This window comes from Algoriphagus confluentis (assembly GCF_036245625.1).
In the GTDB taxonomy this organism is placed as follows: domain Bacteria; phylum Bacteroidota; class Bacteroidia; order Cytophagales; family Cyclobacteriaceae; genus Algoriphagus; species Algoriphagus confluentis.
Window position 1 is genome coordinate 346,724 of sequence record NZ_BTPD01000003.1, and the last position, 52,380, is coordinate 399,103.

Annotated in this window: 37 protein-coding genes and 2 tRNA genes (1 of these 39 running past the window's edge); 17 read left to right on the forward strand and 22 right to left on the reverse strand. The window is 43.7% G+C overall.

Annotation, left to right across the window (positions count from 1 at the left end; translation table 11 throughout):
- The 9 genes from AAA943_RS06275 to AAA943_RS06315 all read left to right on the forward strand — a co-directional run.
- Window positions 1-16: the 3' end of an N-acetylglucosamine-6-phosphate deacetylase gene (locus AAA943_RS06275; protein WP_338223380.1), read on the forward strand. Its footprint begins 1,133 nt before the window's first position; the window shows 16 of its 1,149 coding nt (coding positions 1,134-1,149); its start codon lies off the left edge, out of view; it ends in the stop codon at window positions 14-16.
- Between the two features lie 23 nt (window positions 17-39).
- Window positions 40-1,377 carry a Gfo/Idh/MocA family protein gene (locus AAA943_RS06280; RefSeq protein WP_338223381.1) on the forward strand — a complete coding sequence of 446 codons (1,338 nt, stop codon included), beginning with the start codon at window positions 40-42 and terminating at the stop codon, window positions 1,375-1,377.
- Between the two features lie 4 nt (window positions 1,378-1,381).
- A complete protein-coding gene (locus AAA943_RS06285) occupies window positions 1,382-2,536 on the forward strand; it encodes an acyltransferase family protein (RefSeq protein ID WP_338223382.1) in 1,155 nt (384 codons plus the stop codon).
- Between the two features lie 299 nt (window positions 2,537-2,835).
- A complete protein-coding gene (locus AAA943_RS06290; protein ID WP_338223383.1) occupies window positions 2,836-3,840 on the forward strand; it encodes a Gfo/Idh/MocA family oxidoreductase in 1,005 nt (334 codons plus the stop codon).
- Between the two features lie 86 nt (window positions 3,841-3,926).
- Window positions 3,927-5,132, forward strand: a complete 1,206-nt coding sequence (locus tag AAA943_RS06295) for an ATP-binding protein (protein ID WP_338223384.1) — start codon at window positions 3,927-3,929, stop codon at window positions 5,130-5,132.
- Between the two features lie 99 nt (window positions 5,133-5,231).
- Window positions 5,232-7,421 (forward strand): S9 family peptidase, encoded by a 2,190-nt coding sequence (locus AAA943_RS06300; protein WP_338223385.1) that lies wholly within the window; start codon window positions 5,232-5,234, stop codon window positions 7,419-7,421.
- Between the two features lie 91 nt (window positions 7,422-7,512).
- Complete coding sequence (locus AAA943_RS06305) at window positions 7,513-7,806, forward strand: AbrB/MazE/SpoVT family DNA-binding domain-containing protein (RefSeq protein WP_338223386.1); 294 nt, start codon at window positions 7,513-7,515, stop codon at window positions 7,804-7,806.
- On the forward strand, window positions 7,803-8,141 hold the full coding sequence (locus AAA943_RS06310; RefSeq protein WP_338223387.1) for a type II toxin-antitoxin system PemK/MazF family toxin: 339 nt from the start codon (window positions 7,803-7,805) through the stop codon (window positions 8,139-8,141). The genes AAA943_RS06305 and AAA943_RS06310 overlap by 4 nt, the downstream gene beginning before the upstream one ends.
- A gap of 27 nt (window positions 8,142-8,168) precedes the next feature.
- Entirely contained in the window at window positions 8,169-9,800 is a 1,632-nt protein-coding gene (locus AAA943_RS06315; protein WP_338223388.1) for a M1 family metallopeptidase, read from the forward strand.
- Between the two features lie 45 nt (window positions 9,801-9,845).
- Here AAA943_RS06315 and AAA943_RS06320 read toward each other — a convergent pair whose 3' ends face one another.
- The 9 genes from AAA943_RS06320 to AAA943_RS06360 all read right to left on the reverse strand — a co-directional run bounded on the left by AAA943_RS06320 (window position 9,846) and on the right by AAA943_RS06360 (window position 27,690).
- Window positions 9,846-10,730: a glycoside hydrolase family 17 protein gene (locus AAA943_RS06320; protein WP_338223389.1), complete on the reverse strand. Its 885-nt coding sequence runs from the start codon at window positions 10,728-10,730 to the stop codon at window positions 9,846-9,848.
- A gap of 5 nt (window positions 10,731-10,735) precedes the next feature.
- Window positions 10,736-13,081, reverse strand: coding sequence for an MFS transporter (locus AAA943_RS06325; protein ID WP_338223390.1), 2,346 nt, complete (start codon window positions 13,079-13,081; stop codon window positions 10,736-10,738).
- A 42-nt stretch (window positions 13,082-13,123) separates the two neighbouring features.
- A complete protein-coding gene (locus tag AAA943_RS06330; RefSeq protein ID WP_338223391.1) occupies window positions 13,124-14,392 on the reverse strand; it encodes a glycoside hydrolase family 17 protein in 1,269 nt (422 codons plus the stop codon).
- A 12-nt stretch (window positions 14,393-14,404) separates the two neighbouring features.
- Window positions 14,405-16,171, reverse strand: coding sequence for a glycoside hydrolase family 3 protein (locus tag AAA943_RS06335; RefSeq protein ID WP_338223392.1), 1,767 nt, complete (start codon window positions 16,169-16,171; stop codon window positions 14,405-14,407).
- Between the two features lie 22 nt (window positions 16,172-16,193).
- The gene (locus AAA943_RS06340) at window positions 16,194-19,646 is read right to left on the reverse strand and encodes a hypothetical protein (protein ID WP_338223393.1); all 3,453 of its coding nucleotides are present in this window, start codon (window positions 19,644-19,646) and stop codon (window positions 16,194-16,196) included.
- A gap of 81 nt (window positions 19,647-19,727) precedes the next feature.
- Window positions 19,728-22,226, reverse strand: coding sequence for an immunoglobulin-like domain-containing protein (locus AAA943_RS06345; protein ID WP_338223394.1), 2,499 nt, complete (start codon window positions 22,224-22,226; stop codon window positions 19,728-19,730).
- Window positions 22,227-22,251: 25 nt separating this feature from the next.
- The gene (locus AAA943_RS06350; RefSeq protein ID WP_338223395.1) at window positions 22,252-23,079 is read right to left on the reverse strand and encodes a glycoside hydrolase family 16 protein; all 828 of its coding nucleotides are present in this window, start codon (window positions 23,077-23,079) and stop codon (window positions 22,252-22,254) included.
- A 34-nt stretch (window positions 23,080-23,113) separates the two neighbouring features.
- Complete coding sequence (locus AAA943_RS06355; RefSeq protein ID WP_338223396.1) at window positions 23,114-24,553, reverse strand: Ig-like domain-containing protein; 1,440 nt, start codon at window positions 24,551-24,553, stop codon at window positions 23,114-23,116.
- Window positions 24,550-27,690 (reverse strand): glycoside hydrolase family 2 TIM barrel-domain containing protein, encoded by a 3,141-nt coding sequence (locus AAA943_RS06360; protein WP_338223397.1) that lies wholly within the window; start codon window positions 27,688-27,690, stop codon window positions 24,550-24,552. The genes AAA943_RS06355 and AAA943_RS06360 overlap by 4 nt, the downstream gene beginning before the upstream one ends.
- A 386-nt stretch (window positions 27,691-28,076) precedes the next feature.
- Between AAA943_RS06360 and AAA943_RS06365 the strand changes: the two genes are divergently transcribed.
- The 3 genes from AAA943_RS06365 (at window position 28,077) to AAA943_RS06375 (ending at window position 31,959) form a co-directional block, all read left to right on the forward strand.
- On the forward strand, window positions 28,077-29,543 hold the full coding sequence (locus AAA943_RS06365) for an SLC13 family permease (RefSeq protein ID WP_338223398.1): 1,467 nt from the start codon (window positions 28,077-28,079) through the stop codon (window positions 29,541-29,543).
- 311 nt (window positions 29,544-29,854) lie between these two features.
- Window positions 29,855-31,282, forward strand: a complete 1,428-nt coding sequence (locus tag AAA943_RS06370; protein ID WP_338223399.1) for a sensor histidine kinase — start codon at window positions 29,855-29,857, stop codon at window positions 31,280-31,282.
- On the forward strand, window positions 31,279-31,959 hold the full coding sequence (locus AAA943_RS06375; protein WP_338223400.1) for a LytR/AlgR family response regulator transcription factor: 681 nt from the start codon (window positions 31,279-31,281) through the stop codon (window positions 31,957-31,959). Before AAA943_RS06370 ends, AAA943_RS06375 begins: the two co-directional genes overlap by 4 nt.
- Window position 31,960: 1 nt before the next feature.
- Here AAA943_RS06375 and AAA943_RS06380 read toward each other — a convergent pair whose 3' ends face one another.
- Window positions 31,961-32,845 (reverse strand): AraC family transcriptional regulator, encoded by an 885-nt coding sequence (locus AAA943_RS06380; RefSeq protein WP_338223401.1) that lies wholly within the window; start codon window positions 32,843-32,845, stop codon window positions 31,961-31,963.
- Between the two features lie 129 nt (window positions 32,846-32,974).
- Between AAA943_RS06380 and AAA943_RS06385 the strand changes: the two genes are divergently transcribed.
- The 3 genes from AAA943_RS06385 (at window position 32,975) to AAA943_RS06395 (ending at window position 38,667) form a co-directional block, all read left to right on the forward strand.
- On the forward strand, window positions 32,975-36,475 hold the full coding sequence (locus tag AAA943_RS06385; RefSeq protein ID WP_338223402.1) for a PVC-type heme-binding CxxCH protein: 3,501 nt from the start codon (window positions 32,975-32,977) through the stop codon (window positions 36,473-36,475).
- Between the two features lie 2 nt (window positions 36,476-36,477).
- Window positions 36,478-37,338 (forward strand): sugar phosphate isomerase/epimerase family protein, encoded by an 861-nt coding sequence (locus AAA943_RS06390; protein WP_338223403.1) that lies wholly within the window; start codon window positions 36,478-36,480, stop codon window positions 37,336-37,338.
- A gap of 210 nt (window positions 37,339-37,548) precedes the next feature.
- Window positions 37,549-38,667 carry a Gfo/Idh/MocA family protein gene (locus AAA943_RS06395; RefSeq protein ID WP_338223404.1) on the forward strand — a complete coding sequence of 373 codons (1,119 nt, stop codon included), beginning with the start codon at window positions 37,549-37,551 and terminating at the stop codon, window positions 38,665-38,667.
- A gap of 90 nt (window positions 38,668-38,757) precedes the next feature.
- Here AAA943_RS06395 and AAA943_RS06400 read toward each other — a convergent pair whose 3' ends face one another.
- From AAA943_RS06400 to AAA943_RS06415, 4 genes are all read right to left on the reverse strand, one after another.
- Window positions 38,758-39,135 (reverse strand): hypothetical protein, encoded by a 378-nt coding sequence (locus tag AAA943_RS06400; RefSeq protein WP_338223405.1) that lies wholly within the window; start codon window positions 39,133-39,135, stop codon window positions 38,758-38,760.
- Window positions 39,136-39,637: 502 nt separating this feature from the next.
- Window positions 39,638-39,710, reverse strand: a tRNA-Thr gene (locus tag AAA943_RS06405).
- A gap of 107 nt (window positions 39,711-39,817) precedes the next feature.
- Window positions 39,818-41,926 (reverse strand): DUF349 domain-containing protein, encoded by a 2,109-nt coding sequence (locus AAA943_RS06410; RefSeq protein WP_338223406.1) that lies wholly within the window; start codon window positions 41,924-41,926, stop codon window positions 39,818-39,820.
- Between the two features lie 48 nt (window positions 41,927-41,974).
- Window positions 41,975-42,544 carry a YqgE/AlgH family protein gene (locus AAA943_RS06415; protein WP_338223407.1) on the reverse strand — a complete coding sequence of 190 codons (570 nt, stop codon included), beginning with the start codon at window positions 42,542-42,544 and terminating at the stop codon, window positions 41,975-41,977.
- A 101-nt stretch (window positions 42,545-42,645) separates the two neighbouring features.
- On the opposite strand from AAA943_RS06415, the gene pdxH reads away from it, so the two are divergent.
- Window positions 42,646-43,281: a pyridoxamine 5'-phosphate oxidase gene (gene pdxH, locus AAA943_RS06420; protein ID WP_338223408.1), complete on the forward strand. Its 636-nt coding sequence runs from the start codon at window positions 42,646-42,648 to the stop codon at window positions 43,279-43,281.
- 2 nt (window positions 43,282-43,283) lie between these two features.
- On the opposite strand, the gene bshB1 is transcribed toward pdxH, so the two are convergent.
- The 8 genes from bshB1 to AAA943_RS06460 form a co-directional block, all read right to left on the reverse strand.
- Complete coding sequence (gene bshB1, locus AAA943_RS06425; RefSeq protein ID WP_338223409.1) at window positions 43,284-44,000, reverse strand: bacillithiol biosynthesis deacetylase BshB1; 717 nt, start codon at window positions 43,998-44,000, stop codon at window positions 43,284-43,286.
- Window positions 44,001-44,009: 9 nt separating this feature from the next.
- On the reverse strand, window positions 44,010-45,050 hold the full coding sequence (locus AAA943_RS06430; protein ID WP_338223410.1) for a peptidoglycan DD-metalloendopeptidase family protein: 1,041 nt from the start codon (window positions 45,048-45,050) through the stop codon (window positions 44,010-44,012).
- A gap of 15 nt (window positions 45,051-45,065) precedes the next feature.
- Window positions 45,066-46,004, reverse strand: a complete 939-nt coding sequence (trxB, locus tag AAA943_RS06435; RefSeq protein ID WP_338223411.1) for a thioredoxin-disulfide reductase — start codon at window positions 46,002-46,004, stop codon at window positions 45,066-45,068.
- 161 nt (window positions 46,005-46,165) lie between these two features.
- Window positions 46,166-47,029 (reverse strand): sigma-70 family RNA polymerase sigma factor, encoded by an 864-nt coding sequence (locus AAA943_RS06440; protein ID WP_338218629.1) that lies wholly within the window; start codon window positions 47,027-47,029, stop codon window positions 46,166-46,168.
- A gap of 58 nt (window positions 47,030-47,087) precedes the next feature.
- On the reverse strand, window positions 47,088-49,229 hold the full coding sequence (gene pnp, locus AAA943_RS06445) for a polyribonucleotide nucleotidyltransferase (RefSeq protein WP_338223412.1): 2,142 nt from the start codon (window positions 49,227-49,229) through the stop codon (window positions 47,088-47,090).
- Between the two features lie 101 nt (window positions 49,230-49,330).
- Window positions 49,331-49,606 (reverse strand): 30S ribosomal protein S15, encoded by a 276-nt coding sequence (gene rpsO / locus AAA943_RS06450; RefSeq protein ID WP_338223413.1) that lies wholly within the window; start codon window positions 49,604-49,606, stop codon window positions 49,331-49,333.
- A gap of 72 nt (window positions 49,607-49,678) precedes the next feature.
- Window positions 49,679-51,430 (reverse strand): LptF/LptG family permease, encoded by a 1,752-nt coding sequence (locus AAA943_RS06455; protein ID WP_338223414.1) that lies wholly within the window; start codon window positions 51,428-51,430, stop codon window positions 49,679-49,681.
- Window positions 51,431-51,501: 71 nt separating this feature from the next.
- Entirely contained in the window at window positions 51,502-51,897 is a 396-nt protein-coding gene (locus tag AAA943_RS06460) for an START-like domain-containing protein (protein ID WP_338223415.1), read from the reverse strand.
- Between the two features lie 345 nt (window positions 51,898-52,242).
- Between AAA943_RS06460 and AAA943_RS06465 the strand changes: the two genes are divergently transcribed.
- Window positions 52,243-52,316 (forward strand) — tRNA-Met (locus tag AAA943_RS06465).
- The last annotated feature ends 64 nt before the right edge of the window (window positions 52,317-52,380 follow it).

The following is a 52,380-nucleotide window of genomic DNA, read 5'->3' on the forward strand; positions in this document are numbered from 1 at the left end:
AATTCCCCTTGATTAACCCAAAATCAAAACCACAGCATCATGAAAAATAACCTCAACCGTCGCCATTTCATCAAAACCGCCGCAACCGGAGCCTTGGGACTCAGTGCGGCTTCCTCCGCTTTTTCCTTCAATATCCTTTCCCAATATCCACTCAAAGACAAATACCGAGTTGCCGTGATTGGCGTCAACAGCCGGGGTTCCCAACACATTCAGGCTTTCGCCAAAATCCCGAATGTAGAAATCGCCTACATCTGTGATGTGGATTCCCGTGCCCGGGAAAACGGGATCGCTTTGGCTTTGAAAGAGGGAGTGAAAACCGCACCAACTGGTTTGGTAGATTTCAGAAAGGCCTTGGAAGACAAAACGCTGGATGCAGTTTCCATTGCAATGCCGGATCATTGGCATACTCCTGCTGCGATAATGGCTCTTCAAGCTGGCAAGCATGTGTATTTGGAAAAGCCGGGTTCGCATAATCCCGCCGAATCCGAACTGCTCGTGGAAGCCACCAAAAAGTATGGGAAAATCGTCCAAATGGGCAATCAGCGCCGATCCTGGCCTAGAGTGCAGGAAGCCATGAAGGAACTCCATTCCGGTGCCATCGGTCGGGCCTACTATGCCCGAGCTTGGTACACGAATACCCGAAAATCCATCGGATATGGAAAGCCTGCAGCTGTTCCGGAATGGTTGGATTTTGAACTTTGGCAAGGACCTGCTCCCAGAGCTGAATTCAAAGACAACCTGATTCACTACAACTGGCACTGGTTCTGGCATTGGGGCACAGGAGAAATCGTCAATAATGGCGTGCACTTTTTGGATTTGGCTCGATGGGGATTGCAGGTGGATTATCCGGAGAAATGCTATTCCAGCGGTGGACGTTATCACTTCCAGGACGATTGGGAAACGCCTGATACGCAAATTGCCAGCTATGATTTCTCCGACGGAAAATCCATCCTTTGGGAAGGTCGAAGTTGCAATGCCCGTGATATCAATGGCATGGGTTCAGGTGTTTCTTTTCACGGAGAAAACGGGACGCTCGAACTCCTGAACAACTCCTACAAAATCTACGACCATGCCAATAAACTGGAGAAATCAGCTGAAGCCACTACCAATACCGTGGTTGATCAGCGAGGGGCAGGATTTGATATGGACATTGCTCACTTCACCAATTTCATCAATGCGATTGATAAGGGAGAAAGTCAGATTTCTCCGTATCCTGAAATTCAAAAAAGCGTCTTGTTGTGCCAATTGGGCAATATTTCGTATCGAACAGGCAGAGCTTTGGAAATTGACCAAAGTTCAGGAAAGATCTTGAGAGATAAGGAAGCCATGAAACTTTGGGGTAGAGAATACCAAAAGGGTTGGGAACCTAAACTCTAATCGTATGGAAAAGGAGTCCTTCTTTCAACCCTCTAAGGGTTCCGAAACCCTTGAAGGGTTAAAGAGCCAACGTCTGGTCAGCATCGATGCGCTTCGGGGCTTTGACATGCTGATGATCTGCGGAGCGGATGCTTTTTTCCGAAGCTTCGAAGGCAAAACTTCGATGGCTTTGGTAGATGCCTTGGCCCTCCAATTTGAGCATCCGGAGTGGGTAGGCTTTACTTTTTACGATTTCATTTTCCCACTTTTCTTGTTTGTGGCTGGGGTTTCCATTCCTTTTTCTTTGGGAAAATTAAAAGAAGCCAATGCTCCCAAAAGCCAAATCTATCGAAAGGCGTTTTGGAGGATGATTATCCTGATTGGCTTGGGAATCTTGGATAAGAATGCACCTTTTCCGTTTTTTGATTGGGAGCAAATCCGCTTGGGAAGTGTGTTGGGAAGAATTGGAATCGCCGGATTTGTGACGGTAGTGCTGTTCCTGAACTTCAACACTGCCAAACGATTGATTATCGCCGGAGGTATTCTCTTGGTTTATTATGCCGCCGTTTTTCTGGTTCCGGTTCCCGGATTTGGAGCTGGTGATCTGAGTTTTGAGGGAAATTTGGTAGGATGGTTTGATCGAACTTTTCTACCTGGAAGATTGCTCCAAGGACAATTTGATGAATTGGGAATACTGACCACCTTTCCGGCAATTTGCCTAACCATCTTAGGCGCTCATGCAGGGGAAATTCTTAGAAAATCCGACTATTCAGAAAGTCAAAAACTGAAAGAGTTGCTGTTAACCGGACTGATTTGCATTGGCTTAGCCCTGATTTGGAACCTTCATTTCCCTATTTTCAAACGGATGTGGACGAGTTCTTTTATCATGCTAACTTCCGGTTTGGCATTTCTGTCTTTAGGCCTCTTCTACTTGATTATTGACATGCTGAAATTCCAAAAATGGGCCTTCTTTTTTGTCGTAGTTGGGATGAATAGTTTAACGATCTACATGATTTATCGATTTGTCAATTTCAGGTATACAAGTAGACTGTTGTTTGAAGGACTATATAAACCCTTAGGAGAAAATTGGATGCCGGTGATGGAAAGCTTGGGCGCTTTGGCCTTGGTTTGGCTGTTCTTGGATTTCCTTTATCAAAAGAAGATTTTCTTTAAAGTTTAGGATAGATTCTTGGCATCCGATTAATTACAGATCGCACCTTTGGTGCTCTTGGAAATGGATTGAATTCATAGCCCCAAATTGAATTTGGGGCTAATACGGTTTGCTCCTTCAGGGCAAATTACAAGGTCTAAGAAATTACCGAATAGTGCCAACGGCACGTCCTGTAAAAGCCCAGAATTCAATTCTGGGAATATTGTGAAAAGGATTTCACCAAGAGTGCCAAAGGCACGATTGGTATTTTCAAAAAGCCAAATTTGACATCAATAAAAACCATATAAAATTCATTATTTCAACAAGTTATGAAACCATCCCGTCGGTCATTTATAAAGAAAACCACCGCTTTAGGAGCTGCCGCCAGCTTAAGTTCCCTACCTTTTTCTATACTAGGAAAAACCAAAGCCGAGACCATTAGGATCGGAATCATTGGCTTAGACACCTCGCATTCTCCTGCCTTTACCAAGCTATTCAATGCTGAAAATCCAAAGCCTGAACTTTCTGGATTTCGGGTAGTAGCCGCCTATCCTTATGGAAGTCGGGACATCGAGTCCAGCTACAAGCGGATTCCGGATTACATCAAGCAGGTAGAAGCCCTAGGTGTAAAAATAGTGGATTCCATTGAAGCCTTGTTGGAATTGGTGGATGTGATTCTTCTGGAAACCAATGATGGAAAACCCCGTTTGGAACAGGCCAGAAAGGTAATCCAGGCCAAAAAACCGTTTTTTATAGATAAACCTGTTGCGGCAAGCTTGGCTGATACCCGAACAATCTACCAAGAAGCCCAAAGCGCAGGTGTCCCTATTTTTTCAGCATCATCGCTTCGGTATCTGAAAAATGCTCAAGCCGTGCGTCATGATAACAAAATCGGAAAAGTATTGGGATGCGATACCTTTAGTCCTGCTGAATTGGAACCTGGACATCCGGATTTATTTTGGTATGGAATCCATGGCGTGGAAATTCTCTTCACCGTCATGGGACCGGGCTGCGAATCGGTCACCCGATTCAGCACATCGGATGAGGAAGTAGTGGTGGGAACTTGGAAAGACGGGCGTATGGGTACTTTTCGAGGCATGCGAGCCGGAAAGCATGAGTATGGAGGAACCGCTTTTGGGTCGGAAGGAAACTTGGTTTTGGGTAATTACGAAGGCTATGAACCTTTGGTTGTGAAGATTGCCGAGTTTTTCAAAACAGGAAAATCCCCTGTGGAAGATGATGAAACCTTGGAAATTTATGCCTTCATGGAGGCAGCTGATGAAAGCAAGAGAAAAGGTGGGGCTAAGGTAATGCTAGATTCTATTTTACTTTGATCTTTTAGCATGTCTTGTATTTAAAGCTTCAATTGATTTGAGTTGAAATCAATAATTGTTTATTTTTGATTTCAATTCAAATCAAAATGATAGAAGATCTGCTAATTTACCAGGCTAATCTGCTTAAAAATCTACCTACCAAATGGCAAAGATTCCTTTATTTTCAACTTCCTGAAAATGAGAGATTGTTAGGAATCAAAGGTTTAAGAGGAGTTGGTAAGAGCACACTATTACTACAATTGCTTTCCAAGAAACTTGCTGAGGGTAAAAAAGCAATGTATGTGACGGTTGAGCATCCATATTTTTATAAAAATTCCCTGTTTGAGCTAGTCTCAACTTGGTACAGTTTCGGTGGGAGGTACTTTTTTATTGATGAGATCCATAAATATCCCAATTGGTCAAGAGAGTTAAAATTGATCTATGACGGGTTTCCAGACTTGAAAGTCTTTTTTACTAGTTCTTCAGCTTTAGATTTGTACAAGGGTGAGTCAGATTTAAGCCGAAGATTAGCTGTAGAGGTACTTCCTGGCTTATCCTTTCGGGAGTTCCTTGAATTCAACAACTACCAATCTCTTTCAAAATTAAATCTTGAGGAATTGATCAATCACCCACTGGAGATTTCTCAATCCATTTTCACACAACTAGAACAACCCATTCTTCCTTTGTTTAAGGAATATCTCCAAACAGGGTATTTTCCTTTGACCTTAGAATACTCCTCTGAACAGATCCTACAACGTCTGATCCGTATCATCAATGCAGTTTTGGAGAGTGACTTAGCTCAGATTCAAAGTTTCAGCGCTGATAATCTTATCAAGATCAAACAGTTGCTGGGAGTGATTGCAGAGAGCGTTCCCTTTGAACCCAATATTTCCAAACTTGCCGAGAAAATGCGCCTTGGACGACAGACAATCAACATTTACCTGAAAAATCTGGAGGACGCTAAAATTCTGAAACTGCTTTATGAGAAGAGCACAGGAATAAGCCTTCTTCAAAAGCCCGGTAAAATCTATTTCGAAAATTCAAACTTCCTGTTTTCCTTCCAAGGAAGCCCCTCAATTGGGACAATCAGGGAAACTTTTTTTCTAAATCAATTAAATAATGCAGGTCATCGTTTAAGCCTGGCGAAAAAGGGGGATTTTGTTGTTAATGATGAATTCACTTTTGAAGTAGGAGGAAAGAATAAAGAAAATATTCAGATAAAGGGGATTGATAAGGCGTATTTAGCGATTGATGATATTGAAATCAGTTTTGGTCAAAAAATTCCACTCTGGTTATTTGGCTTTTTATATTGAAAGCTTCAACTATCTAAAAAGCATATTGCGCTCTTAATAGGTTTTTTTTACCCCATTTAGTCTATTTTAGAAAAGTCAAATCCATATAAAATTACATCTATGCACCTGAATCGACTTTGCCAAGGATTTTTTTTCCTGTTGATCCTAGTTTCAATAAGCTCCCTATCCGCTCAAGAAATCAAGTGGGATCCTAGCGGTGATGCTTTTTATCAGATTCAAAATGGGCAGATTCTCAAGGTCAATTTGCCTTCCCAAGATTCCGATGTCTTTGTTTCTACTGCTGACCTCACTCCAACAGGCCAAAACCCACTTAATGTCAGAGATTTTACCTTTTCCCAAGACAATCAAAAACTCCTCATCTACACCAATACTAAGCGGGTGTGGAGACTGGATACGCAAGGAGATTATTGGGTGATGGATTTGAACACCAAAAAGCTTCAACAAGCAGGAATAGGCCTTCCTGAGTCATCTTTGCGGTTTGCAAAGTTGTCTCCGGATGCTTCCCTAATCGCCTATGTGAGTGAATTTAACCTCTATGTGGAAGATTTGGCCACGGGTCAAATTACCCAATTGACGAAAGATGGAAACCGAAAGCTGATCAACGGAACTTTCGATTGGGCTTACGAGGAGGAGTTTGCCTGTCGGGATGGTTTTCAATGGAGCCCTGACGGAAAAATGATTTCCTACTGGCAGATAGATGCCAATCAGATTCGGGATTACTACATGATGAATTTCACCGATTCGGTGTATTCCCGGGTGATTCCGGTGGAATATCCCAAAGTCGGGGAATCGCCTTCTCCAGCTCGGATCGGAGTGATTGATTTGGCTTCGCAAAAGACGACTTGGCTCAATATCCCCGGGGATCCTCAGCAGCACTATTTGCCGCGAATGGAGTGGAATAGCCCGGATTTGATCCTCGTTCAACAGCTTAACCGCAAGCAAAACCACAGCAAAATCTACGCAGTTAATGTGCCTGCCAACGAGGCGAAAGTAATCTCTGAGGAAAAGGAAGAAACCTGGATTGACGTGCTTTCCAACTGGGAAAATGTCTATGGATTGACTTACAGGCATGAATTCAAATGGCTCAATGACAAAAAATCCTTCCTGTGGTTTAGCGAAAAAGACGGTTGGAGGCATGTCTATTCCATTGGTCTCGACGGGAAAGAAACCCTCCTGACACCGGGTTATTATGACGTGATCAACCTTTTGCACTTGGATGAAAAAAACAAGTTGGCCTACTTCCATGCCTCTCCGGAAAATGCCACTCAGAAGTATCTGTATAGGATCAAATTGGATGGAAAAAGCAAAGCAGAACGGGTAACTCCAGCTCTTTTTGAAGGAACAAACACCTACACTATTTCCCCTTCAGGACAGTTTGCCATGCACCAGTTCAGCAATTCCTTTACCCGTCCTGCTTCTGAATGGATCAGTTTAGCAAAACATACCCCGATTGACGCGAGCAAAAGCATTGAAGCTAACTTGGCTCAAAATCAGGGTCCCAAAACAGTGGAGTTCTTTAAAATCAACACCGCCGACGGGACCGAATTGGACGGATGGATGGTCAAGCCAACCAATTTTGACCCCTCCAAAAAGTATCCGGTGGTCTTTTATGTCTATACCGAACCTTGGGGTGCCACTGTAAAGGATGGCTACGGCGTGGCCAGAAACCGAAATTACGATGGTGATATGGCTGAAGATGGCTATATCTACATTTCGATCGACAACCGGGGCACTCCAGCACCCAAAGGCCGGGCCTGGAGAAAGAGCATTTACCGAAAAATCGGGCGCATAAATATCTCCGACCAAGCAGAGGCTGCAGCACAAATCGTAAAATGGGACTTTGTAGATCCTGAGCGCGTGGCCGTTTGGGGACACAGTGGGGGAGGTTCGGCTACCTTGAACCTGATGTTCCAATACCCGGAAATCTATAAAACCGGGATTTCTCTGGCAGCTGTAGCCAATCAGTTGACCTACGATAATATCTATCAGGAACGCTACATGGGCCTTCCACAGGAAAATCTGGAGGATTTTGTGGCAGGTTCACCAATGACCCATGCGAAAAATCTGCAAGGAAATCTGCTGTATATCCATGGTACGGGTGATGATAACGTGCACTACGACAATGCCGAAATGCTGATCAACGAGCTGATCAAGCATGGTAAGCTCTTCCAGTTTATGCCTTATCCAAACCGTTCCCATGGAATCGGGGAAGGCGAGGGGACAACTGCTCATTTGAGAAAATTATACACAGATTTCTTGAAAAGGTATTGTCCTCCGGGTGGGAAATAAGGTTTCCATTTGGAATTAGTGATTTGAAATTTGATTTAGCTAAAGCACTAATTTTGTTATAACTTGGTTAGTACAAGTAAATCCCAATTCAATGGCTATAGAAAAGACATTAACCTCAGTAGGCAATAGCAAAGCTTTGATCATTCCTTCGGATTTGATCAAAAAATATGGCCTGGAAAGCGTGATTATTGAGGAAACCGCTGAAGGGTTACTGATTAGGTCTGCCCGTAAAGAAAGTGACTTCCAGAAGAAACTTGAGCGGTTGAAAAAATATAAAAATGAGGTTTATAGTCAAATAGAATTAGAAGTAAATGACCCAGAGGTGAAAGAATACTATTCAAATCCTCAAAATAATTTTTCTGAAGCTGATCCAGAGGTCAAATGATCCGATCTAAAGAAGTTTGGTTGGTTGATTTTGCACCACAGATTGGACAGGAGATAGCCAAAATCAGACCTGCTGTGGTGGTAAACCATGACTCAATTGGAAGTTTGAAATTGAAAGTGGTAGTTCCGATTACCGATGCTTTGAAAAACCCAAAACAATGGCTGGTAGGTCTTTCCCCATCTGGGTCAAATGGATTGACCAAAGAAAGTATGGCCGACTGCTTTCAAATAAAATCAATTTCGGAGGAACGATTTATCAAAAAAATCGGAGAATTATCCTCAGAGGAATTTGACGCCGTTAAGTTGGGATTAATCCTAGTTTTAGACCTCTTTTAAATTAAAACCATAGCAAAAATCTTATTTATGATTCGCTTAATTGCTCTAGTAATCCTTTTTGTTTTACTGGCTATAAATCCAAGCTACTCTCAAAAATCCTTCACCCGAGCGGATACACTACGGGGAAGTATCACTCCCGAACGAGCTTGGTGGGATTTGAATTATTATCATTTGGCAGTAGAAATTTTCCCGGAAATCAAATCTATAAAGGGTTCAAATACAATTCGATACAAGGTTTTGACTGAATCCCAGGTTTTACAACTTGACCTACAGGAACCATTGAAAATCACCTCCATTGTTCAAGCTGGAGAAAACCTGGATTTTAAACGAGAAGGAGCTGCTCATTTCGTCTCTTTGAAGAAAAAGCAGGTTCCAGGATCAGTTGAAGAGCTGATTGTTTCGTACGAAGGGCAACCCAAAGAAGCAATTCGTCCTCCTTGGGATGGGGGAATTACTTGGACCAAGGACAGCAATGGAAAACCCTTTATCGCATCATCCAATCAAGGAATTGGGTCAAGTATCTGGTGGCCGCTCAAAGATCATCCTGCAGATGAAGTGGACAGTCTGATGATCAGTGTCACCGTGCCTGATGGCTTGATGGACGTGTCTAATGGCCGATTGATAGAAATCGAAATCGGCGAGGGTAAAAATACCTATCATTGGTCTGTGGTCAATCCCATCAATGATTATGGGGTGAATATCAACATCGGGGACTATGTTCATTTTGGCGAAAAATTCGAGGGAGAAAAAGGCACGCTGGACATGGATTACTTTGTTCTCAGGGAAAATCTCGAAAAAGCCAAAGTCCATTTCAAAGATGCGCGTCGAATGATGGAAGCCTTTGAGCATTGGTTTGGGCCGTATCCCTTCTATGAAGATGGGTTTAAACTTGTCGATGCACCTTACTTAGGCATGGAGCATCAGAGTTCAGTCACTTATGGCAATGGCTACCAAATGGGCTACAGAGGAAGAGATCTAAGCGGCACGGGTTGGGGCTTAAAATTTGACTTTATCATCATCCACGAGGCTGGGCATGAGTGGTTTGCCAATAACATTACCTACAAGGATGTGGCCGACATGTGGATCCACGAAAGCTTTACCAACTACTCAGAAAGCCTCTTTTTGGACTATCACTACGGAAAAGAAGCCGGTCAGGAATATGTCCGAGGTACCCGGATGAACATTGCTAATGACCGCCCCATCATCGGGACCTACGGAGTCAATCAGCGGGGTTCAGGAGATATGTACTACAAGGGAGGTAACCTACTCAACATGCTGCGGGAAATTCTTAGCGATGACGAAAAGTGGAGACAGATTCTGAGAGGCTTAAATCAGGAGTTTTACCATCAGACTGTGACCACACAGCAAGTGGAAAGCTATATTTCTCAGGCCTTTGGAATGGATCTTAAACCCATTTTTGACCAGTATTTAAGAGACGAGCGAATTCCGGTATTAGAATATTACTACTCAGATAACCAGACGCTTAATTACCGATGGATTTCCTGTTTGCCTTCATTTACCATGCCGTTAGATGTGGAAATTGGAGGAGAAAAAGTTCGAATTCAGCCAAAAGCAAGCTGGAGTCAGCTTAAAGTCAAAAGTGAAAGTGATTTGAAAGTGGATTCGGATTATTACGTTGGAGTAGAAAAAATGAGATAAAGCAAAAAAAGGGCCCCGCGGCCCTTTTTTTAATGCTAATCTAACTCAATACTTTAACTGCTCATCCTTATCCCAAATCCCCCAATAGGCTCCGACATCTCCTTCGGCACCGACTTTCCAGGATTCATCAAATGAGGAGAAGTAAAATACCGGGATATCATCCAGCTTGGACCAGGTTTGGATATTGATGAAGTATTTCATGAAGTTCTCATCAGAAGGTACAGCTCCGTAAAGCGGCGTACCTTGGCTTGGCCAACCTGTCTCGGTGATGATCACAGGCTTGCCATTTCCGGCTCTTTTTGCCCTTTGGTACATGTCTTTGATATACAATAGAGAATATTCCATGGCACAACCTTCCCAATACGGATAGCAATTGGCTAAAATCACATCACATGATTCCGTGATTCTTGGTCGTTTTTCAAACTCATAGTAAGCATCCACGTAGCCAACCGGGATTTTTGGAAGCGCTTCTTTTACCTGGTGCATAAAATTAAGCAATTCGTCCTCACTGAGATCTTTACGATACATCACTTCATTACCCACGGCAGCGATGTCCACATAGCCTTCATTGGCCAGTTTGATCAGGCCTTTCACCTCAGCCTGATTGATTTCGTCATCTTTTCCCAACCAGGCTCCGACCAGCGTCTTCATTCCCATTTCTTTGGCAATGACAGGGATTAATTCATTTCCTTCCGTACAGGAAAAGGAGCGAATCCATTGAGTATAAGGACGGAGAATTTCCAGCCTTCTCCGAATTTGGTTTTCTGTAAGCGTGTCTCCGGGTTTTTGACCTTCTTCATACGGACTGATGCATATTCCGTGCATTCCCTCCTGAAGTACCTCTCTAAAAGATTCCGCCAGTTCTTCGTAAGATAATCCCTGCAGATTTTTCCCTGCAAGTGCCAAAATTTTGTCAGCATTAAATGACATAGGTATTAGTATTTTAAGTTTTCGTTTTTATCCCAAATTCCCCAGCTTTGGCCCACTTCACCTTCGTGATGTACCTTCCATGGTTCATCAAAACACGAGAAGGTGAATAAAGCAATTTTTTCTCTTTTAGCCCATTCGTTAGATGCGATGAGGTATTTCATGGCGTTTTCTGGAGAAGGAGTCGCCGAATGCATACTTTCACCGGAGTCTGGCCAGCCCGTCTCGGTGATAATGACTTCCTTGCCCTGAGCTACACCTTTTGCGGTTTGATACATTTTCTGAAGATAGATCGGTGCTTCTTCGACGTTGCAACCTTCCCAGAATGGATAGCAGTTGGCTAGTACCACATCGCAAGCTTCCACGATTTGAGGTCGTTGAGAAAGCTGGTAGTAGGTATCTACATAGCTTACAGGGACTTTTGGAAGGGATTTCTTGACCCGAAGAAGATAATCCAGCACCTCTTTTTCGCTGAGTTCGCCACGAAGGAGTACTTCATTTCCTACCACTGCGATATCTACCAGACCTTGCTTGCCCAGATGGATGAGTTGCTCGATTTCTGCCTCATTTTTGGCCTTGTCCGTTCCCAGCCAGGCACCCACCATGGTTTTCAAGCCTTTTTCTTTGGCGATATTCGGAATCAATTCATTGCCATCCGTACAAGAGAAGGAGCGAACCCACTGCGTATAGGGAGAGATGATATCCATCCGACGTCGAATTTGTTCTGCCGATAGCGTATCTCCGATATTTTGACCTTCGAGATACGGACTAAAACAAAGCCCGTGGAGCCCTTGATCTAAGGTCTGAGCAAAGATGGATTTGATTTCAGCTTTTGATTTTCCTGCAAACCTGCTTTGCAAAGCGGATACTGCCTGCTTATCAGCATCTGCCAAGGTGATGGATTTTCCTTCCTGATAGGACGTATAAACCGGTTTGGGGCTGAGCTTTTCAGCCTTGCGTTTTTGAAGTTCAGCGCGTATTTCATTTGCTCGGGCTTCATCTACATCGTAGTCATGCATGAGATACATGGCTATGATGGTTCCTAACATGGGCAGACCGGAAAAAAACATTCTCAGTCCAGTAACTGCTCCTTCCGGCTGAACAGCAGCATTGCCGTCAAACCCGACTACAGTCAAAATCACCCCGCTTAAACCGCCGGCTATTGCAAAACCAAACTTGACCATGTACCAATAGATCGCCCCAAAAACGCCTTCACGACGTACTCCGTAATTCAGCTCATCCAAGTCAATCACATCCGCAGTCATTGACATCATCAGGACGAAAAGACTACCGATTCCAAAAGAGTGGAAAGGAAGGGAGAAAATGAACATCCAAGGCTTTCCTGGTACAAAAAGGAACCAAAGAGAGGTATAACCAAGTAAAGCGATTCCTTGAGAGACCATGAAGGCATTTTTCTTTCCAATCTTTCTGGACATCCTGGCCACAATCGGAATTACAATAAATGTGGTCACCAATGCGCCCACACTTCCGAAAATCGGAGTCCAATAGCCCGCCGCTCCCGCATCTCCATTAAATAGGTGCCATACTACAATGAAGAATACAAATCCTGCTACTGTATTGAATGCGTTGAAGATGAAGAAGGTAGAGATACAAAGCTTTCGGAACGGAGTCGAGGAGAAAGCCTCTTTGAACCCTCTGACTATCTGGGAAACACTATCTCCGATGGCGTTGAAAGTGAGAGGTGAAAAGTTTTCATTCAAAGTTGATTTACTTTTAATGAAAATAGCTGGCACCATCGCACAAATCGCAAAAATGACTCCTACCCAGATGGCTAATGTCCGGGTCGCAGATTCTGGGTTTGGAAACCAACTTGGATCATACATGATCACCCAAAACCAAGGAGCAATTACCCAAGCCCACTGCCCAATCCACTGTGCGATGGCCATGATCTGAGTTCGCTCATGGAAATCCTCACTCATCTCATAGCCCATGGCCACATAGGGTACACTGAATATGGTCAGACCGATGTAGAAGGCGAAGGAGCCCAAAAGGAAATAGATGAAGTTGTAATTCACGCTATTTTCTCCGTACAGCTGCCACATGACGGAGAAGGTCACACCCATCACGATGGCACCTAGGAAAACATATTGTCTACGTCTTCCCCAGACGGATTTGGTGTTATCAGAAATAAAGCCCATGATCGGATCGGTGACAGCATCGAGCACACGTGGGAGAAAGTACACTATTCCCCACATCCATCCGGGAAAGCCCAGATTTTGCACGAGCACCACCATGAAAATTCCAAGGGACGCAGGAAACATTTGATTAGCTAACATACCCACGCCGAAGGCTATCTTTTGCCCCATCGGCACATTAGTGGTCTTGGTTGACATAGTTTTGGGTTTTGGTGGTTAATTGGTTTGGAAAAAGGTTGATTAATAATTTGCAGGTGGGACCAAAACAGTTTTTAGCATGCTTTCTTTGTTTCCATCGTAGGTCTTGGTGATTGGATTTCCATCGCGGGTCAGGTCCTTGAAGATTCCTTGATCGACCATATCCCAAAGGACATATTTTGCCTGACCCGTCTCGGTGAACAGGCCAAAATGGTTTTCTGAGCCAATAGGATTGTTGGCATCCTTCCAAGGTTCATTGAATCCTTCGAAATAAAAACAGGATATGCCGGCCTCATTGGTCCATTCTCGCATGAGCTGGTAGTAGCGGGCTTGCTTGTATTCATCTGTGGCATGGGAGCCCTCCGGTCCGTAGAGACCATCCGAAACCGATGCCCAGCCAGTTTCTCCAATATGGATAGGCTTATTCACCCCAATGCTTTTCATGTAATTTTTTACTGAATCGTACTGAGATTTGGCAAAGTCTACTGCTCTAATCATCGCAGCGTCGACTTTTTCCATTTCCGACCATTTCGATTCCTCTATTGGCACTCTCCAGAAATTGGGGTTGTAGTGGGAATTGTGATACGGATAAGTATGCATGGATATATAATCTACCGCTTTGGCCAGTTTAGCGAGGTCTTCCGTATGGTAAAGAGGATCCCCGCCACCCCAAGAGGCGAAATCATCCGAACTGGTAATCCAAAGGTCTTTGGGAAGTTTTCCTTCTTTTTTGAGAGATTGAAGGTGGTTTACCCATTTAAGAATTACTGCAGGCTGAACAAAATAGCTTGTGGCCCACTTGACCATGGCTTCATTTCCTACTGCTAGCACTTTTACAATGTCCGGATACTGATTGGCCAAAGCCACTGCGCGGTCTATTTCTCCGGCATTTTGCTCACTCTCTACCTCGTGGTTTGGCTCTAAATCTGTCCATGCATTTTGACAATCAATCCAAGCTCCCAGCATCACATACATTTCGAAGGATTTATCCTCAGATTTTAACTCGCTGATCGCTTTTAAAAGATTGGAGGCATGCGCAAATTGGACATTGTAGGTTCTCAGAACCTTAATATTCATGGCAGAAAGAATTTTCAAATCCTCTTTTAGCTGGGCAATGCTGGGTTGGATCTCTCTTGATTTGGCACGATAGCCTTCATAGGATATGGCTTGGTATTCGGGATTTCCTAAAATTTCTTTTGCTGTCACTTCTTTACTGTTAGTTGATTGATCTTCTGTTGATTTTTCATTACAGGAAAAAGCTGCCCAGGCGGCTATTCCTATGCTTAGTGCTTGTAAATGGGATTTTTTCATGGTAAGAATAGTCTAGGTAGATTGACTATTGGTTTGATTATCTGGTTTATAAGTCAATCCAAATCCAAGAGGAAAGAGGGGCGAAATGGACGCATCCCAATGATTAGGGCCGAATTTCCCCTCGTAATCTGATGTGGATTTGGGCCAGGAATGGGGAAGCTTTCCTTTGAAATCAAAGAATCCAAATAGCACTTCGGCAATTCCGTCACCTTCGGACCCGGGTAGCCAGGCTGCCACAAAGGCGTCACTTTGCTCTAGTTGTGGCGTAACGACTAAAGGCCTACCGGATATAAGGACCACTACGGTTTTGATTCCTTTTTTAGAATAGGTCTCAATCAGCTGCTGATGGGCTTCGGTGAGCGTGAGCTGAAAGAGGTTCATTTCTCCTACGATATCCCCGAAAAACTCTGCATAGGGCTTTTCCCCGACCACGATGACCGCCACATCCACATCCTCCACTTCGGCTGTTCCGTCTGGATCGTATTTTACCTCATGCAGTGCAAACTTTTTGATGCCTTGCAAAATGGTGGTTGCGCCTTGGTAATTTTCGGTAGTACCCTGCCAGTTGACTGTCCAGCCACCGGATTGCAGGCCCGAATTATCCGCAAACTCACCCACAACGACTATTTTGGAGGTTCGCTTGAGGGGGAGTGCCTGATTTTCATTTTTCAAAAGAACCAGAGATTCTCGGACAGCTTGCCTTGCTACTGACCGATGTTCAGAAATCCCGATTGCATTGATCAGGCTTTTGTCAGGAAAGGGATTTTCGAAGAGACCAAAGCGGAATTTCTGTTTCAAAATCCTTCTGACCGCGTCATTGATTCGCTCCTCGGCAATGCTTCCGTCCAAAACTCCATTTTTTACTCCCTCCTGAAACCCATCCAAATCACCATCCACAGCCATGACCATATCGATGCCCGCATTGATGATGTTATTTTGACCAAAGCGGGAATACGCTTTCCAATCTGAGACGACAATGCCTTCAAATCCGAGTTGGACTTTGAGCAAATCGGTGATCAAGGCCTTGTGCGCATGCATGGGGAGCCCATCTAGAGTATTGAAGGATGCCATGATCGATGCCACACCTGAGTCTACAGCAGCTTGATAGGGTGGGAGTAAACGCTCCACCACTTCTTCCTGACTTAAGGAAGTATTTCCTCCTTCCACACCGAAGTCAGTAGCTCCATCGCCAATGAAGTGCTTGGCGGTAGCCATGACACCCATATTTCCGATTTTCTCCTGATGGCCGATTACCGAGGCTTGAGTCAGTTCGGTGGTGAGTTCGGTACTTTCAGAAAAAGCTTCGTAAACCCGTCCCCATTTTTCATTCATCGGAATAGCAACACAGGGAGAAAAAACCCAATTAAAACCCGTGGCCTTGGATTCTATCGCTGTGATCGCTGCAGCTTTGGTCACCAGATCGGCATTTCCAGAAGCTCCCAAACCGATATTGTGAGGGAAAATAGTCGCCCCTTCGAAAGTATTTTGTCCATGTACTGCGTCTACTCCAAATACAAGTGGGATTTTCAGGCGAGTGGAAAGTGCTTGCTTTTGCAGTTCGGTGAATTTTGCCTGCCATTCCTCAGCCGTATTTCCGGGCACAGGACCTTGGGTATGAATCACCGAACCAAGGAATTTGGTTTGGATATCCTCGGGGTTGATATCATCAAAATGCCGGACCTGAGACATCTGACCGATTTTCTCCTCCAAGGTCATCTGACTGATCAGTTTCTCGACTTTTTCCTCTATTTCAGAGTCCAGGTTAAATTTTTTTGCCATAAGTAATTGAGAAAACGATCAATTAGTTAATTGAGTCCTGATGTAGGTTAACCAATAGCTTCTTGACGGCGCCAGATCGGGTGAAAATTTTTTCGCTTGTCGCCTTATCCAGTATCAATCCATCAACAACAGACTTCATATTTCCTTCTAAGCTCACTTCAATCTCATTTTTCGAGGACAATTGATAGACCACAGGCACTTGGCAAAAGGTAAAGCAAAGTGAATTTTCAAAAACAGGAAAATTCACCGACTGACCCTTTACATTCACATAGCTGAAAACTTGGCCCTCGGTCAAAAACTCGGACTTTTTCAGCATAAAAGGCTGAAAAGCAAGCTTTCCGTCCCGAATTTCCACCCCAAGCTCTCCAAATCGGGAAATGATGTCTTCCTTGACTTGTCCAGTCATACCCGGCTGTTGCGCCCCTTTTCCCATCGGAGTGTGAGAATAGGGGTCTGTTGAAAATGCCCCATAAACCGTCGGAGACTTGTGCACGCCGATTCCCTCATTGATCTCGTAATAGTGATCCACCAATCTGGATACTATCTCTTGGGAAGCGCCTTCCTCATGTGCTTTCTTGCAACATTCCCAAACGGCCAACTGAAGCTTGGATACCATGTGCCAATAGATCGATCCCAATCCTTCATAGCCGTAGAAAGTACCAGATCGACCCGTGAAAGCTTTATGATTGAAGACTTTTTCAAAAATCTGAAGGGATTCCTTTTTAGCCGAATCGGTAATTGAAAACTCACGAGAATCCAGATTTTCCAAGGCCCGTGACAGGTCTGAGGCATTTTTGAAATTGCCGTTGAAATGGAAATTTCCATCCACATCCTGTTCAATGATGCTTTTGTTTCCTTTTTCTAGCAAGCTTTTCAAAAGGGTTGATCGTTGAACGTCTTCTTTTGGAATGGTATTTCTCTCCAAAAATCCCGGCAATTCCTTATTCGGGTAAAGCAGGTAGCTGTTTTGATCCTCCCGATAAAGTTTGCTGCTCCGAAGTGCATCCAAAGTCTGCAACACCTGCTCCGAACTCAGGTATCCCGAGCTCAGTGCGGCAACTTGCCCTTCAAGCATTTCGGGTAGATAGGAGATGGAAACTTCCTCCTCATTCTCCACCGTCATCAAGTTATAGGCATGATACAGCTCATCTGCACGCTTATTGGCTTCGATGGTATGCTCGAGATAGCTATTGGCCAGAATTGAAAAGTCAATCAAGACCTGAGTGGAAAGCTCCTTTTTCTCGCTGCTGAAGGAGTTTTGGTAGATTTTTGCACGGTATCGGCTAGCAGCCATTCCCAATTCGTCCAAGACTCTTTTTCGGTCTTTATCGGTAAATTTTCCTGCAAGCAAATGGCTGTGGGATTGAAGCGCTTGGACTGTTTCCTGAAAAAAATCCATCAATTCGGCTGAGACTTGAGTCTCCTTGGCAGGACTGTCTTTAAGTATTTCGCTGAAAAAGCTCAAAAACCTCCTCAAATAGTACAAGGTCACCATGGAGACGCCATTTCCTACCAAGGCATTGTTGGCATCGTTCCATTCAGGCCGTTGCGTGTTCATCCAGATACCACCTTCAGGAATGAAGTTGGAGATTTTGGCCAGTACAGAGGCCAGGATTTTTTCCAAAAAGTTGACCTGATGAATGGCTCCGGTTTGGTTTTGGATCAAGGCAGCATCCGAACCTAAGGTGGACCAACGCTTCTGAATCTTTTGATCCAAGTGATGGTCAAAGTCAATGGTGTCCTTGGGATTTTTCAGAATGTCCTCATACGGTTTGATTTTGTAAGGGACATTCGCGTAGACAAAAATGTCCTCGCTGAAGTACTGGGCCAATCTACCGGGGGCGTAATTCTCCGCAAATTCGAGGAATTTCAACAGGTAGATGATCTGATGATCTCCCCAATAGCCGATGTAAGACCATGGGTCATCTGCCTCGATTCGTTCCCAATCTATCCCGTTTTTGGTAATCCGGTAGGGATTATACCCATCAAATGTTGAGGCATTTAGGAACTTTAATATCATCCCTTCGATGAACTCGGGATAGGAGAGGGCCAAGGCTTCCCAGTTTTGGAAAATATCCCGCCAATTTCCGGCGTAGTCCAGGACTTTGGAGCCATCGGCTTCACTTTTGGTATTGATCGAAAAATGATTCCAAGGCCGGCTTGGGTCTCCGTGTCTTCGACTGAATTTCAACGGTAAATACTCCAAGCAGAGTCGTCTGAAATCCGCGTCATGGGATTGCTGAGCGAGTTGCTTTACCGTAGCTATGGGAAATTGCGTAGGCAGGGCATCCAAGCTGCCATGGTGACGGGAATACACTTCCCGATTGGCATTTTGAATATTCCCTTTTAGGTCTGCTTTTTCAATCAGGTAATTATTGTCAAAAATCCCGCCCCGCATGATGTTAAACATCGAATTGGCAAAGTGGCGAATATCTTTGAGTGAATCAGCTGTAAGCTGAAAAGCATCCGAGGCTGCGTTTAACTTTATCAGCTCTTTGGTGCCTAACTCTACATCAGTTTTGACTTTGGAAATCAGGTCTGAGTCAGTTTTGATGGCTTGAGCCAAAGCTCGGATTTGAGAGACATTCTGATTGATATCTGCTACTATGATCCATTCCTTTTCCGCTCCGGCCTGTAGATTTAATGTCGAGGACACAAAATAGGCTCCTTTTTTAGCTTTGACATCCACTTCCTGCTGAAGTGCTCCTCCTTTTCGGAACGCGTTCAACTGGGAGGAGGAGAGGAGACGAGTTGGTTTTTCCAATCCCAAAGACCAAGCAACACTGGCTTTGAGTGCTTCACTAGGTTCGGCTTTATCAACAATAATCGCACTAAGGGCAAATATCCCGATTCCGCTTTCCGGTTCCAGTTCGTTTCGTTTATAGGCATCCACCAGATTGCTTCGCATAGTTTGAAGGGCACTGCCCACGCCATGTGGCATGATATTTTGGATCCCATCCAAAAAGGAGATTTTTACCGGATTTTCAGAGGTATTGATAATTCGACTGGTTTTTACAAACCCAAATTGCTCACTGCTCGACCATTGGTATTGAAAGCTGAGGTTGAGGTCGAGATTCTCTTCCTCAAACAGAATTTTGTTCCCATACACACTCTTGTAAAGATTCCTTTTCAATCGGTATTGATGGGCAAAGTGAATGGAAAAAGGCTCCCAAATCTGAAGTTTACCTTCTTTCTTTACCTGAATGATGGTTTTGGATCCTGTGATTTCAGCTGATTCGATGATTTTGTCATCGGTATAATAGGGGAAAAGGGCATTTTCAGGATCTTTTCTTCCAGCACTGATTCCCCCATTGCTCCCAATAAAAAGCCAATGGTTTGAAGGGCTGATGATACTCATGAAAAATGGTTGAAGCCGATCACTATGGGTGATTTTGAGAAAATTTTCAGAATTGATCGTGACTGTCTCAAGTACATCCTGCTGAAAAGGATCAGAAACACTGTTGCTTTGTTGCATAAATTGGGTATCAATTGAATTTATGAGAAGCGAACCGGACTTTGCAATCCGGTTCGCCAATGAAATCGAATAATTAGCTTATTACCTTTTTTCTATCCGCACATTATCGATTAAAACTGCACCCGCGCCACCTCCTCCAGTAGCAAAATTGAAGTCAAGGATAAACAGAGTACCCGCAGGTTCAATAGCATCGATATCTTGGACAATCGTGGTAAAAGCGGTGTTATTGATCGAATTCTGTGTATCAAATGTATTGGTAGTAATCACACCTCCTCCGGGATTTGGTACTTGAGTTTGCATGTGCAAGGCCGAACCAGTCACAGGAGTCACCACTTTGGCATCATAGCTTACGCGGATATTGGTATTGCCTTTATAGTCAACCGTAGGATTGGTGTACCTGAAAATGTATGCTCCTCCAGCAGGATCGTTCAAAGTGAGTAAAATGGCACCCGAACCTCCGACTCCGCCATCAGCACTGTAGGTCACGGTGGCGTTTGGATTGTTATCTGCATTGGCCAAGCGGGCCCATTTTTCAAGCGCATTTTCAGAATTGAACTCATCAATGAAAAACGCTTCACTCGTTCCGCCCGGTCCACCGGCTCCTTCCCATCGGATATCATCGAAATAGTAGGTTTCGGTGGTACTGGTCAAGGTTCCATCTGTACCCTCAGGATTATCCGGCTTGATGACCAATTGATTCAAGCCCGTATTTGAGCCCGGAATGTCGGTGAAGACCACTTCCAGTTCCACCCAGGTATTTGCCGGTCCTACAGTTCGGAACTGTGGAGGAGGATTGCCGGAACCTGGAGGCTGAGGCTCACTATTCAACTCAAATCTGATCACCGCATCAGGCTTGGAGGAATAGACCTTGAGTTTCAAAGTTTGGCTGGTATTGAAGTTTTCAGCAAAAGCATTTTGGAATCCAGCCCAACGGTTTGTTCCGGCTGCCTTAACGACCTTTAGTGAATTGTCTGAATTGTTGGTTCCGGATTTGGATGGGTTAGGAGCCAGTTCTGTCGTCAAGCTACCCTCGCCGAAGAAGGTACTGATGAAGGATTCGCAGGTTTCAAAAGTAACTGGGAAGCCAACTGCAGCTACTGCCGGTCCATCGCAACCCGATACACCTCCAGAACCACCACCATCAGACTGGGTAATATCATCGATAAAGAAATCCCCTGCAGCGGTTCCAGGTCCGTCCACAAAGAGTGTAAGTTGGGAATAAGTGCCCGTAGCATTGCCAAAATCAAAAGTAAGTTCTTGCCAGCCAGTCTCTGTGGCCTCTACAGAAATTTCTACAGGGTCAGCAGTTCCGCTTTCAAACTTCATCAATACAGGAACCCCAGCAGTAGCCGTGTTGAACCGCATAGTGATTATTTTTCCATTATTGAAATTAACCGGTGTAGAGAGCGTAAAGAACATGCCTTCAAATGCTGCCCCAGAGTTGGTGATTTTTCCCACCTTGTTGTTGGCATTCGTAGGGTCATTGACCACTGCAAAGGCTGCACCGTTGAAAACGGTAGTTTGAACTTCTACATTTTCAAAATCGAGTGGTAGCGCGGTGATGCTCTGAGAAAGGAGCTCCAAGGAGACGTTGTCCAAAACAACCACACCCACATCGGCACCCATATCAAAAATCACCCGGCTATTGTCACTGTCAAAATTGGCAGTAAACTCGGCGCTGAATCGCTGGATTTCATTCGTTAGCTCAAATTCCTGAGTGACATTGGTAAATGGGGCTTCATTCAAGCCAATTCCCGCCAGCAATGTTCTTCCATCTGCTTGGTCTGTAACCGCATTGAAAGAAAGTCTGTATTTGTTTCCAGCTCTGATTGGCAATACTTGACTGATATTGACATCAAATGGGTTGCCCGCTGTTGTTACATTGGTAAATGAGAAGGAATTTCCTCCTTCTTCTCTGACTTCAAGGCCATTGCCTATCCAACCGGTTGTGCCGTTTTCGAAGTCACCGTTGACCAGCACGCCTTGATCATAGTTGACTTTTACTGTACGGGTCACTTCTTCGGCCACATTTCCTGCCGCATCGGTCACATTATAGGCTAGCACATATTCGCCCGGCTGGAAGCGGTTTACCTCACCGGTCACGACAATATTTGCCGAAACATCCCCGTCCACTTCATCATTTGCGGTAGCTCCCGGATCAGTAAATTCCTCTCCGATTTCAAGTTCGATGGATGATTCTCCCAAGAGAGAAATCACCGGAGGGTCCTCGTCAGTTATGATAGTTTTTAGCTCAATAGTTATGGTTTGTTTGTCTTCATCAGAACCTCCTGCATTGGTGGCGACCAGACTGACATCATAGGTTCCACTCTCCATGTAGATTTTCCGAGGATTACTTAAAGTAGAAAACGTGCCATCACCAAAATCCCACTGAAAAGTTTCCGCATCCTCAGAGGTATTATTGAATGTAACAATCCCACCAGTTTCTGAATCAATGGCATAAGTAAAGCCTGCAGTAGGTGGCGGGATGACTAACTCATCTTCCGTACAGCCTAAAGTGAAGATCAATGATCCGAGTACCAAAAAACTTAGTAAAAGATCGATTCTATATTTCCTAGTCATTTTCATTTAGGTTTAATGTGATTAATTACTGATATACTCGGACATAGTCAATGAGCATGGTCTGTGGAAAACGCGTAGAAGGAGAGGGAGAGCCCACAAAATTTCCGCCTACTGCCACATTCAATAGAAGGAAAAAATGCCTATCAAAAACCCACTCTGAACCAGCAGGAATATCTGAAGGAGTCAATCTTTTATAAAGTCTATCATCTACAAAGAAGTCGATGAAATCAGAACCCCATTCGATCGCAAAGACATGAAATTCAGTGTCAAATCTTCCATCAAAGAGCTGGAAGGCTGTGGTAATTGCATTTCCTGCCGAATAACCTGGACCATGAACGGAACCCAAAACTGTACTGGGTTGCTGTCCTCTGAGCTCCATGACGTCAATCTCGCCTGTTTGAGGCCACCCGACGCCATCAATATTTGATCCCAGCATCCAGAATGCCGGCCAAAGTCCCTGCCCGAATGGAGTCTTAATTCGGGCTTCAATTCTGCCAAAACGAAATTCTCTCAAACCTTTGGTCGTAATCCGGGCAGAAGTATAATTTCTGCCTGCAAAGGGTTCATTGATCGCTTTGATGACCAAGTTCCCACGACCGTCAATATGTATATTTTCTGTCCGGTCGGTGTAATATTGGAGTTCGTTGTTTCCCCAGCCATCCGTTCCTGTTCCAATATCAAAAGTCCAATTTTCAGGATTAGGCGGATCTCCCGTAGTCCCGTCAAACTCATCCGACCAGACCAAAGTGTAGCCTCTGTCTGGCAATTCATTGGTTTCCGTACAGGCACTTAACATGATCATCCCCACAGAAAGGAAGAGAATTGCCTTTACTAGTTTATGTGTTTTACTCATGATCTTTCTTGGTTTATTTTAGCTATAGAACTGATTATCTATAGAAATAAATATTGTCTATAAAAATGTTGGAAATGGTCCCGTCTGATACGAAAAAGATCAGGTCCACATCGTTGGGAGTTCCCAAACCGGTAAAATCACTTAGAGGGATATCGTAACTCACCCACTCCTCAGACAAAAGCGGTTTGTAGTTCCCCAAATTCACTGCTCCTGAAGTTTCACCCGGACCATTGTTATTGATGATCTGAACCCGAATAAAATCTCCCGGATCTACATTTTCCCTCACATTGATATCCAGATGCAAATGAGACATCGCTGAGGCATTCACATCCGGAGAATTAAACATGTTCACACTTACAAAATTGAGATTGGTGTAGCTCAGAATATTTTCTCCTGCTATCGAGGTAAGCCCTCCTTGGGTAGTCGCAAACTGAAAGAAGCCATTGTAATTGTCTACCTGCACATTGGTATAGGCATCGCTGAATATGGAAACTACATTTCCTGAATTCCTTGCCGGTGGGATAGGAGCTCCCAAAAATGGTCCATCGGAAATAACAGTTAGTGAACCGAGGGCGTTTATTGGAGTGTCTGATGATCCAAGAGTAGCTGTGATTGTAGAACTTCCAGAACTAAGAACAGCAACCTCTCCAAAGGCATTGACAGTGGCAACACTGGAATTGGAAGATCTAAAATTGAAATAGGAGGGAGCAGCTACCACCGATAGGTCTGTCCCATCATTATTCATGATTAAGCTGGTACCAGTCACTGGAAAAGTAACCCCATTGAAGGAGTTGACGGTTTGATTTTCTCCATTCAAAATTCTGGGTAGGGGCTGAGCTAAGGAGGGTAGGTTTTCAAATCGTAATTCATCAATCCAAAATGAAAAACCTACTTCTTCACCTTCTGGACCGATTCCTCCAGCAGCAAACTGAAAAACTCCTCTTTCTTCCAAAAGCTTGGATGGATCTGGAATGGGAATAACATACTTCTGCCAATTGGTAGTGAATTTGACATTGGTTCGGAAAGCACGATAAGTGTCACCAATAAAATCCTGACCAAACCCAATTTCAGAAATAGTTGCTGCCTGACTCGCTCTTGCCCAAAAGGTCAACGCATTGTAATCCTGCAAATCCCTTCCTGCACCATCAATCCGGAAGATCGCCCCGGCAAAATTTCCACCCGGATCATCGGCATCCGGTACATCGATTCGGATAGAGGAGGTACCCTTGTATCGTTCGTTGTCATCCACGGAGAAAACATCGGGCTTTGCTCCTTGATAAGGGAAATAGAAATCGGTACCCAATCCCACAAAATTATCCGTGAAAATGTCGGCAGTTCTGCTGTATCTCGCCCTTGGGAGATCTTCAAACTCTTCTCTTACACATCCTATTGTGCTAAAAATCAACAGGATACTAAAAAGGTATATGTTTTTATTTTTCATGTCCATTCTTTTCAAACTGTTAATGATTTTCATCTACCGATATGGATATGGATATAGGTTCTTAATTCCCACTCGTTTCCATTTGGAAAACCGATGGCTTTGGGATCTGGCACCACATTTCCGCTCACATCTACAGTCTGAGCAGGATTATACCGGGGCGAATACTGATCTAGAGACCTCCAGGTAAAGCGCACACCCATGGTGGTATTTGGCAGCATATACCACTCTTGCTTTCCTACCGAGGTAGAGATATCCGCCATGACCTGCAGTGGGAAGGTTAAGTTGAAATCCCGGTGAAAGTCGAAGGGTCCCCAATCATTGAACTTCACAAAAGAAGCCACCTTCAGGTCTTTGTAAATCATTCTTACATCACCGCCAAATCTTTCCACAGTTCTGGGATCAGGTCCATTTGCCTGTCCGTTTCCACCATAGATATTGGCGATAATTCCAAATCTTGAATTGATTTTGGAGACGATTCGGGTATTAACCTCCCACAGATCCAATGCAGGCGGAGCACCATCTGCCGCTACAGGGACCCGGCCTGTACCCGGGAAAATAATGGCAGCATCCATAGTAGTAGGCAAGTGACGGTAGACAAAACCCAAACTCGCTGCAAAAGGCGCGTCTTCCTGCATGTCATTGTCCCACTCATACATCCAGGTACCCGGTGTCGGGTCAAAAGTCAACAACAACTCTCCGCCTATAGTCTCTCGATTGGATCGTACTACAAACGGATCTTCTAATATATTTCTGGGTCTAGCTGGTCCACCTATTGTTGTTGGAATTGGGTCAACCAAAGGCTTTTGCCACATGAAGTTTGGGGCAATTTGAAGATTTCCAGCTGTATAAGTCGCTCCGGTAAAGATGCTGTTCTTGTTTCCGCTTCCGCTATCCTTTAGTGTCCAACCAGTGAAAGTCCTTGTATAATCTCCTCCGCCATTGGCTACCAAACCTTGGGAAGAAGCTTGTGCATACCAATTGATCCTTCCACTGGAATAAGAAAGCTTCACTTTTCCACCCCACAAATCCGTACTTCGGATCCTGTCGGTAAACGTTTCAAAATTTCCTGCTTCACCTCTGACAATCTGGAATTCCCGTCCTACCAATGGCTGACCGGCCCAGATTCCTCCCAATTCTACTTTCAGATGATCCGAAAACTTGGTTTCTGTCTGAAAGGTAAATCTTCTGGTTCTTGGTTGAGGAATAGCAATGGAGCTGACTGCCACCGCAGGATCGTCCAAGTCTTCGTGGAAAATCCCCGTTACTGCAGTTTTGCCTAGCTCTTTGCGATACTTTACCAATAGGGCAGGGTTAGCTCCCCACCAAAGCTCTCTACCGAAAGCAAGCTTCAATCCTTTCAATTGCTTTTTACCGGTAATTTCCATCCCGGAAGGAGCCAAGGCATTGTATATATCAATATTGGGCCCGTAGTTAGCTTCCGGATAAAGACCGAAAAAATCTCCTTCATATCCCCAATGGTAATGTCCGGTACGGTAAAAACCATTGAGATCAAACAACTTGTGCTTCCAGGTGTATTCTGCCTGATAGACGGCCACTCTTCCCAGTGCTTCTACCACCTGGGTTCCTGCTTGGGTTTGAATATTCACCGGACGCCCTCGATTTTCATAAAAGATCTCATCGATAGGGTTTAGGGCTACATTTCCCAACACGTTAAAAACCACATTTGCGCGCACATTGGAAGATGGATTGGCTTCCACACCTACAAAGAAGGACTGCATATGGTCAAATCCTTGCTGATTGGGGAAAGTGACCTGATCCGGATCTGGATCTTCAGGAGTCGTGGTCAAATACCCTCCTGTATTGAAAGTGGTAAATTGCGCTCTTAATTCACTTACAGAAAGCAATCCGGCTTGCTCACCCATCAAAGCGGCTTTATCTCCTCTTGCCTTCAGCACAGATTCAACCATATCAATGGAGGCAAAATGATTTTGAATGGATTCAAGCGTAACCCCAGACTCGTAAGGATTGACTCGATGAGCTTCCTGAAGTGCGTAATAGGCAGCTCTCGGATAGAGAGTGTAAAGACCTCTTGGGGTAGTTTGACCTTTTGCGGCGATGCCAAACCACTCTTCATTCATGTTGTTTTCCCCTTCTACAAAATCATGGAAATAACCTCCGTTTGCCCAGGAAGCCTCCGAATTATGAAGGTCTAAGTCTACAGTTTGACCCGTTTTCCACCATCCATCACTAAATTGGAAAGTATATCCTCCCAATGAATTTCCAGCCTTTCCCAAGCCTGCTGCATTTTCATAAATCTCGCGCCAGTTATTCACCATAAAGTAGGCCTGAGATTCCTGATCTTCCGCATTTTCTACTGCATTGAAAGCATCAGCACCAAACTCGGTAAACAAAATGGGTTTATTGAGTTCGTCTCTCACACGCTCGAAGGCATCACCGAATGATACTCCTCGGTACATGTTGGTTCCAAAAATGTCAATGTCCGGACACTCTTCTTTGATAATCTCCAAAAACAACAAGTCACCGTTACAAATCGCAATAGGAACACTGGTGTCGATGCCTTTCATAGCCAAAGTGGCCTCATTGAACAGTTTATACATCGCAATCGCGCGAGTGGTGGATTCCCGGTCTTCTATGGGGATGTCTTCTGTCTCAGCACCTGACCAGAACAATCCATAGTTGTTTTCATTTCCCAAAAGGTAGAGTAGGAGACCAGGTGTACCCTGATATTCCTTCACCATTTGAACCACTTCATTTAAAAGTAGCTTTCGCACCCTAGGATCAGCATATTCTGTATTGGCCATCCATCCTCCATCGATTGTGAGACCATATCTACCGAAAGAATGATTTAACATGGTGTAGATCCCGTACTTTTCATAGATGTACTTGATCCATTTGGCAGGAATTCCGGTGTAAATCCGGACCGAATTGACTCCCATATTTTTTAATAAGGGCATTTCGGAATCGAGCGCAGCCATGATGATATCATCTGGCTGTTTCCATAAGCTGTAGTTGAAATTGGTTCCAATCGGAAAATAATCCCAGTTCATCCCGTTGACCATGAAATCTTTTCCATTTACCTGGAGCTTCATTCCACTGTCATTCTGAACTACACTTACCCGATTGCTCTGAGCTTCAACAAAAACGGTAGCTAGCAATAAAGCCAAAGCTGTTAAATAGAAGTGTTTCATTGCACTTGGATTTGAAAAACAGAAATTGTAAAAACTTTGAATAGACTTAGCTATACAAGAGATACTTCTAGTTATTGAAAAAACAGGGGGAATCCAAAAAAATACACTACATCATTTCTTTCACTTTACCTCATCAAAACCTCAAATTTGGCACGTTCAATCGATTTCCTGATATCTATACCTTTTATAAACTATCTTCTGAAGCTATACTGGCAATAATTGAAGTGGAATAAGTAGATAAGCTGCATTTCGAAATGTTTAGCGCTAATATCAAAATACATTTTGTTATATAATTTATATTATGTTAAATATAAAAAATAATCCTACTTGAAAACATTTCTTATCTTGGCCTTTGCATGAACAAATAGCGGTTGCACCCCACTTCCATGACAAATTGGTTTTCAAGAATCGGCCTCTATCTCGGACCACTTTCTTTCCTTTTAATTCTAATTACCGTTGAGGCTCCCGGATTAAATCCTGAGGCTAAAGCCATGCTCGCACTAACAGCTTGGATGGCGATTTGGTGGATTTCAGAAGCTTTGCCGATTGCAGGTTCCGCACTATTGCCGTTGATTTTTATGCCGACTCTGGGTTTACTGAAAATCGGAGATGTTTCTGCCAATTACATGCATCCAACGGTCCTATTGTATATGGGAGGCTTTCTTTTGGCTACAGGGATCGAAAAATGGAATCTTCACCGAAGAATTGCACTTAACATAATAAATTTATTAGGTACTAACCTTCGCACCACTGTTTTAGGATTCATATTAGCCACAGGATTCCTGTCCATGTGGATTTCCAATTCCGCGACATCCTTGATGATGCTCCCAATCGGATTGGCGGTGGTCTCCCAATTCAAAGCTCAACTGGGTGAAAATAATGATCTAATTGCTGATAAACTGGGAAAAAACATCATGCTTGGCATCGCATATTCTGCCTCTATCGGTGGCATGGCGACTTTGATCGGAACTCCCACCAATGCCATCCTGCATGCAGTCGTAAAAGAACTTTACAATTATGAGATCCCATTTAATGAGTGGATGCTGTTTGGGTTTCCCTTTGCCTTGGCCCTTCTTTTTATTTGTTGGTATTACTTGGTAAGCTTTGGAAATCACCTTCCAAAAACATTTGAACTGAGCGGTGGTAAATCGGTCATTTCCAATCAGTTAAAATCTTTGGGCAAAATCAGTTTCGAAGAGAAAACGGTACTGATTGTCTTTGGGTTAGTGTGTTTTGCCTGGATCACGAGAAGCTTTTTGTTGGCTCCGATTATTCCGGGATTAGACGATACTATCATTGTCCTCACGGGTGTCGTTTTGCTCCTCCTTCTCCCCTCTTCCACTCCGGGGAAACGAATTTTGGACTGGAAAACAGCCGAGCGGATTCCTTGGGGAGTTTTGATTCTTTTTGGAGGAGGTTTGGCTTTAGCTGAGGGTTTTCAAAGTACCGGATTAGCAGAGTGGATCGGACAGAAATTCACGCTTTTGGAAGGTGTAAGCTATTTCTTACTCCTGCTCGTCATCATTGCTTCTGTCAATTTCCTGACTGAAGTGACCTCCAACGTGGCCACGGCCTCCATGCTTCTGCCAATTTTGGCTTCCGTGGCCGTCAAGCTCGATTTACACCCCTTTGGATTGATGGTAGGCGCTACTTTGGCGGCAAGCTGTGCATTCATGCTTCCGGTAGCCACACCTCCAAACGCCGTGGTTTTTGGTTCGGGCTATCTGCAGATGAAAGACATGGTCAAAGCTGGTTTTTGGCTGAATATTCTATCCATATTGATCATCACCGCCATGGTCTACTTTATTCTTCCTTGGCTTTGGGGCATTGACCTAATGGAATATCCTTTTTAATAGCAAGGTCTTTTTGGACTAGGTATTTTTTCAAGGATTTCGTGCTCCTTTTTTCCCGCCTTGGCTATCTCCAACCTTTTTCCATCCCAGGAAACCCTCATTTCGTCCCAAATTTTTGATTGCTCCTTTTCAGGACTCTAATCTTGTCCCATCAACTCTTCGATCCCGCTTCACCGATGGACACGAGAAAAACATTTATCCTATTAATTATTGCAGCATTGATTTATAATCTGGTTTTGATCTTTTTTTGATTAAACCCAATGAATCCAAACTTATTTGAAAACTAAGCCAACTTTATCCTAAACTTACCTATGAAATCCAAAGCCCTTGATTTCCGTCAGATCGAATGGTGGATCGTCACCAGTGCCACCCTGATCGCATTTCTGTTTATCCTGTTTGGGTATCGACCCCAGTTTTACAACGATTCAGACTTTGCCATTTTCAAGTTTGCCAGCCGGCTGGTGATTCTTGCTGCCCTATATGGTGCATTTCATCTGATCCACATGGTGCTGATTCCCAAACTTCAAAGTCAATCCAAAAAGTGGCCCAGCATCCTTTGGATTTTTGGAATTGGTCTGATCACCTTTGCAATCTGTGCTTTGTTTGGCTACCAAGCTGAATTGGTCAAAACTCCCTTTCCTGCCTTCTTTTTGGGAATTTTGGTGCTTTATGCCTGCTACCTGATTGGTTCGCATCTTTTCACGCAAGCCCTGACACCTCCAAAAATCCGGGATTATCAGCTGTATAATATCTCCAGATTGATCTTGGGCTATCTGTTTACGCTGTTTTTCCTCATCCAGGTAGAGCCCATCAGCAGCCAAGGCCCGGCGATTCTGTTTGGCGTTTTCATTCCAGTGATCATGATTGCCAGCCTCTATAACTTCTTTTTGGTGTATGGCAAAAGGAAAAAGGGTAAAATCAAACAATCCCGATTGTTCAATTGGGGCTTGGTGGCAGTTTTACTGCTGGTCTTCCTCATTATTTCTGTCGAGGAAAACCAGGAAGAAATATTCTTTATCGGGGGATTGGGGACGGTTGCCTTTATCCAATTGATCTTCTTCCCGCTTACTGCGCTGGTATTCAAAAAATACGATTCCTTCGTCGGTCAGATTCACAACCTTTCTTTCCAAGTGGATCAAGGAAATGCAAATTTTGATTTTCTACGGTCTCAAATCAACCCTCATTTTCTTTTCAATGCACTCAACACGCTCTACGCCAGCGCTTTGTTGGAAAATGCAGAAAAAACCTCTGACGGCATCCAAAAGCTTGGTGACATGATGCGCTTCATGCTTCATGAAAACCAACAGCCTAGAATTCCCCTGTCTCGGGAAATTGACTACCTGCGCAACTACCTCGATTTGCAATTGCTCCGTTTTGGTTCCCAAACCAATCTGGACTTGGATATTCAGATCAATGAAGGGAGTTGTCAAGGGGAAATAGCGCCCATGCTGATCATTCCCTTTGTAGAAAATGCCTTTAAGCATGGCATTTCTTCCAAAGAAAAATCCTGGATCCGACTCAATTTGCGATGTATTTCGGGCTCAGTCCATCTTGATCTCGTCAACAGCATCCATCCGGAAAAACCCCAAAGCGAAAAGTCCCGGGAAGAATCAGGAATAGGTTTGGACAATGTGAAAAAGCGTTTGGAGCTGCTCTATCCCGGAAAGCATCAGTTGAGCCTGATCGCCAATGATTCCGATTTCTTTGTGCATCTTTCTGTTCAATTTGCCCATTCATGATCCAGGCTATTGCCATAGACGACGAATCTTTTGCTTTGGAAGTGATCAAGTCCCACGCTTCCAAAGTTCCTTTTCTACAGCTGCAGCAGACCTTTACCAATGCGGTCGCGGGTCTGGAATATGCCAAAAACAATCCTGTAGACTTGGTTTTTCTGGATATCAATATGCCGGATATTTCAGGAATTGACTTGGCTACCCTGCTTCCGAAGGAAACCTTGGTCATTTTTACCACCGCCTATTCGGACTATGCAGTCAAAGGGTTTGAATTGGATGCCATGGACTATCTGCTTAAGCCTTTTCCGCTGAGTCGTTTTCTTAAGGCCTGCCAAAAAGCCCAAGAATGGCTGGAGTTAAAGCCCAATCAGCAGACCGCTTCTATTTTTGTCAAAACCAACGAAGGCCTGTCCAAAGTGGATTTCACCGAATTGCTTTACTGTGAGGCTCAGGGAAATTATGTCATTTTCCAGCTGGAAAGCGAAAAAATAGTCAGCAGAATGACCCTTTCCGAAACTGAAAAGCTGCTCCCCTCCCATTTTATCCGCACGCATCGATCTTTTTTGGCCAATCAAAAACATATTCAAAAAGCAGAACGACATCAATTAACTCTCGGAAAATTCCATGTGCCCGTGAGCTCTACGTATATAGATGAGGTTTTTGAAAAAATAAAAAAAGACTGAATCAGGAAACAGCAGCAAATGAATTCAAAAACTCCTTTCGGTACTCCAAAGGAGTTTTTTTTACTCTTTCTCTGAAAAGGCGGTTGAAATTAGACAAGGTGGAAAATCCGGATTCCAGTGCTATTTCGCTGATATTCAAATCTGTTTCATGAAGAAGCTTGCAGGCATGGGATATTCGAACCTCGGTCAAAAAATCAGAAAATGACTTATTTACCCTTGATTTGAAATACCGACTAAAGGCAGAAACAGAAAGATTACTGATTCTGGCTGCCTCCTCCAGGCTGACTTTTTCCTGAAAATGCTGCATGACATAGGCATAGACCTTACCCATCCGATCTTTCTCAGATTCTTTATTGGTGTTAATATAGCCTGCATTGGCGATCAGCCTGCAATCCGGTGAATCCACCAACAGATCCAAAATCTTCAGAAAATGAATCAAAGAAGAAGTACCTTTCATCTGAAGCAATTCCTTCATCATTTTGGTGATTGTTTGGTTGGTGGCACCAAACACTTCAATTCCCCGCTCGGATTTTTTCAGCATTTGTGCAATACCCTCCATTTCTTCCATCTGGAAAACTGAATTATTGAGGAAGTTTTCTGGGAAATAAATAACAATCCCGTGGGTTTCCAGCTCCATATTAGCCTGATGATAGTCCTTGTCGTTTTTCCAAAGATGAGGCAGATTGGGTCCGGTAAGCACCATATCTCCTTCTTTAAAAGCCTTCATATCATCTCCAACGAAGCGGGTTCCCCTACCCTTCAACACTACAAATAGCTGGTATTCAGAATGAAAATGCCAGTTGACATCAAAAAAAGGAGCAATCAATTCCTGAATCACAAAGGCTTTTCCCTCAGGAATCCTTGTCTTTTTTACCGGGTTTTTCACTGTTTTAAATCATTTTTTTGAACTATATGATTTCAATTTGACAAAATAAAGTCAGAATTCAAGAAAAAACAGTGAGAATTCGTCATAGAAATTTTGGATTATTACCGTGTAAAACTGTAAGCCCAAAGTATGACCCGATTTAAATCATCCAATCTCACCTTTGCCTCCTTATTAATGGTGGTTCTGTTAGTTTTTTCCTGCGCGAAAAAAGAGAGTTTTCTCTCCATGACCGAACCCAGAAGGGTGGAAATTTTGGTGCTAGGCCATGAAAGCGAGCATCACAATTCCGAAAAGCTCATGCAGTACCTGGGGATTCCTTTATTCCAAAAAGGAATCAATTTAACCTACACCTCTGATCCCAAAGATCTCAACGAGGAAACACTTTATAATTACGATGGGCTGATGATCTATGCCAATCATGATGAAATCACAGCAGATCAGGAAAAGGCCCTCAAGGAATATGTCCAAAGCGGAAAAGCGCTAATTCCCATCCATAGTGCTTCCTGGTGTTTCCGCAATTCCGATTGGTATGTAAAAACCGTTGGTGGACAGTTTAAATCTCACGGTGAAGGCAACTTTACGGCAAGTATTGTCGATGCTTCGCATCCGATCATGAAGGGAATCGAAGAATTCGAAACTTGGGATGAAACCTATGTGCACTCCCAACTCAATCCTGATATGCATGTTTTAATGGAGCGGGTAGATGGAGATCATCGCGAACCCTACACTTGGACTTTGGAGGAAGGAAAGGGAAGAATTTTCTACACTGCCTATGGACACAATGAGGAAACATGGAAACAGCCCGAATTTCAGGAACTCGTAGCCAATGGCGTATTATGGGCTGTAGGAGATGAAGTTAACGCACTTTTGGCCGCCTACGAAATCCCTCAGCCTGAATTCCGGGATGCTGAAATCCCAAATTATGAGCGAAAGGATCCTGCACCCCGCTATCAGTTACCGCTTTCTCCTGAAGAAAGCATGAAGACTGTTCAGCTTCCAGTGGGATTTGAAATGACTCTATTTGCTTCGGAGCCCATGATTATCAATCCTATGTCCATGACTTGGGATGAAAGAGGACGGCTTTATGTGATAGAAACGGTCGATTACCCCAATGAAGTCCGAACAGAAGGAGGAAATGATAAAATCAAAATCCTCGAAGACACAGATGGAGATGGAAAAGCGGATAAAGTGACTGTTTTCGCAGAAAACCTGAACATCCCAACCTCTATCATGGCAGTGAATGGAGGAATTCTGATCTCCATGGCTCCTGATTTTGTCTTCCTGAAAGATACCGATGGAGATGATGTAGCCGATGTGAGCGAAGTCATCATGACGGGTTGGGGAAAAAGTGATACCCATGCCGGTCCTTCCAACTTGAAATATGGCTTTGACAATAAAATATGGGGTGTTTTAGGATACTCCGGCTTCAGGGGTACAGTGAGCGGAAAAGAGCATTCCTTTGGCCAAGGTGTTTATCGCTTTGAGCCTAATGGAGAAAACTTGGAATATTTGGGAAATACCTCCAATAATACTTGGGGTTTGGCCTTTACCGAGGACTTCGAAACCTTCATTTCTACCGCCAACGGGCAGCACAGCGTGTATTTTTCCATGGAAAATAAATACGTCAAGCGACCGGTCTTCCAAGGTTCAGCCAACACGGTGCATGGAATAGACAGCCACTATGATATGCCTCACCTCACTCCTTTCCTCCGTCAGGTAGACTGGCATGGTGGCTATACGGCTGCTGCAGGGCATAATTTCTACACCGCAAGAAGCTTCCCTGAGAAATTCTGGAATCGGATTGCCTTTGTAGCAGAGCCCACAGGACGAGTGCTTCATAATGCAATCATTGAATCAAATGGATCTGGGTATACTGAGAAAAACGGATTCAATATTTTGGCTAGTTCAGACGAGTGGTTCTCTCCTGTTCATGCTGAGGTTGGTCCAGATGGAGCCCTTTGGGTAGCCGATTGGTACAATTTCATCATTCAGCACAATCCCACTCCCCGTGGCTTCGAAAACGGAGCCGGAAATGCCTACATCAATCCACTACGGGATAGTCAACACGGAAGAATCTATCGAATCAGCTATAAAGGCGGTGAGGACTCCAAAACCTTTGATCTCAAGGATGCCCGTAAAGCTGAACTGATCGAGGCCCTGAAAAGTGAGAACATGTTCTGGAGATTGACAGCACAGCGGCTGATTGTGGAGCAGCAAAATACCGAAGTCCTTTCAGATTTGTATAAAATCATTGCCGATCAATCCGTGGACAAAATAGGCCTGAATGCTCCTGCAGTGAATGCCATTTGGACACTTCATGGACTTGGCCAATTGGATGGGAGCAACAAAGAGGCGAGTATGGTAGTAGAAAAAGCACTCCGTCATCCTTCCGCAGCAGTCAGAAAAAATGCTTTGCGAGTCTTGCCATCCAATCAGGAAAGTCTTCGTGCTATTTTGGGATCAGGAATTTTGGATGACCCGGATTTGCCTACCCGAAAGTTTGCCTTCTTGGCTCTTTCTGAAATGCCGTTCTCTGAGGATGCAGCAAAATCTCTCCTTCGATCGGCAGAAAAAATCGAAAACGGAAATGATCCTTTCTTACCTCAGGCTGTATTTGCAGCGGTACTCTCCCATCCTATCGAATTTGCCAAGCGGGATAATACTGCAGCTCTTCAGGCCTCAGGAGATACCGAACTCTCTCTGGCGGATCGAATCAGCCGCAGCTTGGTCGCCGAGCAATATCCCTTGGATTCAAGAAATTCCATCCTCTTTCCACCGGACATAGCTGGAAAAGAGATTGCAATACGAATGATCGTTTCCAAGGGCAATAATCCGATGGATGGAATTTTGGTGGCTTCTGGGAACAACACGAATGGATACAGTTTGTACATTTTTGAGGATGCTCTTCACTTTGCGGTGGCACAGGATGAAAAATTGACTCTCATCAGTACCAAAAAACCACTTCCTGAGGAGCAATTTATCATTAATGCCACCTTGGTGGAAGATGGAAGCATGAGTTTGAAAATCAACGGTGAAGAAGTCGGCAAGGCAAAAACAAAAGGTTTGTTCAAAGAGGAACTTTCTCCAAACAGAGTTCGTGTAGGCCAAAATGATTCTAGAAATCAAGTTGGAAAATATGTGGGAGGCTGGATGTTCTCTGGAAGAATAAGCAACAAATCCACCTTAGCCTTGAAAAAGCCCGGGGCCAATATAGATATGATGGATGGTTCGGCTTCAACAAGTACAGCTAATGGCACCTCACTAGTCAAACTTGCCGTAATTCCCCATGAAATGAAGTACGACAAAGCTTCCTTCAAAGTCAAAGCCGGTTCACAGGTGACCATAGATTTCGAAAATCCCGACTTCATGCAGCATAACTTGGTAATCGGTCAAAAAGGCGCCATGGATGCTATAGGAGATGCGGCTGATGCCCTCGCCCGTGATCCCAAAGGCGCCGAGCAGAATTATGTTCCCAAGATTCCACAAGTAATCGCAGCCACCCGTTTGGTTGATCCTGAAGGAAGAGAATCCCTCGTGTTTGTAGCCCCTACCGAACCCGGTGAATACCCGTTTGTCTGCACGGTACCCGGGCATTGGAGAATTATGAACGGGATAATGATCGTGGAATAAGGATGGCACTTAACGTTACCTTTGGTGTGAGTACCTGGCTTTGGACCTCACCATTTAACTCTGATACTGTTTCTCTTTTTGAGAAAATCAAATCATTCGGCTACCATGCAGTAGAAATACCCGTTGAGGACCCCGAATTGATTGACATAGACCGGGTCAAGAAAGCACTCGCAGAAAACGCTCTCAAACCTATCATCTGCGGGGCTTTCGGACCTACCCGGGATTTGACCCATTCCGATCCCAAATTTCATCAGACTTGCTTTGATTATCTGGACGCCTGCTTTCAAATCGCAGCTGAATTAGGTGCAGGATTTGTGGCTGGTCCAATGTACTCCGCCGTGGGAAAAGCGCGCTTGGTCTCTCCGGAGCAAAGAAAAGTGGAATGGAACCTTGCGGTGTCTAACCTTCAGAAGGTCTGTAAAAGAGCAGGAGAATTCGGTTTGGACATTGCATTAGAAACCCTAAACCGCTTCGAAACCGACCTGATAAATACAGCGGCTGAGCTCAAACAGTTGATTTCCGATATCAACGAACCTCAGGCAAAGGCGCTATTGGATGGATTCCATTTGAGTATTGAAGAACCTAGTATTGAGAATGCGATTGAGGCGGTCGGAGATAAATTGATCCATGTGCAGGTCTCTGAAAACTATAGAGGAACTCCCGGGACTGGACAAACCAATTGGTCTGCCTGGAAGCGAGGGCTGGAAAAAATCAATTACAAAGGGGCAATTTCCATCGAGAGCTTTACCCCAAATGTGAAGGAATTAGCTGGTGCAGTCTGTATTTGGAAGCCCTTGGTACCCTCTCAGGATGGCTTCGCCAAAGAAGGTCTTGAATTCCTCAAAAAATGGGCAGCTGAATAAGTGTGAAGACAGAAGACGGTAGACCGAAGAAGGGGTCTAGTCATAGAAAAGTTATTTACTAACAATCTAATCATAAACTATATAAAAAGAATGGATATCAATTTAGGCTTTTTTAGAATTCAAAACGGTTTTGACATGAGAGCAAAACCTTCGGTCTTCGGTCTACGGTCTTCCATCTTTATTTTATAAAACCCAAAACATTACATACTCATGAGCAAAAAACCAATCAACATCGCCATCATAGGCTTGGGCTTTGGTGCCGAATTTATTCCGATCTACCAAAAGCATCCGCTTGCCAATATGTATGCGGTCTGCCAAAGAAATAAAGAAAAAGCGGAAGAAATCGGGAAGGCTTTTGGCATTGAAAAAGTCTACACGGACTACGATGAATTGCTTAAAGACCCCAACATTGATGCGGTCCATATAAACACACCCATTCAAAATCACGCAGAACAGTCCATCAAAGCCCTGAAAGCAGGCAAACACGTGGCCTGTACAGTTCCCATGGCTACCACTGTAGAAGAATGCCGTCAAATCGTAGAACTGTGTGAAAAAACCGGGCTGACGTATATGATGATGGAAACGGTAATTTACAGCCGTGAATTTCTTTTCGTGAAGGAGATGTATGAAAAAGGGGAATTGGGTAAAATCCAGTTTCTTCGAGCCTCCCACCAACAGGAAATGGCTGGCTGGCCGGGCTATTGGGAGGGACTACCTCCTATGCACTACGCCACCCACTGTGTTGGGCCCGTTTTGGCTTTGCCCAAAGGACAGGCTGAATATGTATCCTGTTTGGGTTCGGGCAGAATCGACGAAAACCTGATTCCGAAGTACGGTTCCCCTTTTGCGATTGAAACTTGCCACATCAAACTGAAGGATTCTGATTTGGCAGCAGAAGTGACCCGATCACTGTTCAATACGGCTAGACAGTACCGGGAAAGCTTTGACGTGTACGGTTCCAAAAAGTCCTTCGAGTGGACACTGATCGAGCATGAGGATTCGGTCATTCATTCTGGTGAAGAACCCTCAAGAGTAAAGATTCCAGATTATGCACATCTGCTGCCTGATGAAATCGCCCCATTCACGACCCAGGGGGTCTATGATTCCGATGATAATCAGCATTTGTCTTTTATCCAAGGATCAGGCCATGGAGGTTCCCACCCTCATTTGGTGCATGAGTTTTTAACCGCTTTGGCAGAAGGCAGAGCCCCTTACCCAGATGCCCGACAGTCGGCCAACATTACTTGTGTGGGCATCTTGGCCCACGAGTCTGCGATGGAAGGCGGAAAAATCAAATATCTGCCCGATTTTACCCTTAGCAAAGCTTAAAGCAAAAGGCCTGGACAATTCCAGGCCTTTTTTGTCTTGTTTTTAAGTTTGATGTCTTGCGTTTTTTCCTGTTGCTAAAGGTCTGCCTTATTACTTTACCCTTTTGGCCTCAGTCACAAACATATCCATTAGAGAACCGCTTGCACTGTCGTCATCCACTTTTTTAATGCTGAGGTAGACGTCGTAACCGGTGATATTGAAGTAAGCGGTAAGTACATCATCGGCAATAGAGACGGAGGACATTTCCTTTTCTGTTCCGGAAGCATCTTCTACGAAATAGCCCATCGTTTTTCCGTCTACAGTTTCAAATCGCATGGGAATGGTCGCAGTACCCTGTGGGGTATCGTAAACGGTCACTGCCCACTTGCCTTCGAAATATTCGGGACTTGGTTGGGTAAAACTGGAAAGAGAAAGAGTGGCCGATAGGGCTATAAGCAGTCCAAAGGCCAGAGTAAATAATTTTTTCATTTGGATAAAGGGTTAAAATTAGCTTTGGAATTTAAAGAATATTTGGACTTACAAAAAGATCGAGAAAAGGAAATAAGGGATTTTAACAGTTTTTTGAAATATTCTTGGGTACACCATATGGTTTAATCCCTTATGGTTCAATTCTCCTGTTTTTTTTTGAATAATTGAAAAATTTGAAAATTGGAAAATTGATAGTAGCCAGGTGGGAAAGTTTGACCATCTGGTTCAAGTCTCCTGACTTACCCCCATCTTTCCTAAACTGGTCCAAGTATCATGACTTAAATCAATCAATTGCCCTTTTTCTAATGAAACAAGGCAGTCTGAAGACTGCAAGAAGGAGAAGTCCAAGCCTGCCTTTGTCGTCAGACAGGTTTGAAAACTTGAACTAGCGCGTGGGATGGTTCAAGTTTCCTTACCTGAACCAAGGTACCTTTATGGACAATTTGTGAGCAGACAAAAAAAGACACTTAGAAAATACATCCTAAGTGCCTGATAATCAAAGAGCCCCTTGCCGGGATCGAACCAGCGACCTACTGATTACAAGTCAGTTGCTCTACCAGCTGAGCTAAAGAGGCGTTCCTTATAGGTGGTGCAAATATAGACTTACTCCCTTTTACTGCAAACCCAAAATCGGATAAATTTCATAAAAACAGCTATCTCTCAGATTTTGAGCGGGAAAAATTTAAAATTCCCGCAAGATGGAAAGCTTCTTCTTCAGCTTTTCAATCTCTTCTTCTGCTTTTTGGATTTTTCCGTCAAACTGATCCTTCAACTTATCGGCTGTCTTAGATGAAGCAAAGAACTCGAGGTTGTTTTTCCAAAGCGAAATGTTGTTTTCCAAGTCGGCGATTTGCTTTCTGATGCCATGCTCTTTTTTGTTGAGCGTTTTGATCGCATTAGGATCGCTTTGAATCTTATTCAAATTCAATCGGAACAGGAAGTCCTCTCTTCCCTCCTCTGTAGAATCCAATTGATCCAAATAGAAATCAATGACTTCTTTGAATTGATTTTGAATCTCCTTGATATTTTTTCTTGGGACAAACCCTATTTCATTGAAAGCTTCCACAAATTGGGTCAATTCTTCCTCCGACTTGGACTCCTGATTTGCTGCTTCCTTGATCTTTTGGATCAACTCCTGCTTTTCTTTTAGATTTTTATCGAATTCGGAATTGGCTTGCTTATTGGAATTTCTTCTGTTTTCGAAGAAAGTATCGCACGCATTTTTGAATCGCTTGTATAAAGAATCCCTGTGTTTCTCCGGAGTTGGACCCAATTTCTTCCATTCCTGCTGCAATTGGATCAATTGATTTGCAGTTGACTGCCAATCCGTGTTATCCTTCAGTTCTTCAGCCTTTGCAATCAGTTCCTCTGCCTTTTGTTGATTGGTAGCTCTGACCTCATCCAAATGCTTGAAGAAGGCATTTTTATTATGGAAAAACTGCTTAAAAAGAGACCAGAAGTTTTTGTTTATTTCCCGGCCTGTTTCTCTTGGAACGGGACCGATTTTCTCCCACGCTTTTTGAATATCGAGGATCTCTTTGGTCTTGGAATTCCACTCTTTGATTCTTTCACCGCTAAATGAAGCAAACTCAGTCAATTGAACTATCAATTGCTCTTTGGCAGTCTGATTAACCTTAAATTCTTCTTTTTGACCTTCGAAATAGACCTTTCGCTTGTCGTATATAGCGTCTGAGGCAGCTTTGAATCTTTGCCATAGGGCCTCTTGCTCCTCTCTGGGTACCGGACCTATATGCTTAAATTCTTCATGAAGCTCATTCAGCTGCTTAATTGCATCCTTCAATTCTTTCACCTCGACGAGTGCCTCTGCTTTTTCACATAGCTCAAGCTTGCTTTCGAGATTTTTCTTTCGGTCCAGTTCTTTTAGCTCAAAATAGATGCTTCTATTGTCATAGAACCGATCCATCAAGGCATTGTAGCTTGCCCATAAGCTGCGGTTTTGGGAAGTAGGTACAGGTCCGATTGCTTTCCATTCTTCCTGGATAGATTTGATTACATTCATGGAAAGGGTAGTTTCCTCTCCATCTACCAATTCTCTCAGTCTATCCAAAATCTGATTTTTCGCCTCGAGGTTCTTCTCCTTTTGCCGCTCCGTTTCTTTTCTTAATGAATTGAGCTGATATCTAAAGTCATTGAAAATTTTGTGAAACTCTCTCTCTTCTTCGTGCTGTCTGAATTCAAAATCGTCTTCTGCTCCCCCCTCTTCCTTAAATTTGGCTAAGGCGACGTCCTTTTCTTTGTGGACGATTTCTTCAAAAGTATCTTTGATTTCATGGGCCAGCTTATCCAGCTTTAGGATATTTCCTCCATGAAGCTTGTCTTTAAGTAGTTTTAAAAGTTGGATTTTAGTGAGTGAGGACAAATCTGCGTGGTCATCATGCTCTTCCTCTTCCTCGTTTTCTGCCTCTTCTGACGAATCAGCGGATGAAATCACAGCACCATTCTCCTCGCTAAGTCCAGAAACCTCAACTTGGGCTTCAATTTCAGCAGGAGTCTCCTCCAGAGCGGGAGCTTCAACCATGATTTTCGGCTCATTTATCTGCTCCTCTTCCTCAGTTTCTGAAGGATCTACTTCTTCAGCCGTGGGTGCAGCTTCTGTTTCGGTGATAGCTTCTTCTGTTTCATTTTTAGCCCCATCGGGTTCCAAATCCAAAGATTCAGAGTTAACCTCATTTTCAGGGTTTTCATTCAGCTTTTCTTTACCAGGCACTTCTTCAGCGGAAGCTTTGGTCACCTTGTCCTTATCGGACAAATCGTTACTTCTATCAGTCATAAACTCACTATAATTTCAAGGCAATATGGGCAAAAGTAGGGATTTTGCCTAATTTAATCTTGGGTCCAGGGGATAATTTGCAATAACCTTAAACTCCCCTCCCATGTTTTTCAAAAGGCCCTTCCATAACTCTTCCGGGGTATTTTGAAGTGTTTTTGGGGAAATTTTATCTCGATAAACGATCCAGGTGTTAGCTGAAAGCTCCTCACTGAGTTGACCCGCGGCCCATCCGCTGTATCCGATAAAAAACATGACATCGTGAGTTTGGAATTTTCCAATTTTGAAGTTTTCGACCAAGGTGTCAAAATCACCTCCCCACCAAATTTCATTTCCTATGGAAATACTTCCTTCCAAAACCTTTTCTCCAAAATAAATGAAATGAAGCGTGTTCTGCTCGACAGGCCCTCCTACAAACACTTCATTATCCAAGAAAGCCAATTCCTCTACCAGGTCTCCCAAATGCAATATAGAGGGCTTATTCAAGACCAAACCAAAGCTTCCCTCCTCGTTGTGATCGCATAGTAAAACCACCGATCGGATGAAGTTTTCATCCTGAAGGAAAGGCTCAGAAATGAGCAAGTTTCCGGCTATGGGCTCTTTTATAGGTTTATCAGCCATTGATCTTCTATCACTTTAAAGGAAAAATATAGATCATAATTTTAATAATCCAATGGCAGGTGTACTTTTAACATGAAAATTATTCCAATTCCTCTGTTCTCATGAAAATTTCAGATATACGAAAAGAATATACACTCAAATCTCTGGATATCAGTGATGTAAGCAATGACCCCTTTAGACAATTTACCGTTTGGTTTGATGAAGCGGTGGATTCCGAAGCCTTGGAAGTCAATGCAATGTGCCTTTCAACCCTGGGATTGGACGGGTATCCTTCCGGTAGAATAGTATTGCTCAAGGGAGTAGACGAGGGTTTTATCTTTTATACCAATTATGCCAGTGACAAAGGAAAGGAAATCGAGCAATTGCCCAAGGCTTCTTTGACCTTCTTCTGGGCCGAATTGGAGCGTCAAGTGAGAATCGTAGGGGATTTGGAGAAAATATCGGAATCTGAATCCGATTCCTATTTCTTTTCCAGACCAATCGGATCCCAAATCGGGGCCTGGACCTCTCCTCAAAGCCAAAGGATAGAAAGCAGGGAAGTGCTTGCAGAAAGAAATAAATGGTTGGAAGACCGTTTTTCCAAAGAGCCCCTGATCAGACCGCCGCATTGGGGTGGGTATAGATTGAGACCCAAACGGTTTGAGTTTTGGCAGGGAAGATCAAATCGACTCCATGACAGAATCGGCTATGAATTGAACCATAGTGGAACTTGGAAAACCTTCCGTTTGGCTCCTTGAAGTTATTTTAGGTCAAAAAGATCTTTGACCCCAATGAAGCGCTCAATGGTAAACCCTTCTCCGTATTTGGTATGAATCCGGTGTCCCATCTCCCTAGACCTGGATTCAATGAAGGGCAAGAAATCGGGCGAAGAGATAAAACTGGCAGGTTCTTTACTTTCGGGGTCAAAAAACTGAGACTTAAATGCCATTATGCTGGCCACCTTAGTGTCCCAATGCTCAGTAATATCAACAATGAAATCCGGGTTGATGTAGTTGTTTTGGATGTAGTGGTAGACAAATTTGGGTCTCCATGGATCTTGGGATTTTCCATCAAGCTGAGTTTCTATCTTCCTTAGACCACTCATAAAACACGCATTGGACGCAAGAGAAGCTCCTTTGCCATGATCGGGATGTCTGTCGGTGATGGCATTTGCCAATACAATTTCCGGCTGATACTTTCGGATTACCTGAATCAATTTCAACTGATGCGATTCATCATCTTTGAAAAAAATATCTTTGAAGCCCATATTCTCCCGGGCAGCAAGTCCAAGAATTCTAGATGCTTCAGCTGATTCCTTTAGTCTGATTTCAGGAGTTCCTCGGGTTCCCATTTCACCTTGGGTGAGATCCACAATTCCTACTTTGTAGCCTTTGGACACATGTGCAGCTATGGTGCCTGAGCAGCCCAATTCTGCATCGTCTGGATGGGCTGCTATCACCAGTATATCAAGTTTCATACACTACCTTTATTTGACTCTTAAATTCTGACCTATTCTCAAAATGGTCCTGGTGGAAATGCCATTGAGGCGGGTAATCTGATTGATGGGAACTCCATATCGTCGGGCGATACTTCCCAAAGTGTCGCCTCTTTTGACCCGATGATAAGCCGCCTCTCTGGCCTTGGCAACATGGCCAAAAAGCTCCTTGGAAACAATCAGATCCTGTTTGGTCAATTCTTTTTTCTCGAAATCATAGACCAGTTCAGGGTCAAACGGGAGTCCTCTGTATCTGAGTTCGTAATGCAAATGGGCACCTGTACTTCTACCGGTACTTCCACCTCTACCCAGAATATCACCGGCTTTGACTTCATCCCCTACTTGGGCAATGTGCTTTGAAAGATGACCATAGACAGTTTCCAGTCCGTTTTTATGACGCACCACATAAAAATACCCGTATCCGTAGCGATCATACGACCTGACACGGACAATGCCATCAAATCCGGAAAAAACCAAATCTCCCGTACTCAAGTCTAAATCTGTCCCATAGTGCATTCGTCCCCATCGAGGTCCAAACCTTGAATTTACGCCGATTGGATCCAGATCCACGGGCATTTGCCAGTTCATCCCAAATCGAGGGTCATAGAGCCTCAGGGAAAGACTGTCCTGGAAATTTCGGATATCCAAATTGTATATATCCACTTTTTTACTGTCCCAGTTGGAGTAATATTCAAATGCGGTGACCCAAATACTGTCAATTTGAACTTGCTCAGAAATTTGGATCAATTGATTGGTTGGAGCCCACATGAAGCCCAATGGGTCTTCACTGATGATGGATTGCATCCGGGCAAGATTCACTTCCGTTTGAAAAAGAATGGAATCGGTTTGGGTGGAAAGGGTACGGAGGTACGCCTTCTGATCAAACTGACGGAGCTCAATATTTCTCCGCTCAGTAGGTATTTCTGTCTGACTATTTTTCTTGATAATCTTAGGAAAAACTTGAGCATTGGCTTCAAAGAAACCAATGCTCAAGAAAAAGACTAAAACTATCTGTAAATACTTTTTCCTCATTTATTCATTTAAGAATTATTCTTGTTCGGCGAGGAAGCGCTCTGCATCCAAGGCTGCCATACATCCTGTGCCCGCCGCTGTGACGGCCTGCCTGTATACATTGTCCTGCGCATCTCCACAAGCGAAAACTCCTTCCACATTGGTACGGGTAGTGCCCGGTATCGTTTTGATATAGCCGGAAGTATCCATGTGGATGTAATCTTTGAAGATGGCGGTGTTTGGTTCGTGACCAATAGCAACAAAGAAGCCAGAAATTGCAATTTCTCTTTTTTCTCCAGACAAATTGTTGACAACCCGTACTCCTGTGACTTCCTCTGTCCCCAGAATTTCTTCAGTTTCCGAATTCCAAAGAATTTCGATTTTCGGGTTGTTCTTTACCCGCTTCTGCATGATTTGAGAAGCACGCATTTCGTCTCGTCTTACAATCATGTAGACTTTGGAGCAGATATTTGCCAGATAGGATGCCTCTTCACAGGCAGTATCTCCAGCCCCGACAATTGCCACCTCTTGACCTCGGAAGAAAAATCCATCACAAACGGCACATGCAGAGACCCCTTTTCCATTTAGGCGGGTTTCACTTTCCAATCCCAGCCACTTCGCAGATGCACCTGTGGAGATGATTACTGTCTCTGCGCTGATTTGAACCTGATCATCCACGGTGACAAGGTGCGGCCTTTTGGAGAAATCTACAGCAGTCACCAGGCCATATCTTACCTGGGTGCCAAAACGCTCCGCTTGTTTTCTGAAATCCTCCATCATTTCAGGCCCCATGATTCCATCGGGATAGCCTGGATAATTTTCCACATCAGTGGTGATGGTCAACTGACCACCTGGCTGTCCTCCGGTGTAGAGAACGGGATTCATTCCAGCCCTTGCAGCATAAATAGCTGCTGTATATCCGGCCGGGCCTGAGCCGATAATCAATACTTTTACTTTTTCAACTTCTGGATTCATCAATCGCTGCTGTTAAAACGGTTCAAATTTTGTCAATTGGGAAATTGAAACAAAAATCGGGAAGGTTAAAATTCCTTAAGGTATGTTTGGTTACAAAATTTCCGGCAATTTTTTCCCGGACAGATAATAAAAAAGGGGCTTTACAACCCCTTTTCAATTTATTATCCCAAGTAGGGCTTCAAGGTTTTACTTCTTGAGGTGTGCCTTAGTCTTCGGATAGCTTTTTCTTTGATTTGTCTTACACGCTCACGGGTGAGGTTGAACTTCTCTCCGATTTCTTCCAGAGTCATGGCGTGTTCTCCGTTCAAACCGAAATAGAGGGTGATCACGTCTGCTTCTCTTTGGGTAAGTGTAGAAAGAGCACGCTGAACCTCTTTACGAAGAGAGTCAGTCATCAAGCCGTCATCAGGCTTCTCGTCTCCATCATTTTCCAATACGTCCAAAAGACTGTTTTCTTCACCCTGAACAAACGGAGCATCCATGGAAACGTGTCTTCCAGAAATCTTCATGGTATCCACGACTTCTGAAGCAGTCACTTCCAATACTTCGGCTAGTTCTTCGGGAGAAGGCTCACGCTCAAACTTTTGCTCCAACTCACTGAAAGTTTTTGAAATCTTGTTCAAAGATCCTACCCTGTTGAGTGGAAGCCGAACGATTCGGGACTGTTCTGCCAAAGCTTGAAGAATGGACTGTCTGATCCACCAAACAGCGTAGGAAATAAATTTAAAGCCTCTAGTTTCATCAAATCGCTGGGCAGCCTTGATCAAACCCAAGTTCCCTTCGTTGATCAAATCACCCAAGGAAAGACCTTGATTTTGGTATTGCTTAGCCACAGACACCACAAAACGCAAATTGGCTTTGGTCAGCTTCTCAAGGGCCAATTGATCGCCCTCTTTGATTCGCTTGGCCAAAACTACCTCTTCATCAGCTGTCAACAGATCTACTTTACCAATTTCCTGGAGATACTTATCCAGGGATTGGGACTCTCTGTTGGTAATCTGCTTGCTAATTTTTAGCTGCCTCATTCAGTCGTTATGTTTGAGAAATTAATGTTTATAGTTTTTAAGATTTTCCCGCGATGCATTATTCTTTGACGGCAGGTTTCTCTGGTTTTGGAAGCAATGCTTTACGGGAAAGTTTGAATTTACCGGTTTTTTTGTCAACATCGATCAATTTCACCATGATCTCCTCTCCCGGTTCAAGAACTCCGTCCATGCTTTCCAATCTCTCCCATTTGATCTCGGATATATGGAGTAAACCATCTTTACCTGGCATAAATTCCACAAATGCACCAAAAGGCTGAATATTCTTCACCTTTCCTGTGTAAGTCTCGCCGATTTCAGGCTGTGCAACGATCGCTTTTACCCGACGGATAGCCGCGTCCATATTGGCTTGATTGGCAGAGAAAATATTGATCTTACCCTGATTGTCGATCTCTTCGATCACAATGGTAGTAGCTGTATCTTTTTGAATCTCCTGAATCACCTTTCCTCCAGGGCCAATCACTGCACCAATCAGTTCCTTAGGAATCCACATCATGAATGATCTTGGAGTATGCGGCTTGAGATCAGGTTTAGGAGCTGCAAGAGTATTGCTGATTTCCTTCAAAATATGAAGTCTGCCTTCCTTGGCTTGATACAAAGCTTCTTTGAGAACTGAATAGTCCAGACCTTCTACCTTTAAGTCCATCTGACATGCAGTGATTCCTTGTTCGGTACCAGTCACTTTGAAGTCCATATCGCCTAGGTGATCTTCATCTCCCAAAATGTCAGAAAGAATGGAATATTTGCCTGTTTTGGCATCGGAAATCATTCCCATGGCAATTCCTGTAACCGGGGCTTTGATTTGAACTCCTGCATCCATCAATGCCAAAGAACCGGCACAAACAGTTGCCATAGATGAGGACCCGTTGGACTCCAAAATATCAGATACTACACGGATGGTATAGGGGTTTTCGTTTTCGGAAGGCAAAACCTTCTTCAAGGCTCTCATCGCCAAGTTGCCGTGCCCCACTTCCCTCCTGCCAGGACCTCTGTTAGGCTTTACTTCTCCCGTGGAGAAGCCTGGAAAGTTGTAATGCAGGAAGAATTTGTTGTAGCCAGAGATCACTGCACCGTCAATCATCTGCTCGTCCATCTTAGTTCCCAAGGTACAGGTAGTGATGGATTGCGTTTCACCTCTGGTAAATATTGCAGAGCCATGAGCAGAAGGAAGGTAGTCCACTACCGACCAGATTGGTCTGATTTCATCGAGCTTTCTTCCATCCAGACGCTTTTTCTCGTTGAGGGTCAGATTTCTTGCTGCTTCTTTGTGGATTTTATGGAAATATGGGCCAATCAAACTAGCTTCAAACCCATGCTCTTCTCCCAAGCTCTCCACAAATTCTTCTTTGATTGCCTTCACCAATTCCGAACGCTCGGATTTATTGGCGATCTGTTTGCTAACGGCAGCATATAATTTATCATACAATTCTGCCTTCATCTTATCGTAAAGGGCAGAATCAGATTTTTCATGGTTGTACTCGCGCTTTTTCTCTTTGCCTACCAACTTGGTCAATTCGATTTGAGCTTGGCAATGCCGCTTGATCTCTTCGTGGGCATATTGCAAGGCTTCGACCATTTCATCTTCAGAAATTTCATTGGCCTCCCCTTCTACCATCAGAATGTATTCCAATGAGCCAGCGACGATAAATTCAAGAGAAGCTTTTTCCAAGTCAACAGGACTTGGGTTGATGATCAATTTCCCATCAATTTTGGCCACTCGGACTTCTGAGATGGGGCCATTGAATGGGATGTTAGAAACTGCCAATGCAGCAGAAGCTGCCAAGCCAGCCAAGGCATCCGGCAATACATTTTCGTCAAAAGACATCAAGGTAATCGCCACTTGGGTATCTGCATGGTAATCATCAGGAAAAATAGGACGAATGGCTCGGTCCACCAGACGGCTGATCAAAATTTCATAATCAGAAAGTCTTCCTTCTCTTTTTAGAAAACCACCAGGAATCTTTCCTGAAGCGGCAAATTTTTCTTGATAGTCAACAGACAAAGGCAAAAAGTCTACACCTTCACCTGCCTCGGTTTTTGAAACTACAGTGGCCAAAAGCATTGCTTTTCCCATCCTCACTACAACAGAACCGTCCGCCTGCTTGGCCAATGCGCCGGTTTCAATGATAATTTCTCTGCCATCTTCCAAAGTGATGGACTTGGTGATCAAATTTGGTAACATAAATTATGGTTGATATTTTTTCTTTCGTCTTAAAAGTGAAGGCATCCAGCTTAAAAAGAAAAAAGTAAGGTTCTCGAACTAGGAGAACCTTACTAAAAGGATTATTTTCTGATTCCGAGCTCGGCGATGATCGCTCTGTATCGCTCGATTTCTTTCTTATGGAGGTAATCCAACAAACTTCTTCTTTTACCTACCAGCTTCAACAAACCCAGTCTTGAGGAGTGATCCTTCTTGTTTGACTTCAAATGCTCAGTCAAATGCTGGATTCTGTGTGTGAAGAGGGCAATCTGAGATTCAGGAGATCCTGTGTCTGTAGCAGATTTTAACCGTCCATGATTCTTAAACAACTCTTGTTTTTTCTCTGATGTTAAATACATGTTTAGCTAAATTAAATAAAACAGCTACAAAGGTAGAGTTTATAATCCAATTTTAAAAGAGAGAGCGCTTTTTCATTTTTTAAATAGGCCTTTGAATTTTTTCAGGAACCCTGAATAAAAATCTGACTCAAATAGTCTCGCATCTTTTTTAGCCTGTCTTAAAAAGAACAGTCCAAATGGAATCAAGCAAAGGTTGGAGAAAAATGTTCCGAAAAGCGGATCTGCCAGTCCTTCTTTTGCCCATTTTTCCCCGGTGATAGTTAGGATGTAATAGAGAATGAAGAAAGTGATGGAGATTAGTACCGGCATCCCCAAGCCGCCTTTTTTAATAATAGCTCCTAAAGGTGCCCCGATCAAAAACATCATAAAGCAAGCAATGGCCTGAGTATATTTTTGGTACCAAGCTATTTCAAATCTTCTGAATTCCCGCTCGTGACCGTCGATTTGGGTCGCTTTGACATTAAATGTATTTTTCAGATTCCGGGAATTATTGAGCGCCATGGTAATAGCATTGGAGAAATACCCCTTTTTATACATCATGGAATCGATCAGGTTCTTCTCTTCCTCTGTGAGAGGTGAAGTTCGGACCGGCTTTTTCTTGATCTCCCCTACTCCGGCTGTATCCACAGAAGTAATGACGGGCTGTCTCCTTAACCGCTCTCCTTTGTTTGGACCTAGTGGAGTACCTCTTTTGTTGAGCAGGGCTGAATCTATTTCTGGAGTGGATGAAATCGTAGATTCCAGGGTTATTTTTTTACTTTCACGAATGGGATTTGTACCAGAAACTGAATCATTTAAATTAACTTCTACCTTTGAGGAGTCCAGGGCTTCTTTTTCCCTTTGAAGCAGAATTTTTTGTTTCCTAAGGGTATCGTCTTTTGCCTTTCTTTCCATAATCTCCTGATTGGGCTGAAATTGCCTGTTTTTGGTGAAAAAAGGATAGATGCTTTCGGCAGTTTTGAAATTCTGAAATTTCAAATCATTGACTAAAGAATAAATGGAGTCCAAGCCCGATTTAATTTCGGGGATGTTCTTAATGGCACGATTGGTGGACCAAAGGTCTTCAGGAGTTCGGCTTAACTGAAAAGCAGAGAGATCGAAAATCATCACGTTTTCTGAAAACTTGGTTCTGGAAAACTCCACAGGTGGCTCAGCAATACCTCTAGTAGACCGAGCCTCTTTGTAATTTTGCCCATTAAAGAGGGTCAGCTTCATGTAGGCATCATTCATGAAGGTTTCCATTCTTCCCGAATCGGCAAGGGTAACACTCAAATTGCCTAAACCCTCCGCATGATTGTAAATAATTATATCCCGCAGTCGGACATCGTCCAACTTTTCGTTCACCTTGATGCTGTAATTGGGAATACCTGCATAGAAAACCCCTTCTTTTATATCCAAAGCCGGAGATTTGGTTCGGATATCATAAAGCAAGCTGAAGGTCTTCAGGTTCACTTTTGGCACAAGAAAATTATTGGAAAGATACGCTGCCACGGTCAGGACCACGGTAAAAATTCCTATGGGTCTCAAGGCTCTGACCAGGGAAATCCCGCTGCTCTTAATAGCGGTCAGCTCAAAATGCTCACCCAAATTCCCAAAAGTCATCAGGCTGGAAAGCAAAACGGCCAATGGCAGCGCCATGGGAGAAATACTGATCACGAAATACCCGATCAATTCAGCATAAATGGCAAAGCCTAAGCCTTTCCCAAAAATTTCGTCAAAATACTTAAGCATGTTGACAATCAATAGAATGAAGTCAACCACGAGAAAAGTGAGTAGAAATGGCCCGATAAACGACCCAAGGATAAGTTTATCTAATTTTTTCATGAAAGGAAATCCTTCCCGTTGCCTACGCACTTACGGGTTTGGAAGTTCAAAAATGGGGATTAGAAATCAAATTACCCACCGATAATTTCTTTCAGTTTGTAAATCAGGCCTTCCCAAATTGCTTCGAGCTCATCCTCCTCGTACTCGTTGGAGTAATCAATCACCTTGAGAAAAAGAGATTGGGTTAGCTCGTTTTCTTCCAATTTGAACTCAATGTAGGAATGATCCCTTTCTTCAGGATTTTCAGGATCAAAAAAATCAAATTTTACATGAGCATTAGAGCGCAGGGACGCCAATCTGGCATAATGATCTTCATTGTCAAAATTGAAGATGTAGTTTTTATCCTCATTGATTCGGACATTATCAGCAAACCACTCCTCTAACCCGCTTGCCGTACTCAAATATTGGAAAACAATCTTCTTGGACGCATTTATTTGATAATCAGCAATAAATTTATTTTTCACCATAATTAATTCGGTTTAGGGAGGTTTTTTCCCACATTTTCTTTTTTCTCAACTTGGATTTCAAAGTACAAGAACTCATATTTGCATTCCCATTCGAAAAGGGAGGGTTGATTTGGAAAATAAACGATTTTCCCATCCCAATATTGAGTAGTGATTGTGACTTAATATAAGTATTAATTCCAACTTTCAATACCCTAAATAAATTATTAAAAAAATCTGGCGATGTAGTCCCCATAGCTTTCGTAGATTGGTTAGAGCGCAGGATTCATATCCGCTACGCCCTGGCGCACAGGCGCGGCGGACAAGGGTTCAACTCCCTAGTACTTGAAATATTGAAAAAAGAAATTTGGCGAGGTAGCTCAGTTGGTTAGAGCGCAGGATTCATAACCCTGAGGTCACGGGTTCAACTCCCGTCCTCGCTACAAGGGCTTTCGGAAACGAAAGCCTTTTTTATTTTTAATTATGGATGATTTCGTGGTTTATATC

Coding starts and splice junctions, on each gene's coding strand:
- AAA943_RS06280 (WP_338223381.1), top strand. CDS start 40: ATGAAAAATAACCTCAACCGTCGCCATTTCATCAAAACCGCCGCAACC.
- AAA943_RS06285 (WP_338223382.1), top strand. CDS start 1,382: ATGGAAAAGGAGTCCTTCTTTCAACCCTCTAAGGGTTCCGAAACCCTT.
- AAA943_RS06290 (WP_338223383.1), top strand. CDS start 2,836: ATGAAACCATCCCGTCGGTCATTTATAAAGAAAACCACCGCTTTAGGA.
- AAA943_RS06295 (WP_338223384.1), top strand. CDS start 3,927: ATGATAGAAGATCTGCTAATTTACCAGGCTAATCTGCTTAAAAATCTA.
- AAA943_RS06300 (WP_338223385.1), top strand. CDS start 5,232: ATGCACCTGAATCGACTTTGCCAAGGATTTTTTTTCCTGTTGATCCTA.
- AAA943_RS06305 (WP_338223386.1), top strand. CDS start 7,513: ATGGCTATAGAAAAGACATTAACCTCAGTAGGCAATAGCAAAGCTTTG.
- AAA943_RS06310 (WP_338223387.1), top strand. CDS start 7,803: ATGATCCGATCTAAAGAAGTTTGGTTGGTTGATTTTGCACCACAGATT.
- AAA943_RS06315 (WP_338223388.1), top strand. CDS start 8,169: ATGATTCGCTTAATTGCTCTAGTAATCCTTTTTGTTTTACTGGCTATA.
- AAA943_RS06320 (WP_338223389.1), bottom strand. CDS start 10,730: ATGTCATTTAATGCTGACAAAATTTTGGCACTTGCAGGGAAAAATCTG.
- AAA943_RS06325 (WP_338223390.1), bottom strand. CDS start 13,081: ATGTCAACCAAGACCACTAATGTGCCGATGGGGCAAAAGATAGCCTTC.
- AAA943_RS06330 (WP_338223391.1), bottom strand. CDS start 14,392: ATGAAAAAATCCCATTTACAAGCACTAAGCATAGGAATAGCCGCCTGG.
- AAA943_RS06335 (WP_338223392.1), bottom strand. CDS start 16,171: ATGGCAAAAAAATTTAACCTGGACTCTGAAATAGAGGAAAAAGTCGAG.
- AAA943_RS06340 (WP_338223393.1), bottom strand. CDS start 19,646: ATGCAACAAAGCAACAGTGTTTCTGATCCTTTTCAGCAGGATGTACTT.
- AAA943_RS06345 (WP_338223394.1), bottom strand. CDS start 22,226: ATGACTAGGAAATATAGAATCGATCTTTTACTAAGTTTTTTGGTACTC.
- AAA943_RS06350 (WP_338223395.1), bottom strand. CDS start 23,079: ATGAGTAAAACACATAAACTAGTAAAGGCAATTCTCTTCCTTTCTGTG.
- AAA943_RS06355 (WP_338223396.1), bottom strand. CDS start 24,553: ATGAAAATCATTAACAGTTTGAAAAGAATGGACATGAAAAATAAAAAC.
- AAA943_RS06360 (WP_338223397.1), bottom strand. CDS start 27,690: ATGAAACACTTCTATTTAACAGCTTTGGCTTTATTGCTAGCTACCGTT.
- AAA943_RS06365 (WP_338223398.1), top strand. CDS start 28,077: ATGACAAATTGGTTTTCAAGAATCGGCCTCTATCTCGGACCACTTTCT.
- AAA943_RS06370 (WP_338223399.1), top strand. CDS start 29,855: ATGAAATCCAAAGCCCTTGATTTCCGTCAGATCGAATGGTGGATCGTC.
- AAA943_RS06375 (WP_338223400.1), top strand. CDS start 31,279: ATGATCCAGGCTATTGCCATAGACGACGAATCTTTTGCTTTGGAAGTG.
- AAA943_RS06385 (WP_338223402.1), top strand. CDS start 32,975: ATGACCCGATTTAAATCATCCAATCTCACCTTTGCCTCCTTATTAATG.
- AAA943_RS06390 (WP_338223403.1), top strand. CDS start 36,478: ATGGCACTTAACGTTACCTTTGGTGTGAGTACCTGGCTTTGGACCTCA.
- AAA943_RS06395 (WP_338223404.1), top strand. CDS start 37,549: ATGAGCAAAAAACCAATCAACATCGCCATCATAGGCTTGGGCTTTGGT.
- AAA943_RS06400 (WP_338223405.1), bottom strand. CDS start 39,135: ATGAAAAAATTATTTACTCTGGCCTTTGGACTGCTTATAGCCCTATCG.
- AAA943_RS06410 (WP_338223406.1), bottom strand. CDS start 41,926: ATGACTGATAGAAGTAACGATTTGTCCGATAAGGACAAGGTGACCAAA.
- AAA943_RS06415 (WP_338223407.1), bottom strand. CDS start 42,544: ATGGCTGATAAACCTATAAAAGAGCCCATAGCCGGAAACTTGCTCATT.
- pdxH (WP_338223408.1), top strand. CDS start 42,646: ATGAAAATTTCAGATATACGAAAAGAATATACACTCAAATCTCTGGAT.
- bshB1 (WP_338223409.1), bottom strand. CDS start 44,000: ATGAAACTTGATATACTGGTGATAGCAGCCCATCCAGACGATGCAGAA.
- AAA943_RS06430 (WP_338223410.1), bottom strand. CDS start 45,050: ATGAGGAAAAAGTATTTACAGATAGTTTTAGTCTTTTTCTTGAGCATT.
- trxB (WP_338223411.1), bottom strand. CDS start 46,004: ATGAATCCAGAAGTTGAAAAAGTAAAAGTATTGATTATCGGCTCAGGC.
- AAA943_RS06440 (WP_338218629.1), bottom strand. CDS start 47,029: ATGAGGCAGCTAAAAATTAGCAAGCAGATTACCAACAGAGAGTCCCAA.
- pnp (WP_338223412.1), bottom strand. CDS start 49,229: ATGTTACCAAATTTGATCACCAAGTCCATCACTTTGGAAGATGGCAGA.
- rpsO (WP_338223413.1), bottom strand. CDS start 49,606: ATGTATTTAACATCAGAGAAAAAACAAGAGTTGTTTAAGAATCATGGA.
- AAA943_RS06455 (WP_338223414.1), bottom strand. CDS start 51,430: ATGAAAAAATTAGATAAACTTATCCTTGGGTCGTTTATCGGGCCATTT.
- AAA943_RS06460 (WP_338223415.1), bottom strand. CDS start 51,897: ATGGTGAAAAATAAATTTATTGCTGATTATCAAATAAATGCGTCCAAG.